We start from the raw sequence: 57,671 nt of genomic DNA on the forward strand, positions 1-57,671 counted from the left end.
GTGCGGAACTTAAACCGCCACCAAGTGGCTATGGACGAAACCCAAACCCAACTGGGGACGGGATTAAAAATCCGCAAACCTTCGGACGATCCAGGGGCTGCCACAAACCAAATGTACTTTCGTTCCCGATTGAACGAACTTTCTCAGTATGAGGAAAACATTGGGGATGGATACCAAAGGTTACAACAAATCGATGGTGTTCTCGACAAAATGGGAGAAATTTTCCAAAGAGCTCGGGTTCTTACGGTGCAAGCCGGAAACGGAATTTACCAAGGGGACAAGGGTTTTGAATTGGAAGTGGCTATCGGTAAAGAGATAGACCAACATTTACGTGCGATTGTAGATCTTGCGAACGCTCGGGATGCTACCGGACAACCTTTGTTTGGTGGTCATGTGATTGAACGTCCTCCTTTTGAACCAATTGAATCTAAAATCAAAGGTTTACAAGGCCTTGAACTCAAAAACCAATACGTGGGAGTTGAGTATCGTGGTGATATCGGCGAACAACTCCGCGAAATTGAAAAGGGCGAATACATCCCGATCACCATTCCTGGTAACAAAGTGTTTTGGGGAACGAACGTAAGCGTCACTTCCAAGGTGGACAACTCTGCTTACCAAGCCACTTCCGACCAAAAGTTCAAAATTGATGGAGTAGAGATCCATGTCTCCGTGGGTGATACCATTGATGATGTGATTGATAAAATTAACAATGCTCCATTGGAAGTGAAAGCAAGTAAACTTGCCCAAGATAACGTTTCTATTTCCTCTACAGCGCCTCACCAAATATGGTTGGAAGATGTGGATGGAGGGACAGTTCTTCGTGACATTGGGCTTGTGGAACCAAGTGCGAGTGAACCACCGAATAACTTCTCTAAGTCGGCGACAGTAACTGGACTTTCAGTCTTTGATGTTCTCATCCAACTCAGAAATGACCTCATCCAAAAAGACCAAGAACGAATTGGTGGAAGGGATTTGGGTGATTTGGACTTAGCGTTGGAAAATATCCTTCGTCATCGGGCAACGATTGGGGCTCGTATGAATCGTTTGGAACAACATGAAGATCGAGTCTCTTACGACAAAATGTATATGACAGAGCTTCTGGCTAAAAATGAAGGGATTGATTTTCCAGAAACGATAATGAATATGAAGTGGTTAGAAACAATTCATAGTTATGCGCTCAATGTCGGTTCTAAAATTATCAAACCAACTTTGATGGATTTCCTTCGGTAAAAGAAACTAAATGACGGAAATATTAGAAAGAATAGAAACTACAGGAACTAGAATGTCGGTAACGATTCACACAAAACCTTTCGGAACCATCCAAGTGGACTCCAAACAAATCTTAAAATTCCCTCAAGGATTGTTAGGGTTTGATGAATTTGATGAATACGCACTCATCGAAGAGAGTGCCGAAAGTCCTTTCAAATGGTTACAATCCACAAAAGAATCGGGACTGGCATTTATTGTCATCCAACCTGAACTATTTATGAACGACTATAAACCGGCAATTTCTGATGAGGAACTCCATGACATTGGACTTGGTTCTTGGAAAGAAGGACTTATTTTCCTCATAGTCACTATTCCTCATGACAATCCTAAAGGAATGACTGCGAACTTACAAGGGCCTATCATTCTCAATGGAAAAGAGGGAAAGGGAAAACAATGTATTTCTCGAGATGAAAATCATCCAATACGAAAAAACATCATTGAGTCTATGGAAGAGATGTCTTCCGAAAAGGTATAATCCGTGTTAGTTCTTGCAAGGAGGAGCAACCAATCCATTATGATCGGTGACGATATCGAAATTGTCATTGTAGATATTAAGGGTGACCAAGTAAAGATTGGTGTAAAGGCTCCAAAAAATGTTTCCGTTCATCGTGCGGAAGTGTATAAAGAAATCCAGGAAGAAAATAAAAAAGCTGCCGGCGCTAACATCAAACCTGAAGATTTGGGCAAACTTGGCGATTTGTTCAAAAAGAAAACTTAACTTGATCTTTCGCTAGATTAGAGTTTCCCTGGAATTTAACTCTGGGGAGTATCTTTAACTTTGAAACGTAAAATTTTAGTTTGGCTGTTACCTTTAATCGTCGTTTGGTTCCAACGTTTGATTGGGCTCACTTCTAGATTTCGTTTTCTCACAAACGAAGCATACGAAGAATTATTTAAAAACAAAAAACCATTTATCTATTCCATCTGGCATACGAACGTTCTGTACTCTCCTTATTTGCATCGAGGAAAAAACGTAGCCGTTTTAATTTCCGAATCCAAAGACGGGGACTACATCAACCAAGTGGTGCACCGGTTTGGAAACACAAGCATTCGTGGCAGTAGTTCCAAAGGTGGATCTAAGGCTTTAAAGGCTGTGATCCAACATTTAAAAAAAGGTCTGCCTGCCGCATTTACACCTGATGGCCCAAGGGGCCCTGCATTCATTGTCCAACCAGGACTGATTGCCGCCGCCCAAGTCACTCAAGTTCCCATCATTCCTTTCCATTATGAATGCAGCAGACAATGGATTTTAGAAAGAGCCTGGGACAAACACAGAGTTCCGAAACCATTCACAACTTTTGTTGTCTCTTATGGAGATCCCATTTTGGTCCCTCGAAACTTAAATGAAGAGGAATTTGAAGCCATGCGTCTAAAAGTAGAAGAGGCTATGTTAAACAACCGCAACCGTGCGATGGCAGAAGCAGAACGAATTTACAAAGGAGATTCCAGATGACAGCAGTATTCGAAGACAAGGTGGTGGTCTCTACAGCCAAAACCAAATACGAAACAAAAATTAGAGCTGGGAAACATAGTTGGGTGGCTGATGAGCCGGCCGATAAAGAAGGAACTGATCTAGGGCCTATGCCCACCGAGTTATTGGCTTCGTCTTTGGGTGCTTGTACGTCCATTACCGTGAGAATGTATGCCGATAAAAAAGGATATCCTTTGGATTCTGTAGAGATTCATGTAACGCTTGATAAACGAGCTGCGGATGATCATAAATTTGTGCGGGACGTAATACTTTCTGGAAATTTAACTCCCGAACAACGAGAAAGATTGCTTTCTGTCGCTAATGCTTGCCCTGTGCATAAAATTCTTTCTGGAAAAATTGAAATCGAAACCAAACTAGGATAGATTCTGGTTACACCCACAAAGGAATTACAGTAGCAGAACCTCCATCCCATTCGATCTTTGTATGGAAGTGTTTTCCCTCACTGATCCTTGGGACTTTGGCACCGTTCACATAGAAAGTTCCACCCTTGTATTCATGGGTTTCACGTTCCCTTTTTTTACTAATAGAATGATGCATATGGCCTGAGAGAACTAAGGGAACTTTTTTCCCAATGGATTTGGCGTAATTAATGGCTTCTGTCAGGTCTATATCTCCCCAATCCCCACCTTCTTTTTTAAATTCCGCCCCATACATAGAGCTTTTGGCTGCACCCAAACCAAAAGGCCCGTTATGCGAAAGAAAGAATAAGTTTTTTTCCTTAGTTCCATCGATCAGACGTTTGTATTTTTCGATCGATGTTTCCATGTTGGATACCATATAGGTTTTTTTCATGTTGGGTGCAAAACTAAGTCCTCCACCTATGGCATGAGGGCGGCCTACGATAAGGCTTAAGTCTAATTCTTGCGATAAAACTAAAGAACTGTAACCTAAAAGGCTGATTGGTTTTACAAGTTGTGAAAGTTTGCGCATCCTTCTGTTTTGCCCAATTTGTCCTGATTGGATGAGAATTTTGGATTGGATCACTTCCCCAATGATGGATGTGAGACTTGTACCATCCCAATTCCCTGGAATCATATATGCTCGTTTGGTGAGGCCTTGGAAGGAAAGTTTGCCGAGTTTTGGGTTACCACGAAGGTCTCCCGTAAAAAACAAACAGTCGTAATCCGATGCATTGAAATACTCGATATCAAGATGGTTCCAATACCCGTGGATGTCTCCAATCAGTGCAAATTTCATAAGAGTTTTGTCCTTAGTCTTTATTTCGAATGTTACTGATAGAAGAACGAATGAGAGCTTCCGATTTTCCACCAATCCGAAGGAAGGCAGGTGGTTTTCCTATGGGTGCTGGAACTTGTATCTTTCTATAACCATCGTAAGTGGTTCCCGTCCAAAGGTGTTGCCATTTCCCGCGAGGGAGATAAACATCCTGAACAATTTCTCCACTTTCTACAACAGGAGCTACAAGAAGGTCGTCCCCTAAAAAAAACTGGTATTTGTATTTTAGTAAATTTAAATCTTCCGGTTCTACGATCGCATTGTGTCGAACGACTGGAATTCCTGTTTGGGATGCTTCTTCCACCAAACTTTGGATATATGGCTTTAGGGCGAAATGAATCCTTGCGATTTTAGCAAAAAGAGTCACTGTATCTTCATCTCCGAGAGATTTAGTTCCATCGGGTTTGGTATAGGTATAAACTTGCCAATTTTTAAGTGGTCTATTCCCTTCGTGAGTACGAAAGACCGGTGTAAAGGCAGAAGCTTCTGCCCAACGTAAGATGAGTTCTTTGGATCTGTGGTAGTTTTTTAGTGGATTGGAAATGGTAGTGTAACCACCAATGTCACTATGATTTAGCGCATAACCACTGATACCCGAAGTAGTTAGGCCAATGATGGAAGAAGGAAGGCCATCATTGGTTCCAAAACTCACCATTTGATCACCTTCCCAAAAGAGTGTGGAGTGGGCATTGGAATAACTATATCCCGCACGAGTAAAGAATACGATTTTTCCTTCCATACCCGCTTCTTTGATGGCCTCTCTATTGATCCTTGCCCAATCGACAGGATAACGATTGTGATAGATCTTCGCATCAACACCTGACGCAAGTTTTGCGTCATAAGGAAGCCATTCTCCAAAATCGGCCATCCAACCAGAAAGACCTGTTCCGATTAAGTTCTTTTTGATTAAGTCCTTGGTCCAACGCACTGCCAAAGGATTGGTAAGGTCAATGAGGTAGGCCGGAAAACCAACGGTTTGGATGAGGTAATCTTCTCCTTTTTGATTTTTCACAAGATACCCTTTTGATTTTGCTTCTGCTAACAGAGGGTTTGTAAAATCATCCCCTTGTTTTTTGGGATCTGTGTCGGCAAGGAAGGAATTGATATAACCTAATACTTGTACATTTTGATCATTCATCGATTTTACAAATTTTTTAAAATCGGGATAAAGAGTTTCATCGGCATACCAGCGCCATTTGAGTTGGTCTCCAAAATTAGTCACACGGCGGCCACACCAGTCTTGGATCCATAGAGCCGTCACTGGGTTTCCCGCATCTTTTGCTTGTTTGACGATAGCCGAAACTTTCTCCGTTCCGCCTTGAACACCAAGCCAAGTTCCATAAGCCCAATCGGGGAGTTTCGGAAACCTGCCAGTTTTTTTGGTATAAGCTTCGATAAGACCTTTGGAAGTAGTTCCGATCCAAATAGTTCCTGTAAGAGATTTTTCCGATTGGAAATCCCAAAATTCTACTCTTGTATTTCTAGAATCACTGAAATCAAAGTTCGCATAACCGCTGTTCTCAAAAAAGACAGAACGATTCTCCGATGTGATGTAGTGGGGGATGGGTGCATAAGTTGTGTATACATTCCCACCAGCACCAGCGAGTAAGTTTGCTCCTGTTGTAATGGGTTGGTCTCCTCGTCCTATTCCTTGTTCTTCGGTGAAGAGGAAGGGTGTTTTTCCTTTGAGTTCATCATGGGTGAACTGTTCTCCGAGTCCATAGATTCGTTCTTCGGGATGGGAACCATATTGGAATTGGATTCTGTTGAGAGTGGGATCTGATAAAGTGATTTTGAATTCGATTTCAGTTTCTGATTTTGCTACAAATATGATTTGGTAGTCACTGGAACAATCACTACCAGATAACTTTCCTTTGATGGTGATTTTGCCTGTCTCTTTTTTGATCTCGTCTATGGACTGTGTTGTGCAAGATTTTTGTAAACTTTCTTTGAATTGAAAGGAAGCCATCCGGTATTTAGCTGTGGTCTCTTTGGTAAAGGATTTGAGAAAGGGTTCCGCAAGAGAAAGTTTGATAAAGTCCTTGCCGAGAGGCTGGTTTCTTAAGGTGAATTCATTTGCCGATTGAATCCATTGAATTTGTTTGCTAACAGGAAATGATTCTTCTGTTGGGGGAAGGTGAGATAGGATGCGCGAAGCACATTCCAAAAAGAAAATGGAGAATGATAAGAGAAATAAACGAGATGCCATCGACCCCTCCAGGAGCAGGAGTAAGTGGATCGATGGTTTAGGGTTTCGTAAATCCTTTTTTAAACTTTCTTGCGATCGACTCCGCCAACTCGAGGAGGAGCTGCTGCTGCCCCTTGTTTGGCACCAAAAACCGCAACGGCTTGTTTCGGTAGGCTCGACTTTCTCCATTCAAACCAAGAACCTTGGTAGGTAGTTACATCAATGTACCCTGCTTCCCTAAGCATAAGCGCTAATAAACAAGACCGAGCACCATTGTAATCATAGATGACAGTGGGTCTTTCCGGCATAAAAGGAAAACCATTGAGACGTTTTTTGAAAATAGAACGTTCGATGAGGTTTGCTTCCCCATCATACAAGTTTCTCCAATCCCAAAGGAAGGCCCCAGGCAAACGTCCACAGAGAGTTCCCTCTTCTGGGGCAGTGAGCCTTGGCAATCGGCCTTCGTATTCGTCCATGGTTCTGGCATCGAAGATCTGGAGTTTGGTAAGATTTCGTTCCATAAAGGCTTTGTCTACGACACCTTCAATGGGTTTTACTTTGTCAGCGATCGGTGGCTCTACTTTTAGCTCACCTTTGGATTTGTTTCCAGTGGCAGGCCATTTTTGACCAAGAACATAGGCATCTTTGATTCCCATACCTCGGAGTAAATACACCATACGAGTGGAAAACATTCCCATTCCTTCGTCGAAAACGATGATCCGAGTTTTTTTTGATTTTTGAAATTCTTGTACGACTGCCAACATAGGTCCGTACAATTTCTTTTGGGATTCTGGATCAGATCCGAATGCTTTTTTGATAAATGGATAGTAGTAAGCACCTTCTAACGTTTCTTCTTCATATGCTGATTGGGAACGACAATCGATGAGGAAGTCACCAGGTTCTATTTCGGTTTTAAGAAAGCTCCAGTTCAAAAAAGTATTCTCCTATTTCTTACATTACTTTTCCCCCCCATGAATTTTTGAAAGTCTGAAAACCAAAAAAAAAGTTCATCCTCGGTTTGAGACATAATGAGAAAAGAAATCAATTGGATGCCAGTTGATTCTTCGGGGTAGATAAGCCGATAATCACCATAATCGGTAATCCATGATTAGGCAGTTATACATATACTTCGCATTGATTTTGTTACTTTTTGTGTCTGGGGTTGCTTTTGCGGACCGCACAAAGGCAAACCTAACGCTACAATCGCTTGCGGATGAAGTGAATATTTGGAAAGAGAGAAATCCGTCGAAAGTGATTCGAAAACAGATCCAATCAAAACAAAGTTTTCCAATGGATGATGGAAATTGCCATTTAGAACCTGCTTCTCGTATATCCTCTGTCACATACTTTCGATTCAGCTGCCAGAAAGACCCAGAGCCGATGTTGATTCAATTCCAATCTCATCAAAAAAGGAAGTTGGATTCGGGAAAGTTTCGATTAAGGGCTGTTCATCGAATTGGAAAAAAACAATACTTAGAAATTGAAACAGGCCTTGTTATGAACGAATCAAAAGTGGTTTCAAAAACGAATACAGATGATACGGATTTAGACTATCCTTCGAAAAAACAAGTCCCAGTGGTTATCGAAGGAAAACAACCATTCAGTTCCTACAAACCTATCCAAAATCCGAACCTATTCTATTTTAAATCCGTTACTGAAAATCCACGTCGAAGAAAAGAAGTCCCAAGTAGCATCGAGGTGTTTTTTGATTCTTCTTGTCCCTTAGAATATATAGAAAAAGATGAAAGTTTTTATTGGGATCAAACAGTATCTTACGTTTTTCGCATAACATGTATTCGTGATTCGGCCTACAGTTTGATTCGAGTACCATCTAATTCTTCGGGTGATTTGGTATCATCAAATACGATATGGAAAGATCCAAAACCTGGGGATCGAGTTTTAGGAAATGCAATCCTAAAAAAAATCACAGAAACTCAAACCTTTTGGGAGAAAATCGTTTTGTATTATGAATAAATTATTTAAAATATGCATTTTATTTTTTGTATTGAGTTGGTCACTCCTCGCTCAAGAAGATTCCGCACCTGTTGTGGATTCAATTTTTCGTTCTGTGGTTCTTATTCGGAACGAAGGTTTTAACACCGAAAATAAAACACAACCATGGATGAAAAAGAATCTATACACTGGATTTGGATCGGGCCTTGTTTTACCCAACCAAACCATTTTAACGAATGCCCATGTGGTGCGTGATGCCAAAAGAATTCTTGTCAAAAGTAGTTTTACAAAAAAGGAATATTTAGCAGATGTTAAGTTTATCGGTTATGACTGTGATTTGGCTTTATTACAAGTTGCGGATCCCGATTTTTCAGAACAAACTACCACTCTTTCCTTTTTGGAAGGAATTCCCAATTTAGGTTCCGATGTATTACTTCTCGGTTTTCCCAATGGAAACGATAGTTTATCCATTGAAAAAGGATCAGTTCTTCGGTTTGAAAAAAATCGATACACCTATTCTGGGTTAGATTATCGGAATGTATTGAAAATTACAGCGAACATCCAACCTGGAAATTCTGGCGGACCCGCTGTACAAAACGGCAAAGTAGTTGGTCTTGTTTTTCAGATTAGTACTTTGGAACAAGGGATTGCCTACTTGATATCGAATGATATTATCCGTCATTTTTTAGAAGATATCGCAGACGGAAAGTATGATGGGTTTCCTAACATCGGATTTACCTTTCAAAATGGTAATCCCAAAAGTTTGAAACAAGCCATGAAGGTTCCATCCGACCAAACAGGGATTTTTGTGAATCGCATTTATCCTTCTTCAACGTTTTCAAAAGTTTTAAAAGAAAAAGATTTTGTAACAGCAGTGGATAGTTTGCCGCTTTCCAATGATGGCGAAATTTCAGAGTCCAACAAAAAGGAATTCATCATCGATTGGATCGAAAACAAACAACTCAATTCCAAAGTAACTGTAAGTTATTACCGAGCCGGGAGAAAATATGATGCAGAAGTAAATTTACAAAAAAATTATGCTTTGGATTTGTATCGAGATTCTACAGAAGATTATTTTTTGCAGGCTGGATTTGTTTTCCAACCCATCACTCGATCTTTTTTTCATTCAGAAGATGGAGATTTGGATAGTTCCTTAAAATACCATTATAGTTATTTTATTCAGGATTTGTTGTACAGGTATACCACTCGCGACATTGTTCTCAGTTATACATTTAACGATCCCGAAACTTCAAAATATAAAAAATATAAATACAAAGTAGTTGAATCGATTAACGGACGAGTGCCAAAAGATCTAAATGAATTTAAAACCATTTGGAAAGATGGAAAAAAAAGTTTTATTGTCCTTAGGTTCCGGGGAATGGATCTACCGATTGTGTTAAGACCTGAGTCAGTATATCAGATGAACCAACGTGTGAAAAAAAGATATGGTGCGAATTATGAAGAATTTTAAATCTATTTTTGTAATTTTTTCGATTTTTGCCACCTTACTTCCCCTTGGTGCAGAAGACTTCGAAGACAAACGTGTGATCGAATCTAGGATTACATTTCAAAAAACAAGCCACCAAAATCCATGGCTTGTAGGGGAACCATTTTCTCGAAAGTTAAATTTGATTTATATAGGGAAGGGTCTTTTTTTTGGAGTCACCCTTCCCAAACAAAATCCAGTGTTTGCTGAATTCGAATCTTTTGATTATTCCGTACCCAAACTAGGAATTAAATCTTATGATGAAGAGACGGGTTTTCTCCTTTTAGAAACAAAAGAAATGCCAAAACTTCCGAAACCAGTGGTTTTGGATTCCAAATCTTCGAACAAACATTGCCCAAGTGGGAAATCACGTTACGTATTCCTTCCGTTTTCTAAAACGCCAATCAAAGTATTGTTACTCGAGAAAAAGGCATCGGAAGAATCGGATTTTTTCTTCAAAAATCAATTGTTATGTGGAGTGACGGTCTCTGATTATTTGATTCCTACCGAATATGTGGAAACCTTCTACAAAACAGGTGGAAAATCCTTTCCCCATCCAGGTTTAGTTTTTGATATCAACCTAACTCCCTCAGAACGCGAGTATTACTCCAAAAGTATATCCAATCCGCTTTTAGTCACAGAAGTGATCCCTGGTGTTGGACCGGCATATAATTTGTTTCCGGGAGACTTGATTACAGAGGTTAATACAATCCCTCTTTCCAAAATTGATGATTGGGATCGTACTGATAAAGTTTATGATTTGATTTTACGGAAACCAAATGGAACTTTACGCGAATTAGGTGAGACCGTGCAATTAAAACTCCACCGTAACTTTCAAAATCAATCGGTGAGTTATGATTTGAGAGCTTATGATTCCAATGATTTTCTAATTCCCGAAGAAGCCAAAAAAAGAAAACCCTTGTATTTGATTGTAGGTGGATTTTTCTTCACGGAACTTACCAATGCGTATTTAAAAGAATTTGGTTCGGAATACCGAGTCAAATCAGAGAAAAAGCTGGTTTATCTTTCTGACTACTATCAGAAGAAAGTGCACCCTGTTCGAGAAAAAATAGTAATTCTTTCGCGTGTTTTTCCCCTAGAAGGGAACCTAGGGTATCAGGATTTCCAGGATTTAGTATTAGAGAAGGTAAACGGAACACGAATCACCTCACTCAGCCAATTGAAAACCCTACTCCAGTCGGAGGACACCACCTACTATGCGTTTGAGCTATCGGGCGGAAAGATTGCATTTTTTACGCGACGGGAGATTTTGGACCTCCAACAAGAGTTACAATTAACTTATAAATTGGGCCGATCCTACAACTTAGAAGACTAAATTCTAAAAATAGATTTACAATTGTTATAGATTGGAGTTCCCTTTACTCTAAGACTCCACTCTATGAAAATCCTTTTTGTTGATGACGAAGATACAATCCGTGAATTGTTCTGGGAATACTTCAAAGATGAATTTAATGTCACTCTAGCTTCTGATGGACTAGAAGCTCTCACGATCTCCAACCAAAAAACATTTGATCTTATTATTTCTGATATTAGCTTACCAAAATTAAATGGAATTCAATTCATACAAAAACTAAGAGCCGATGGAAACCAAACTCCGTTTTTGGTAATTACCGGTGATAGCGACATTCAAATTGCCATCGATGTTTTTCGAATGGGTGCCGTTGATTTTTTTCTGAAGCCATTCCGAATGGAGGCCCTTCGTTCTCGGATCAAAAAATTTGAAAATGCTGATGTTGATTTAACTCTCCTTTTTAATAGCGGGGAGATCATCCAGTTTAGCGCTGATTGCAGAATGAAACTTCGGCCACAAATTAAAAAATTAAATTCATATATTGCTTTTATCGTGAAACAAATTTTGAACTCTCCTTTGGCAACTCAAGAAGATTTAATTTCAATTAAGATTGTGTTGTATGAACTATTGGCGAATGCAATTGAACATGGTGTTGCCGGTGTGAGTTATGAAGAAAAACAAGATTGTTTGGAATCAAATGAAGACTATTTTAAGTTAGTAGATTCGCGTTGTGCTGAAAATAATACATCCGTATTTGTAGAAATTTCCATGGATGATGTAGGGATTACCATTGTGATTCGAGACGAAGGAAACGGATTCGCTGTCAGTCAAATTCCAAACCCAGTGATCAACCCTGCTGCCAACTTAGTAAGTGGACGGGGCATCTTTCTTGCTAAGATGAATATTGATTCCATAGTTTATAACGAAAAAGGCAACGAAGTTCGATTTTTCAAAACTTGGTATAAACTAATGCAATCTTAAAACTGGGTTCCTAAAGAAACATAAAATCGAATGTATTCTTTTTTTGGTTCCTCTTCTGTAAATGGTTCTGTAATCCAAACTCGTGTTCTACGAGGATCCATTACCGTATAGGAAACACTCATTTGTGCAAATAACTTACCGTAATCATTAGATAAAAAACTTAGTTTCCCTATGACTTCCGATCCTTTACCCATAACAGAATCCGAACGATTGAAAAAGAGATCAGTGCGAAAAAAGGAATACCAATCCAGGCCCATTTGGACTCCATAAATACGGTTCCCCTTGTTTTCAAAATTGGGATTCTCTTTTGTGGGAACATCACGGAATTGAGGTGGATGGATCAAATCTAAAGATTGGTATAAAAGAAAAGAAGAATATCCGCCTAAAACTCTTGGCTCGGCAAAATTAGACGCATAACCGTTGCTATTTGAATCTAGTCGATCCTTTGAATCTTTTTTAGTGACAAGTCCTGCTAAGGCAAAACTAAATTTTTCACCTTGAGAATGTAGGGATATATAACCCAAATAGGAATTGGTAGCCGTTTGGGATTCGGACCATGGATTGGAAGAGGATTTCGATTCTCCTAAAAGTCGAATACCGACTAGATCGATTGCCCAAGTGTCCCAAAATTTCCTTGATTGGAATTCCATTCCGCTATAGGAATAACGCCCAGAAACCCGTTGGCCCGATAGGATTTGTCCATTCGTATTGTGATTGGGATCAGAATATACATAATGGAAAAGACGAAACTCTTCCCAAAATAAAGTTTTTTCGGAACTGATGAGGCCTCCGTAAATTTCTCTGCGGTATCCCGCCCAAGGAGGTCCAAACCAGTTTTCTAATTCTGGTTTCGCATTTAAGTGAATCCCTGTTATGCGAAAACCAGAAGAATGGGAAATGGATACAGATCCATAATTGGCCATTCCGACAAAGAAAAACCCATACCGATCCAACCGATTGAATCCTCTGCCGGCTTCGAATGCCACTTGGATTCCAGAAATTTCTTTGGAAAGGAGGGCTGTGGCTTCGGAATCGTAAATGGTACGGACTTCCTTTTCTACCACCCTTCCTTCAGAGAGGGCGACTCGCGGTGCGAGAAGAATTCCTAAATTCCAACCTTGGCCCGCATAGTAAAACAAACTAGGCGTTGTAAAACTTCCTTGTGTGTAGTAACGATTGGCCTTTTCGGAATCAACGCCACCTTTTTGGGACTGGAACCTACCTCCGGTGATAAGCTCTGTTTGGAAACCAAAACCTGCTTTTTCAGAAGCAGTCGGTATCTTCTGATACCGTTCTCTCACGACCACTCGACCAAAATTTCGATTCGCGCGGTCGTCATCCATCACAGAGTCGGAATAAGACTCAGCAGAAAGTCTGGAAAAAAAAGAAAGAAAGAGTAGGGAAACTATCCCGATACTTGTAGGGATGAAGAAAATACTTTTGAAATACAGACATGGATTTCTTCTCATTTTCCCTCTTCTGTTGGTTATTTTTTCTTATAGGGAAGCTGACACTCGTTTTTCTCAAGATTTGAGTCGGTTTTTTGAAAAGGCTGACCATAGTAAAGAGGAAGCAGTGTTATTTGCCTATCTCACGGAAGCAGAAAAAACTAATTTTTCTGTTCGTCGAAGGAAAGAACTTTCGAGAGCAATTGTAAGATTTTCGCAAAAATTACAATTCCCCGATGGAACTTTGTTAGGCGGATATCCACCAAATCCTTCTTTATTTTTACTCGCTTGGGCAAAAACTAGATCGGAGTTTAGAACGAATCAGACAGAGGGTTATGGAATTTTAAGATTGCCGGAAATCTTTGTTCGGGAATTTGAAATGTCTTCTGGAACCAAAATCAATCGTGACTACGATATCCAGAACGATTCCATCCAATTGAAAATGGTAATTCTGAAATTAAAGGAATTCCTTGCCGAAGGAAAATCGGTTAAAGACGCCTATCTGAAGTTATATGGAACAAATGTTTCTCCCAAAGAATGGGAAACCTTAGAAACAAATTATAAAAAAGTATATGAGTTTGTTACTTCCGAAAGTAAGCCATAAAGTATCCAGTTAATAACAACCAAGAAACAATCTGACCGAGAAACAAAGATATGGCGGCTCCATTGGCGCCCCAATCGGGAATGATCCAATAGTCGAAAATAGCCCCAAACAATAATCGGAGAAGTGCAAGTCCTGCCAGAAGTCTTGGCAATCCCAAAGCAAACAGGGCTGTTCCCAAGGGAGCAAATACCAATTGTAATAGAAAGTTTGGGTATAAGATTTTGAAAACAGAAATGGAATTGGTGTACTTGGTTCCGAATAACAATGTTAAGATGGGTTCGGCGAGTAAAATTCCAGGAGATAAGGCAATAGCAATTATCCCCCCTAAAAAAACAGATTTTTTGAGGACATTCGGAAATTCTTCTGTTTCCGCAAGTCGTGCTAATTTTGGATAAATAATTGAATTAAAAGTAGCAAGGATGATGACAAAGCCACTAAACAACTGCAAGGCGGTACCGTAATCGGCAACAATTTCTGGTGGATGGAATTGATTTAAAAAGAAAATTTCCAATCGATCGGAAAGAATGGCACAAATAGAAGCGGCAAAGGCCCAAAGATTAAAGAGTAAAAGTTTTTTTTCATTTGTTCGAACATCCGAAGCCTCGGCGGTAAAAGAAATTTCTTCTTTTCCGAAAAAGAAAAAGAACAAAAACAAAACAAAAATTGGGGCAATACAAAAAATAGCAAGTATGTCCATGTAAGTCAATGGATGAACACTAGACTCAGACAAATAAATTAACAACAAAAGTCGAACTATGTTGGGAAGTGGATTCCAAAGAGATAAAGATTTATACTTACGGTAAGAAACAAAAAGACTTTCGAAGTAGGAGATAAACGAAATGATGATCCCACCGAATAACAAGAGTAATAACACAAAATAGTTTTCATCACCTGTAATGTAGGCGACTAAACATACTAGAGACAAAAACAAAAAAGAATAAAACTTAATCCGAAGAGATGCATTTAGAATGGCACCTGGATTTTCTTTTCTATCCGCCATAGGAGAGATATATTTGATAAGGGCGTTGGGAAGCCCAAATTCAGCAACAGCCAAAACTACAGGTAAAAAGCCTAAAAAGTATTGGAGTTTTCCGTTTTCTGCTTTGCTTAGCAAATTCACGGAATAAATCATAAACACCAAATTGGTGATTGCGGATATGGCTTTGGAACTGCTAACGAAGAAAGAGTTTTTGAGGACTCCTTCTTTCATAAGTTCCGTTTTTAAAATCTGAAATATTTTTTTTATTTTTTGCATGTATTAGTTTTGCAAAAACTTTCCTTTTTGGATTTTTTGCAGAACCAAAGGAACGATGACCACGAGTGCAAATCCGACGACTAAGTAACGGATGTATCTCAAAAACAAATCATCTTTCCAAATAGATTTTTTGATAAGAATCCCTGGCAGCACATAGAGTAACGAGATCACTATGACTAATACTAACAAGCGAATAAGAACCGTATTCCAAAAAATGCGGAATTCTTGGGTTCCGAATGAGAAACTAAATTTAGGAAGAGTCCAATCTAGAAATTGTGGTTTACTAAATCTCGGATAAAATAGAACTCCTAACCAAAAACCAGCAAGGGCACCACTGGCCATAAGCACTCCAGACAAACTATGGTGGTGTTCTACCGAAAGAAAAGGAGAATCCAGAGAAATAGGGGAGAGTGTAACAACAATTCCAAGTAAACCTATGGTTCGGTATTTGTCTGTTTGAAGGAATGCTTGAATGGAATCCTTATGATAGAATTTGTTTAGTAAAAATAAAAGAAAGATTAAGTGAACAACTCCCAATCCAAATCCGAAACTAACATCTCCTAAATAATGAACTTTAAGATACATTCTGGAAAGTGGCATACATATTATAATTAGGATGGACAAAATCCGAAACCAAAGTTTGGGAATCCTATATGCTAACAATCCCCAGACGACTACCGCTGAATAAACATGTCCAGATGGCAAACCGAATGCCTTTTCATCAAAAGCTTCTGGGTAGGGAAAAGGCCTTGGACTTTCAAAATAAAACTTTAAGAGAGAAACCATCACGGCCGAAGTGAGGAGTCCTAGAGATAATTCGAAGGCGAGTTTGGGTCGAAAGTAAATATAAACAAACGAAATCAGACCCAGGAAAAAACTACTTCCCCCCAAGTAATGGCAGATTGTCGAAATCGTAAGGAAGATTCCACCGAATGTTGGATCCCAATTGTGTAGGGAATCCAGAGGTAGGGGGGAGAACCAAAGGGAGTTCTGTGCTAGGAGGAGTTCTTTCATAGGAATTTCCATCTAAGATGAAAATCCAACTTGATTTCATAAAGTTTTATTTTGAAATATGTGATGTTTCTATGGATTCAAACCAAAACGCCTCTGATATACTAGAAAGTCTCTTTGTGATCCCCCGGGAAGTTCCCAAAACCATCCTCCGTAACCTCCTTGAGCTCATTTATGATGTCAGAGTCGTTGGATCCGAAAATATTCCCGAATCTGGTGGGGCCCTCATTATCTCCAATCATACAGATTATTTGGACATTGCTGTTCAGGGGGCCTTTGCCGATCGTAAAATCGTCTATTTAGGCAAATATGAACTCTTCCATCCGCAAGAGGAGATCATGGCCATCATCAATCACAAAAACTCCCCCTTCCAATACCCGCCACTCAGTCTGACAAAACCGGTCATTGAAGTTTTGTTAAATTCTCTCGGGGGAGTGGTGAAAAAGAACCTAATCAATTGGGGGAGTATGCCCATCATCCGCAATGCTGCCAAAGAGTCTGAAATGGACAAACGGGCGGTTATGGACTATTACGAAAAATTAGAAACCTATATGGTCGACCTAATGAAAGAAGGGGAACTCCTTTCCATCTATCCCGAAGGTTCACGTTCGGAGACGGGGGAAATTCAATCCTTTCGGGCGATGGCGGCAAAACTTGCCATTCGGGCCGGGGTTCCCATCATTCCATCCGGAATTGTGGGGGCGACCAATATGTCCAAACCCAAGGCCTTCTTGACAGGGGATGCGTTCAAAACAAAAATTCGTTATCTGATTGGAAAACCCATCCTCCCTTCTGAGTTTCCGACAGGCCCCGAGAAAAAAGCGGCCAAAGAGCTGACAGAAATTCTGGAAAATCGTGTGCGGGAACTGATGAAAAAGGCGGAATCAATACTTTAGTCTCGACCTTTGGGAAAAATATGGCATAGTTTTAAAAGCTATGTCATTCCCGTCACATTTTACAATTGAACCCGTAACAATCATTCTAGAACGTTGTTCTCTATGACGACCGAAATCCTTACATATACCCCCCAAAACAAAATTCGCTTTGTGACGGCGGCCTCTCTCTTTGATGGCCACGATGCCTCGATCAATATCATGAGGAGGATTTTGCAACAAAGTGGGGTGGAAGTAATCCACTTGGGACACAATCGCAGTGTCCAAGAGATCGTCCAATGTGCCATCCAGGAAGATGTCCAAGGAATAGCGATCACGAGTTACCAAGGTGGGCATGTGGAATACTTCCAATATATGATTGACCTTTTACAAAAGGAAGGGGCAGGTCATATACGCGTGTTTGGTGGTGGTGGTGGAACCATCCTTCCTTCGGAAATTGAAGTCCTTCATAAATACGGTGTGGCTCATATCTATTCTCCTGATGAGGGAAGAACTCTCGGTCTGCAAGGTATGATCAACGATGTGGTCAAAAAATCAGATTTCCCTACTCCATTGTCATTTAACGGTGATTTGGCGTCACAAATCCAAAAGAAAAATTATTTAGCACTGGGACAAGCCATCACACAGATGGAATTTTCTCTTTTACAAGAAAAAACCAATTACTCCATCAATTTAGAATTTCCTCCTCCTAAAAAAAACATTCCGGTTCTTGGAATCACGGGAACTGGTGGTGCTGGTAAGTCTTCTCTTACAGATGAACTTGTTCGTCGCTACTTACATGATTTTCCAAACCAAACTATTGCCATTCTATCGGTAGATCCATCCAAAAGAAAAACAGGTGGGGCATTACTTGGTGACCGGATTCGAATGAATTCGATTTTTAATGAAAAAGTTTATATGAGATCCTTTGCGACTAGAGAAGCAAACATTGCCCTCAATCGGAGTGTCAAAGGTGCCATTCAAATTTTAAAATCGGCAGGATATGACCTCATCATTGTAGAAACTGCCGGCATTGGACAAAGTGATTCGGAAATTACCGAAGTCGCCGATGTTTCGTTATACGTCATGACACCAGAATATGGTGCGGCCACGCAGTTAGAAAAAATTGATATGATCGATTATGCGGATGTAATATCCATCAACAAATTTGATAAACGGGGAGCCCTCGATGCTCTCCGCGATGTGAAAAAACAATACCAACGTTCCAGGAATTTATTTAACGATCCGATTGATGTGATGCCTGTATTTGGAACCATTGCCTCACAGTTCCAGGACGCAGGAACCGATGAACTCTACGCTCATTTGATTGGGGTTGTGATTGAAAAATGCCAATTGAATTGGAAATCAAAGTACTTAAAAAACCAAATGGGAAGAGAGGCATCCGTTGTCCTTCCTCCCGATCGCGTTCGGTATTTGACCGAAATCAAAGAAGAAATTGATCGAAACGCAGAATGGATTCAGAAAGAAGCTGAGACCGCAAGATCCGCCTATCAACTGAAAGGTGCCATTGCGGTTCTTTCTAAAAAAGGAAAATCAACAACGGACTTGGAATCCGAATACCAGTTGTTATGGGACGCTTTATCCCCCGATTCGCGAAACATTCTCGATACATGGTTAGAAAAATTAGAATCCTTCCGTAAGGAGCAGTATTCCTACTTTGTTCGTGGCAAAGAAATCAAAGTAGATAATTATACTGTATCTCTCAGCCATTTGAAAATTCCCAAAATTGCCACTCCTCGTTTTGTGGATTGGGGTGATATTTTGCATTGGTCCTACCAAGAAAACTTTCCCGGATTTTTTCCATATACAGCGGGAGTGTATCCTTACAAACGAAGTGGAGAAGATCCCACTCGTATGTTTGCCGGGGAAGGTGGTCCGGAAAGAACGAACCTTCGTTTTCATTATTTGAGTTCGGGAATGCCTGCCAAACGTTTGTCTACAGCCTTCGACTCAGTCACGTTATACGGGGAAGATCCGGATGTTCGTCCCGATATTTATGGAAAGATTGGAAACTCTGGTGTGAACGTTGCCACACTCGATGATGCTAAAAAACTTTATTCCGGGTTTGATTTGTGTGATCCTTCCACTTCTGTATCGATGACAATCAATGGACCAGCCCCCATGGTTCTTGCTTTCTTTTTGAATTCGGCCATTGATCAAGCTTGTGAAAAATACATTCGTGCAGAAGGCAAAACAGAAGAGATTCAATCCAAAATCAAAAAGATTTATGAATCCAAAGGACAACCGGTTCCGAATTTCGGAGGAACTTTACCAGAGACTAACGATGGTTTGGGGCTGATGCTTCTCGGAGTCACTGGAGACGAAGTTTTGCCAGTGGATGTGTATGCGAAACTAAAAAAAGATGCGCTTTCGCAAGTTCGAGGAACGGTGCAAGCAGACATACTCAAAGAAGACCAAGCCCAAAATACTTGTATTTTCTCCACAGAATTTGCCTTAAAGATGATGGGGGACATCCAACAACACTTCATACAAAATGCAGTTCGAAATTTTTATTCGGTTTCGATTAGTGGTTACCATATTGCCGAAGCGGGCGCCAATCCCATTTCCCAAGTGGCTTTTACTTTGGCCAATGGATTTACTTATGTGGAGTACTACTTAAGTCGAGGAATGGATATCAATGAGTTTGCTCCGAATCTTTCCTTCTTTTTTTCCAATGGAATTGATCCAGAGTATTCTGTGATTGGTCGAGTGGCACGTAGGATTTGGGCCAAAGCTATGAAGTTCAAATACCGTGCCAATGAACGTTCCCAAATGTTAAAATACCATATCCAAACATCAGGTCGTTCTCTTCACTCTCAAGAAATTGATTTTAATGATATTAGAACCACATTACAAGCGTTATATGCAATTTATGACAATTGTAATTCCCTTCACACCAATGCCTATGATGAAGCCATTACGACTCCTACAGAAGAATCGGTTCGTCGGGCTGTGGCAATCCAGCTTATCATCAATCGGGAGTTAGGTCTTGCTAAAAATGAAAATCCATTGCAAGGTGCTTTTATCATCGAAGAACTTACAAACCTTGTAGAAGAGGCCATCTTAACAGAGTTCAATCGATTGACCGAACGGGGTGGAGTGCTCGGTGCGATGGAACGAATGTACCAAAGAAATAAAATTCAAGAAGAATCCCTTCATTATGAAACTTTAAAACATACCGGTGAATATCCTATCATCGGTGTGAATACTTTTCTCAACAGCAATGGATCTCCGACTGTTATCCCAGGTGAGGTCATTCGTTCAACAGATGAGGAAAAACAACAACAAATTGGAAATTTAAAGGCGTTTCAAAAACGAAATGGAGCCAAAACCACTGAGGCCATTACAAAATTAAAACAAGTAGCTCGTGCGAAAGAAAATATCTTTCACGAGTTACTGGAAACAGTGAAAGTGGCGTCCTTAGGGCAAATCTCTCATGCTTTGTATGAAGTAGGGGGTCAGTACCGCCGTAACATGTAAACAAAGGAAAGGGTAGTGTTTCTACCCTTGGTGAATCTATGATTTCTTGGGATTTGATCAAAAAACACAAACTGGGAATACCATTACTTTGGGACATAACCATGGTCTTTGTTGTCCTCGGCAACTTAGCCCTGATTGTTTTTGATTTGAGTTATTTGAGCCTACGTCCGTTTTACTTTCATAAGTTCCCTGAAATTTTAGAATTATATGACAAACCAATTCTTGGAATTGAAAACCATAGAACGACAACGAATTACACAGATTTGGTGGATGATTTAAAATACCTCACACAACTCAGAGATGATGGTTTTAGAGAAAACCAACGAAAAATCACAAGAGAAGAGATTTATAGAGTTCTCACTTCTTTAAAATCCCAAGTATCAAATGAAAAATTTGATTCTTTATACGCTAACTTCGAATCGGCGATTCAATTGGAAGATGCCCAACTGCGTAGAAAAAAAGTCGAAGAAACCTTGGTCCAACTGAATGATTTTATTAGTGTTTTGGAAGAGACAGATGAAATCACAAATCTAAGCGAGCTATCTGAAAAATATGCTTTTATCAACCGTTTGAGTGTTGAGACAAACGAATCCAAAGAGATTATCTCTATTGTTCAAAAAATGGACAAACGGATGTTAGAGATTGTGGAAACCAATCCGTTTGCAATGTCGGGACAAACCAAATTTTTATCGGAAATCCAAACCAGTATCAAAAACGAATACCAAACTCATAAAACAAAGGCTCGAGATATAAAACTTAGACAAGAATTGGATCCTGTGCTAAACCGAGACCGAATTCCTTCAACAGTGGTGGCTTTTGCTTGGTTTTGGCGAGACCAGAACCGATCTCTCGAAGAGAAAATTGATTTTTTTAATTCCCACTTTAGAGAGTATTTTGCGCTGAATTATTACCGTGCGATTTCATCGGATGGAAGTCCAGTAAACAACTATTTGTTGTTAGATGCACCGTTCCTCTTTTTCTTTTTAGCGGAATTTATTATTAGTTGGCTCATTGCCATTCGAAATAAAACCTATATAGCTTGGTTTTTATATCCTATTTATCATTGGTATGATGTTTTAGGACTCATTCCACTTGCTCCGTTCCGTTTTTTCCGTTTAGTGCGTGTTTATAAAATTTATCTGATGTTACAAACAAATCAATTCACTCGAATTTTAGGAAATGATTTGATTAGCAGAACTTTACGGTATTATTCCAATATCATCAAAGAAGAAATCTCCGATATTGTTACGATTCAGATCCTTACGGAAACACAAAATGAAGTGAAGTCAGGAAACTCTCTTGATCAATTGGTGAATGCGATTGATCAAAACAGAGATGAATTAAAAAAAGTAGCGATCAAAAATATTGCCAAGTCGGCCCAGAATCCCAACTTACAGGCATTAATTCAGAATTTAGTGACAGAAGTATCGGAACGTGTTTCTGCGAATATGAAACCAATTTCTCTTCTCCCTAAAGAGATGCAGGCTAATTTAACTAAACAAATTAGCCTTACCATTTATTCGGCGATCTCACAAGCAACTGTGGCAATGGCGACCGACCCCTCGGGAAGAAAGTCCATTGAGAATTTGATTGATTACCTCATCGATGAAATGATTGTTTTTGCGCAAGATCCCGATATGGTGAAACTCAATACGAATATCACTGTGGCTCTCATTGAAAATATGAAGAAGTCAATTGGTGAGAAAAAATGGCTAAAAGCTGAAATTGGAAGTAGTTAGTATTTCGAGCAATAAGTTTCAGTTAATCCTTCGAACACTGTTTTTCCAGAAAAAAAGTCTTGTTTTCGTAAGAAAACGAGGTGAGATCGATCCACTTTGATTTCGTTTTCAAAATTTTTTGCCTTCGTTTGTTTGGTTTTGTTTCCAGGCTTGATGGCTGTGGCAAACCCTAAAATAAAAAATGTCCAAACGCAAGGATGGAATCTAAAAAATCAAAAAGGGAATTGGAAACCAATGGATCTTGTTTGGGAAGAAAGTTCTGGAGCAGTGGCTCCTGAGTTTCGGTATGGAAAACAATACCGACTCGTTGCAGGACAAAAAAAGATTTTACTCACACGCAAAGTATCTCGTGCGAACAAACAAATCCTCAATGAAACTAAGGAAATCTCATCCAAGGTTTACGAGTCTTGGATGTTAAATTTATCCAAGACGGGACTTGCATCCTTATCTTTTGAATCTCCACCAACAGAAACAATCACTGGTGTGAGTTATAACTTTGTTTCTTTTCAGTTAGGTTCCACCAAATCGAGGTTTTACTATCGTTTGGAAGAACGTAAAGAACCAAGTTGGGAACAAAAAAATAATATCATACAAATCATAGAGAGGATGAAACCATGAATTTAAAACTAATCAGACTGAGCGTTGGAATGTCACTTTTGTTTGCGAGTGCAATTTTCGCAGAAGAATTTGACCCGAGTAGTGTACGTTCTCCTGGATGTAAACCCGGAACTTTTTCTTGTGGATACATTCCTAGTTCCAAAGAAATTCAGGATAGCATTCCTCTCAAAAGAGATTTTAACTCACTTGAGGAATTACCAAAGTCCATTGATTTATCATCACAGATGCCACCAGTGGGGAACCAAGGTCGACAAAATAGTTGTGTGGCATGGGCTACAGGTTATGCAATCAAATCGTATTTATTAAAAAATAAAGGACAGGTTTCAGAATACGATCCTCCTTTTGCTGGCGGAAAGGGAAATAATGTATTTTCTCCCGCTTTCATCTACAACCAACAAAATGGGGGTGAAGATAAAGGTTTGTATTATTACAAAACGATGGAGTTTTTAAAGTCTAGTGGTGTCGCTCCTTGGAGTAGTATGCCATACACGGATAAAGATTATCTTTCTCAACCGTCGCAGATTTCTAAAAAAGAAGCTCTTAAATACAAAATTAAATCCTTTTCTAGATTAAACTATAAAAACCCGGATGAAATTAAGCGGGTGTTAGCTAGTAATAATGTGGTAATGGTCGGAATGATCATTGACGATGCCTTTTATAAAGTAAAAGGTTCTGCCATTTATGATGAGAATGGTGGTCAAAGTTATGGTGGTCATGCCATGACGATCGTTGGTTATGATGATAATAAAAAATCCAAATCCGGAAAAAAAGGTGCCTTTAAGCTACAAAACTCCTGGGGAACGAATTGGGGTGATAAAGGATTTGGTTGGGTGTCTTATTCTATGCTTGCCAAGGTTGGGCAAGAAACCTATGCCATTGTTGATGAACCGGCCCCGCAAAACACACCAACGGTGGTGGCACCAGTAAAAAAACAGATTGTTCCACCAACGGAAATCAAGGTATCCAAAGGAGAATTTGATACAAAAATTGTATTAACATGGAATCATCAAGATTTGGCAGTTGCTTATTTGGTCCAAAGAAAAGAAGAATCTGAATTTTATGATCTAGGGTATTCGGATAAACCAAGTTTTACCGATTTGTATGTATCACCTAACTCTACATATATGTATAGAATCATATCTGTGGGCGCGGAAGAAGTTTCTGTTGCTTCTTTAGAGGTAGAGGGTTTTACTGCTACCGAACCTCAGTCAGATGGAAACATTGGGCAAGTGGCTGGCCTTATGGGAACAGTTTACGTGAATGGAAATACACCCAATGTAGAACTGAGTTGGTCTGAGTTAGATGGGGCTACAAGTTACACTATTGCACGTTCTGATTCTTCTTTGAGATGGAAAAATATCGGAACAAGCAAAACTCCGAATTTTATTGATCCATCTCCCAAACTAGGAGAATCCAATTTTTATCGAGTCAATGCACTTGTGCAATCAAAACCAACAGGGGATTGGAGTGAAGCAGTGGCTATTGATGTTGCCGACCAAACCTTATTACCCAATCAAGTGAGTCATTTAGCTGCGACTAGTGGTGATTATGCGAATAAGATTATTTTAAATTGGGATGCAGCTCCTGGGGCAAAAACCTATTATTTATACAGATTTGATGAAAGGGCGGAACCGTCTGGACAGTTTGAAACTACTGGAACTAGTTATACGGATTCAGATCCAGTCATTCAAAATGGAAACCAATATTTATATACAATCATTGCTGCAAATGATCTTGGTTATGCGGAACCTAGTGAAGTAGTATTTGGAAAAACAGATCCTGGTCTTACCAAAAGAGCAGGTGGGATTACTTTATTACCACCGAAACAGGTGAAATCAAATCCGATTGGTAAAGACAAAATCATTAACCTAAGATGGGATTCTGTCAAAGATAGTTTTGAATACTATATTTATCGTAAACAGGTGAAGGCAGGAAAATCGGGAAAACTGGAATTTGTTTCCAACGTTGACGCAAAAAAAACTGCATTCAGTGAAACCTTCCCTGGGAACTCGGGAGATTTGTTTTTATACACTGTTCGCTCCAAATCAGAATTTGGCTCAGAGTCGAAAGACTCTAATTTTGTATCAGTATTTTGGAATGAACCCAAAGCCCAGGTGAAAAAGAGAGCCATGTCTTTAGAAGAGTTGCCGACTTCTTTCGTGGGAAGGTGGACATCTATGTATTGGAATCCGAAATCGGGACCCCAAGCGGTTGGGATTGAAATTCAAGGCAACGGACAAGACTTTGTCGCCAAATTAAAGTTAAATGAAAAAGAGATTCGAGAATTTAAAGGTACTTGGTCACCTGGCAGTCATACTTTGAAGGCAAAGGGTTTTTTATTTGAATTATCTAAATCGATGGAAGGAAATTCTCTGGCTCAGTTCCAAACCATCAAAGACTTTAGTGATGGTACGGAGCTGAGTTTTATTAAAGAGTAGGAAGTGGGAACTTATCTCTAAAACTTAAAAGATTATATTGTTTGTAGATACAACCAAAGAGCCTTCAGTTCGGTATCGGTCAATTGGCCCAAACTTTTCCAAGGCATAGGAAATTTCATTTCTGAACCATCGGGACGTTTTCCAGATCTGACAGTTTGAATGAAACTTGATTCGGTGTAATGTGTTAAACCATTTTTACTGATGTCTTGAGCTGGTGGCCATTCGGGAGGAGCTCCTTGGATCGGACCACCTTTCAAACTAAAACCATGGCATCCCGTACAAGTCGATGCTACATACTTTCCATAATCTAAAGAAACTGAAGGTGTAATGTTCGCCAAATGAGTGGCTTCGTGATTGATGATCTCTGCTGAAATAAAAACCGGTATTTCTCCAATTAAAAAAAGAAACCTGCCTAGTGGTCCAGCTTTGAGTTCTCCTTGTGGTTTGTCGATAGCAGGTGAAGAACGAAGGAAGGCGATTAATTTTCCAACATCCGTATTGGTGATTCCTTGGAAGTCGGTAGAAGGCATAAACAGCAATGCCCTTCCATTTTTTCCAACACCGTGACGAATAGCAATAGCAAGTTCTTCATCAGTTCTATCAGCTAGGATTCCTCCTTTACCCGATGTTAGATTAGAACCGGAAAACGTCCCAAGGGCCGGATCCTCTATAAAAGTCCTTCCACTTCCGTCAACGTCGTGGCAATCTCCGCAACCTCTGGATTGGTAAAGACGTTTCCCTTCGGCGATATCAATCGGTTTGGAAAATTTCGGAATGGAAACAGAGTTTACTGTGTACGTTTTGTTCATACGAGCTGAACTTAACGCATAAATAGTCGTGACTAACACTACAAGGATGCCCACTAAAGAAAGAAAGGTGATCGTAAGGATACGAGAAATTTTTTTCATACGTGGGCAAAGGGATCGGAAGAGTTGATTTTGGTCAAGGGGGAATTGGTAGCGATTTGGTAAGGGTGAGTACAGGATTGGATATTAGTATCCCCGCCCGATCAGAGGGTGGGGAACTAGACCCGCCTCCCAATGGTTTCCTTCTATCACAGTTTGCGTATTCTCGCGAGCCAATCTCTCTTTTGATAAAAATTTCTCTGGAAAAGTTCATAGTCTCGCAAAGGAATGAAGCTTAAACATCTAGTAAGTTCTGGATAATTTGTATCAGTTTCTAAATAAACATACATTAAAAATGCTTAGAAACAAACTCATTAAATTTGTATAAATAGCTGTTAGATTACAAGGCTGTTTAATCTTCAAGTTGGAGATATTTATGGTAGGCTAAAATCTTTAATCGTTGTTATCATCGAGTTACAAAATTCCTACAATACCAAATGATTAATACATTTCGGTAATACTACCTCGTTGGGTTACGATTTTTGAAAAAGAGGATGATTGCGGTATCTGAAATAATTAAATTAATTGATGTGAAACTTGTTTTATGATGAGCATCAAAAAATTATCAAAAAAAAAGTTTAATTACCTAATAAAAAGAAAATAGAAAAGGCAATATGAGAAAAATTATATTAGATCTAGCTGTAACATTAGATGGGTTTATTGTAGGTTCTAATGGGGAAATTGATTGGTGTATCATGGATGGTGATATGAGCTTTGATGGGTTCTTATCTACAGTTGATACAATTTTTTATGGACGGATTAGTTATGACAACTGGGGGAACTACCAACCAACAAACGATGCTAATGAAGTTGAAATTAAACTTTGGGAAGGAGTTCATTCCAAGAAAAAATATGTATTTTCAACTCAGCCAAAAATAGATAATAACGCTGAATATATTAATGTAAATATTATAAAAAAGTGGAAGAGATAAAAAACCAGAATGGAAAAGACATCTGGCTTTACTGAGGTGCTAGTCTGATTAAAACATTTATAAATCATAACCTAATCGACATTTATCGAAATTCGATTCATCCGATTGCATTAGGAAGTGGGAAGCCATTGTTTGAAGGTTTAAAGGAAAGACTCAATTTTACCCTAATCGAAACAAATAAATTTAAATCAGGAGTTGTTCAGGTTATTTATCATAAGAGTTAACGGGTAAGATTTTCTTTATCAGAATTATCGATAAACTAGCAACTCGAAATAGAGTTTCTAAAATATTATTATACAAATAATAGATATAATCTCAATAGTAAATCCATTCCAAATCAAATCTAAATTTGTTAGTTAGATTCTGCTACTGCATCGTCTGCGACGATTAGGTGCTTGTATTTTTCTGGTTGGTTTGTTTTGAGATAAAATTCTAAAATAGTTTCCACATCGGCTTCTGTTTTCATCGCAAACCATTTCCCTTCGGGGTAAGACACTTGGATGGGCCCAAGTTCACACCGGTCAAGGCAACCAGACTTTTGAACTCGAAATTTATATTCGATTCCGGCCTTCGCCGCTTTTAGTTTTAGGAGTTTTAATAATTCGATAGAACCTTGGTTTCCGCAAGACACCCGTTCGCCGGGTGCCCTTTGGTTTTCACAGACAAAAATATGTTTTTCGTAAAACATATACTTTGGTTTTTCCTAAACGGCGTAGTCTTCCATGGGAATACAAGAACAAACAAGGTTCCTGTCCCCATATACGTTGTCTACTCGGCCAACACTTGGCCAGAACTTACGATTACGCAACCAAGGAAGTGGATAGGCTGCTCGTTCTCTCGGATAAGCATGTTTCCAAGAATCACTGATGACCATATCTGCTGTGTGCGGAGAATTCTTTAGGGGATTGTCTTCTTTTGAAAGGATACCTGATTCGATGTCTTTGATTTCTCCTGCAATGGCTAACATAGAATCAATGAATCTATCGAGTTCTTCTTTGGATTCTGATTCTGTTGGTTCTACCATTAAAGTTCCAGGAACAGGGAATGACATTGTAGGTGAGTGGAATCCGTAGTCAATCAAACGTTTGGCGATGTCTTCCACTTCCACACCGCTACCTTTTTTGAAACCACGCATATCTAAAATACATTCATGGGCCACAAGTCCCTTATTTCCACGATACAGTACGGGAAAAGAAGACTCTAATTTTTTTGCGATATAGTTGGCATTGAGAATTGCAACCTTTGTTGCAAATTGTAATCCTTCAAATCCAAGCATCGCAATATAGGCCCAAGAGATCACGATGATCGAAGCAGATCCCCAAGGGGCAGCAGAGACCGCCCATTGGCTGTTATTCGATCCATTCTCCACAAGGCTATGCCCAGGAAGAAATGGTGCTAGGTGTTCTGCCACCCCAATCGGACCAACTCCTGGCCCACCACCACCGTGAGGGATACAAAATGTTTTATGAAGGTTTAAATGGCAAACATCGGCACCAATATCAGCGGGCCTTGTGAGTCCCACTTGGGCATTCATATTGGCTCCATCCATATACACCTGACCACCATTATCGTGAATGGTTTGGCAAATTTCTTTGATGGAAGCTTCGAACACACCATGAGTGGAAGGATAGGTAACCATAAGAGCACCTAAACTATCTTTGTATTCGGTTGCTTTTTTCTTTAGATCGGCTACGTCAATATTTCCGTTGGTATCACAGTTCACTGGAACCACTTTGAATCCTGCCATCACTGCGGATGCGGGATTTGTTCCATGTGCCGAGATTGGAATGAGACAAATGTCTCTATGCATATCGTTACGGCTTTGGTGAAAGTTACGAATCGCAAGTAAACCTGCATACTCGCCCTGCGAACCAGCATTAGGTTGTAAAGATACTTCTGCAAAACCAGTGATTTCACAAAGCCATTTTTCTAATTGGCTAAAGAGAGTTCGGTATCCTTCGGTTTGATTTTCTGGAACAAAAGGATGGATATTTGCAAGTTCTGGCCAAGTAATAGGATACATTTCTGTTGACGCATTGAGTTTCATGGTGCAAGACCCAAGGGCAATCATAGAAGTGGTGAGTGACAAATCTTTAGATTCCAGTCTACGAATGTAACGTAACATCTCTGTTTCTGTATGGAAACTATTGAAGACAGGATGGGTTAGATACTGTGACTTTCTCTCTAACAATTCAGGAATTTTCCATTCTTCTTTTTTAGTGAGGTCTTCTAATGGGAAATGAAGGGCTTTGTTTTCATTGAAAATTTCCAGAAGGTCTTTGATATCTTTTAGATTGGTTGTTTCATCTAAAGAGATACTGATTACGTGGCCAGAAACTTGTCTGATATTGATTTCTCTTTCTTCTGCATAATGAATGATCTCTGCCGAGGAAATTTTAGACAATTCTACACGAATGGTATCGAAGTAGGGATTGGAAATGATTTTGTATCCGAGTTTTTCTAGTCCAGTCGCAAGGATGGTTGTCATTCGGTGGACACGGGAAGCAATTTGTTTTAAGCCTTTGGGTCCGTGATACACAGCATACATAGAAGATAAAACCGCAAGCAAAACTTGCGCCGTACAAATGTTAGATGTAGCTTTGTCGCGACGAATGTGTTGTTCTCGTGTTTGTAGACTTAGGCGGTAACCGGGTTTTCCTTGTGAATCTTTGGAAACTCCAATGAGACGACCCGGCATGTTTCTTTTGTATTCTTCTTTGGTTGCGAAGTATCCGGCATGAGGTCCACCAAATCCAAGTGGCAATCCAAACCGTTGTGTACTCCCCACAACCACATCTGCATTCATTTCACCTGGTGCTTTTAAAATGGTAAGTGCTAAAAGATCAGCTGCTACTACAGTTTTGGCACCTACTTTGTGCAAACTTTCAATGAATTCACTGAAATCATAAATGGTTCCATCAGTAGATGGATATTGTACAATCGCTCCAAAAAAATCATTGGAAGGAACCATCTTTTTAAAAGATCCCACAACGATATTGATTCCAAGTGGAATGGCTCGAGTGCGGATGACATCTAATGTTTGAGGATGAACCGATTGAGAGACAAAGAATGATTTTCCTTGAGTATCCTCTTTTAATGTGAAGAGCATATTCATCGCTTCCGCAGCAGCAGTTCCTTCATCGAGTAAGGAAGCGTTGGCAATTTCCATTCCAGTCATGTCAGTGATCATGGTTTGGAAGTTGATGAGGGCTTCCATACGGCCTTGTGCAATCTCTGCTTGGTAAGGAGTGTAAGCAGTATACCAACCTGGGTTTTCTAAAATATTTCTTTGGATCACGGCAGGTGTGATACAAGAGTAATATCCAAGTCCTAAGTAGGATCTGTAGATTTTATTTTTAGATACAATTTTCTTCAGTTCTCTTTGTAAAGCATACTCACCAACCGGTTTGGGAAGACTCAGTTCCTTTCGCAAACGAATGTTTTCGGGAACTGCGTCATTGATGAGGTCGTCCAATTCCTTATAACCAATGGTGGAAAGCATTGCACTGACAGTTTCCTCCGTCACACCAACGTGACGACGTAAGAAAGTATCGCTTGGTTCCAATGATTCTTCGTAAGGGGAATGGATAGGTGATGTAGGTTTTACAGAACTCACTTTAGAAAAACTCCTATTAATCCAGTTTGGATACGTATTCTTTATATTGCGCGCTTGAGAGAAGGCTTCCTAGTTCGGAAGTTTGGATATTTTTTAATTTTACCATCCAGGTATCAAAAGGTTCTGCGTTCACAGCTGCGGGATTGGAAACAAGGGTCGCATTTGTCTCTACTACTTCGCCGGAAATAGGAGAGTATAAATCCTCTGCCGCTTTTACTGATTCGATTGTTCCCAAGCTGTCTTTGGCTTTGATTTGTTTTCCTGGTTTTGGTAGGTCGATAAAAACAATGTCACCCAGAGCATTTTGTGCAAAGTCAGTGATTCCTACAAGAGCCACATCGCCCTCTACTTTTACCCACTCATGTTTTTCAGTAAAATAATAACCGTCTCTTGCTTGTGTATCTGCCATGATTTTTCCTCTTCTACTTTGCTCTCGGATTAGCGATTGTTTCGGACACTGCCTTGGATAAAGGCCCCAGTCTCTACTTTTGCCAATTTCTTTTGTCCACGAATCTCCACAAATACTTCCGTTTGGTTTTTAGCGAATTCGGTTTCGAGAATGGCAAGGCCTAGGGATTCTTTACGGCTGGGGGAGTGAGTTCCGGAGGTGGATTTCCCAATTTCTTTCCCATCTGCAGAAAAAATGGGGAAATTTTCTCTTAGAACACCAGGTTCCATGAGGCGGATTCCCACAATTTTCCGTTTTGGCCCATTCTTTTTGTCGGCAATGATGCGTTCGTATCCCAAGTATGGGGACGGTTTTTCTTTGACGATAAAGTTGATTCCCGATTCTACCGGTGTCCATTCCGCATTCAATTCATGTCCATAGAGGGGATATTTTGCTTCGAGCCTAAGTGTGTCGCGAGCACCAAGACCAACAGGAACAAGACCGAAGTCTTTTCCGATTTCCAATAAATCTTTCCAAAGAATCACACCAAGAGCATTGGATGTATAGATTTCAAATCCATCTTCTCCCGTATAACCAGTGCGAGATACGATGATGGTTTCCCCTTTCCAATTCATCTCTTCGAAATGATAGTAAAGGATCGAACTTAAATCCTTCCCCATATATTTAGAAAAAATTTGGTCAGCTTTTGGACCTTGTAATGCAATTTGATGCCAGTTTTTGCTATCATCAACGACAGTTACCTTCCCTTTGTTGTATTTTTCTAAATGTTTTGCTACAGCAGGATAGTTAGAAGCATTGGAACAAATCATATATTTGGTATCGCTAAATTTATAGACTGTAATGTCGTCTACAAGGCCACCATCTTCATTGACGACAGCATTGTACTGCACTTGTCCTGGTTTTATACTAGAGATGGTATTGCAAGTGACTGATTCTAAGAAAGAAAGAACCTCATCTTCTTTTCCCGTCACAAAAATTTCGCCCATATGCGAAACATCAAAGAGTCCCGCAGCCGATCTTGTGGCTAAATGTTCTTGGATGATACCAGTATATTGAACAGGCATGTCCCATCCGCCAAAAGGAACCATCTTGGCTCCCATTTCTTTATGAATTGTGTGTAAAGGGGTTTGTTTTAGTTCCACGGCTTTCTCTCGATCAGACTCTGGAACCATTGAAAAATGGTTTCATCGTTATGGAATTGAATTTTTTTTAAGATATTATGTTAAGAGAAGTCTATCGCATCGAAAAAACCGGATCTATCGCTCACCTCCATCGGAAAAAAGAACTCTTAAGACCACCCGAAGGAGATGAAGTTACCATTGAAGTGAAAGCCATTGGTCTTAACTTTGCCGATGTTTTTTCGATTTATGGTTTGTACTCAGCAACTCCTAAAGGAAGTTTCATTCCTGGATTAGAATTTGCGGGAAAAATCGTAAAAATAGGCCCAAATGTTAAGGATTTTGAGGTCGGAGATTCAGTGTTTGGTGCAACCAGGTTTGGAGCATATACAACTCATCTTAACATTTCAGAAAAAACAGTATTCCCACTTCCTAAGGGTTGGTCGATGCAAGATGGTGCTGCATTTGTTGTACAAGCACTCACTGCATACTATGCTCTTGTTCCACTCGGACAAGTGAAAGAAGGAGATCATGTTCTGATTCATAGTGCTGCCGGTGGTGTTGGCATCATGGCAGGACATATCGCAAAGAAAAAAAAAGCAATCCCAATCGGTCTTGTAGGTGATTCTCGTAAGTTTTCGATCTTAGAAGAGGTTGGTTATGATTATTTTCTCATTAGATCTCCTCATTTTAAACAAGAGATGCAGAAAATTTTATCAGGACATCCATTAAAAATAGTTTTAGAATGTTTAGGTGGTCGTTATTTTCACGACAGTTATGATCTCATGGCACCAATGGGTAGGCTTGTTACTTATGGCAGTGCGAACTTCACACCATCACATTCATTCCGAAATTGGCTATCGATTGCTTATTCTTACCTCTCACGACCAAAAATTGATCCATTATCGATGATTTCAGACAATAAATCGGTGATGGGATTCAATTTAATATGGTTGTGGAATGAAATTGATGAACTTAGAAAACATTTTTCCGATTTAATGATGTTATCATTACCAAAACAAACCATCGGACATGAGTTTGCGTTCGAAAAGATACACGATGCACTCCATACATTTCAATCGGGACAAACAATTGGTAAGATCGTTATCAATGTTCCGTAGAATGAGTATTAGTCTGTTTTTTTATTTTGAATAAAAATTCATGCAAAAAATAAAATTTCTTTACATTAAAATTGATCTGATTTAATTATGTCGTATCAATTCACTCTCTGTTTGCCAAGGACAGCCGTGTTTTGAAATCAAAAGATAAGGACGATCACAATGGTTGCTAAAAAGAAAGCCGCAAAAAAGAAAGCCGCTAAGAAAAAAGCTGCAAAGAAAAAAGCTAAGAAATAAGCTTAGCCTTAATTCTTCCTTCGATTTATCGAAGTAAGATTTGTGTGAACCCGCAAGACCTGCGGGTTTTTTCATTTATAGGCACAAGTTCTGAGAAAAATTAGGCAATTGCCCTTGTAAAACCCCTTCGACTCATAGAAAATCCCGATTTTTTATCAGAATTGACTCTTTCCATACCAATAAACTGGAAATGATCCTTCTTATTGATTGAATCAAAGAGTGATTTCATCAGCGATTCAATGTTAGGATGGATCACATTTTTATAACTCTTACGTGAATGGTCCTTACTCCAGATTTCTAAATGGTCTGATTCAGGCATTTTTAGGATGAGTGAGGGGAGATCGTATCGTTTCATCAGAACATTGCATACATCTTCGAAACCATACTCAGTGATGGAGTTAAAATCAAAAAAAACAAGTAAGTAGAGAATATTAGTAGGTTCCAACCTTCCGTTTTCATCGGAAATTTTCTGAATCCCATCCAAAACAACGTAACGGAGATTTTTAGTTTGGATCCAAAGTTTTTGGTCCTCGTGGCGTTTGAGGTTCACTTCTTCCGAAAACCGTTTTTGAAATACGGTAGAGAGGAAAAATCCGGAAGAATCTTGTCTTTCTTCGAGAATTCGTTCTAAGGAAAAGGGTTCAAACTCTAAATTGAAGTACTTTGTATACGTCTCTGCCATATCATATAGAGTAACGGTCAGATTTTAGAGTTTGAATCAGATTTTTTTGAAATTAAAATCTAGAATTCTAACATTCTTCGTTCGCTGTCATGAAAGAAACTATATCCTTCCTTCTTCCAGGTCTCCCAAAACTTAAATGATCCTTCGCGCATAAAACAAATTCGTTCCTCCGTTGCGATAGGAGTTAAGAAAAGAAAATTAGCACGTTTCCCGTTCTCTGTGACGAGCCCATGAAGATTTGGTAGAGTTTCGGTTGAACCCTGCTCTATTTCCTCTGTGACGTTGCGTAGAACGAACCAATTGAAGTCTAGATAGAGTTGGTCGGGATCTTTTCTCGGATTTTGAATGGTATGCGAATGTCCAAACCAAATTCCTGTGTTCCAAGGGAACTTCACCATCTCACCGAGTACATGTTGGATCCATGATTCTGATTTATCTTCTGTATCTTTCAAAAGTTGGATGGCAAAGACCAGTTCGATACGAGAAAAGTTTTCATAATCTTTGTGATAGAGTTCAATGGATGGTTGGTTTTGTACACTCATCCCAATGGTAGAAAAAATTTTGATTCCAGGATATTCTTTCGGTAAAAAGGATGCGATCCCAAGGGAAGGATACTTTCCTCCATCTGCTGACCAATAGGTTTGGTGTTTGCCGAGTTTGGATTCTAAAAAATCCAATCTAAGTTTTTGTGCCTTCTTCCAATGGTCTTTTTCTGCAGTGGACTCCCAAAACTTACGATTCAATCGCACGCGTTCGGCAATCACACCATTCTCTGAATCTCCAAGAGGTGATGCCGTGGGTGCTTCTTCTTTTGCAAATTTAGCATACCCATGGATTCCTTTGATCCCTGACCAAGAAGGGAGATAAGCTTGTAGTTCTTCGTCTACAAATAATGCGACAGCATCTCCTTCTTCTGACCAAATGAAATGGATTTGGTCTTCGGTGAGGGAGCTCTGTGCTTTTGGATCTGTAAGTTCAGATTTGGTAAGTACTGGGGCAAGGCCAACATCAAAATCTTCTTCCACTCGTGCATCGGGTGCATCAATTAAGTTACGTACCCAAAGTGTTTTCATAGGCCACTCTGGGTTGTTATGTGATTGTAAGTAAAGGTAAATGGTTCTTCCATCATCTTCTAAAAATGCAGTAAAAGAACCGTAAGGATTTGCTTCTTGGTATAAAACTTTAGGGGTACTGGGATTCATTAAAATTTATGGGGGACCACTCTCTCTTGAAATTTTGCAAGTAGTTTGGATATGGTTTCATCCATTCCTGATTCAAAATAAATATCAGGATAATAACCAGATGCATTCCTTAGACCGATTAGTTCCGGCTCATTCCATTTCCGGTATCCTTTCAAAGAGTTCCAAACTTCTTCCGAAGGGGTAAGGTTTTCTTTTTTTGCGTCGATGAAAGATTGAATCGTGCGAGTTGGGGTCATACTATCGTATAGATTCTTTGGTCTGGAAGGGAATCCAACTAAAATTTTAGACGGTCGACTCAAAACCAGTACAGAATTTCATTGGATTTCTTTGTCCAGGTGGTCAAATTTGAGAGTGATTTAGTTTTTTTCGGGAATCCATCCAAACGTTCCAAAATCTATGCACCTATTCCCAAGATCCGAATCTGAAAATTTATTACCTTACGATGGAGTATTGTTGTACATCCCTCATTTTCTTCCTATAGATGAATCTCATCGAATTTTTGGTCCCTTAATGGAAGAGATCGAATGGAAACCAGATGAAGCCATCCTCTATGGAAAACACATTACCACCAAACGAAGTGTAGCTTGGTATGCGGAAAAAGGTTTTTCCTATCGATATTCGGGAACTACGAAAACTGCCCTTCCTTGGTCACCCCTCCTTTTAGAATTAAAAACAAAAGTGGAAATTGCCTCCCAAGAAATTTTCAATTCCTGTTTGTTGAATTTATACCATGATGGTAGTGAAGGGATGGCTTGGCATAGTGATGATGAAACTTCCTTACGTCCCAATTCAACCATTGCTTCTGTGAGTTTTGGTGCAGAACGAACTTTTCGTTATAAACATAAAAAAACGGGAGAACAGGTGGAGTTACAGTTAGAACATGGGAGTTTACTTTTGATGAAAGATGTCATCCAAAGACATTGGTTACATTCCCTCCCCAAAGCCATGAAAGTCAAACGACCGAGGATCAATTTAACTTTTCGTCAATTTGGATTGATTTGAAATCCTTTTTGGAGGAGTAATTCCCGAAACTGATCCTCCGTTTTTTGATTCCATTGGATGAGTGTTTTGTAAGGATCTCCTTTCAGATCCAATAGTTTGCAAAAAGCAGGTTCAGTTTTCATCCCTTGTCGTTTGAGATTTCGGATCTCTTCACGAAAAGAGGAATCCGCCAAGGTTAAAAACCGATTTTCAACCATCAGATGAATCCAAGCATACTGTTCTGTAGGTTCTACCGATTGCCCAAAGATTTCATATTGAAACTTTTTTGTTTGAAATCGACAAACGAGAGTTACACGAAGGGCAATTGTTTTCTCTGAAAAACTATAGTTTGGTAAATTACGAAACTTAGCATAACAAATCTTTTGTAAATGTGCCGGGATGTTGAATTTCACAAGGATATCTACATCGCTTGTGTCTGTATCAATATCTAAAGGGATGGTGCCCGCCAGTGTGGGTTTGAAACCATGTAAGCATTTTAGAATTTTCCATTCTTCTAAATCATGAAACAATTCCTGTTGTTTGGCTGTTCCAAATTGTAAATATTCTGTTTGGAGGAACGGATTGGCTTGAAGGGAATGCATATTATGTCTCGTTCGCTCGGTCTCGGCCCCCACCCTGAATGGGTGGTGGAGGAGGGCTTGTGGGAGTTCATTCCCAGCCCAACTCCTACCATAAAACATAACACTTGTCTCTTGGGAATCGAATCTCTTGAAAAATTCTAAAGAAAACTTCGCAGTTTCAACAAAATCCGCAAATAATTCTCACAAGAAAATTATAACAATCCCGAACTTTCCATTTGATTCACATGATCCACAAAAGTTTCAGTCAGTGGACGATAGGTTAAACCTAAATCAGTTTTACTATACTCATGGTTTAAGTTCATCGGTTGGCCAATATTATTTTTCGTATAACCCCAAGACAATCCAAAGAAAGGTCCAATCACATACACAAGCGCCTTCGGTAGATTGTTAGTAGGAACCGAATATCGTTTACCAAATTTTTCTTTAATGATCTTTGCAACACCTAACATTGGCATGACTTCGGCTGAAGTAATATGTCTTCCTTTGGCACTCGGAGTAAATCCAGCTAAGATATGCGCCTTTGCAACATCTCTAACATCCACAAATCCCATCTTCGTATCCGGAACTCCTGTGCGAAATACTCCCTTCAACATATTTTTCATAAACTCAACACTAGTTCCATCGAGTCGTTTGGAAAGAGAAGGCCCCATCACAAAAGAAGGATTGATCACAACTAAATCCCAACGTGTTTGCCTTTTTTGAATCTCCCAGGCTTCTTTTTCAGCTAAAGTTTTTGAATAAGCATAAGGTTGGTGATTTAGATTGCTGGTTGTGTTCCAATGTTCCTCAGTAAAGGTATTGTTTGGAACTTTTAAGGAATCGATATTATCACTATGAATCGCCGCAACACTTGATGTTAATACAACTCGTTTAACGGAAGAAATACGATTGCATGCGTTCAAAACATTTCTTGTACCTTGTAATGCTGGTTCGACCAGTTGTTTTTTTGCATCCTTAATTCCAGCAACAAAAAAGGGAGAGGCTGTATGAATCACAAGCTCAACACCTTCAATCGCTTTATCAAAACTTCCATCCGTTAATAAATCAGCTTCGAATAATGTAAGTTTGTCTTTAAACTTATTTTGTAGTTCTAGTAGATGTTCAATTTTTTTCGTATCTTTTAAACTACGAACAGTGGTACGCACCGACTTTCCATCTTCCAACAGATACTTAACGATCCAAGAGGCAATGTATCCGGATCCTCCCGTTACAACAACGGGCAACGCTGAATTGATTGTTTTCATATTATTTTTTAGACGATTCCCTGTTTAAAGAAAGTCACAAGCCAATCCAAAACAATAAGTCTATTTGTGTTCTTTTGTTTGGCGAGACCCTTTGGGTCCGGGCTTTTCCGGAGTCCGCGTTCGCTCCCGTCTCCGGCCGAATTTCGTCCGGCGACCAAGTCCTACAAATCCCTCTCGCTTGAGAGGATCCAAACTTTTATAGGAATAGAAATGGTTTGCCATGAATATTTCTTTCGAATATTTTTGATCGTAATGTTAGTTAAAACAAGGTTCCTCAAGAAAATAAATCCTTCTCTACTCATCCCATTTCTTCTGCTTCTTCTCTTTTTTAGTCATTGTGCTTTTCGCCCTTCTGGAACCTTAAGTCAATACGATTCTTATTTCCCACATGAGAGTCCTTCGAACCTCATCCCAAAAGGAAAAGTGCGAGTTACCTTTCTCGGAACCACATCCATCCTGTTAGATGATGGGGAAACACAAATTTTAACAGATGGATTCTTTTCTAGACCATCTCTTTGGAAAACGGCATTTTCCAAAATAGAATCAGATCCATCTACAGTTCAATCTGTAATCGATAAAGCTAAAATCGAGAGACTGAGAGCCATTTTTGTCTGTCATTCTCACTATGATCACGTCATGGATGCACCACTTGTCGCCAAACAAACAAAGGCGAAGTTATTCGGTTCTTTCTCGACACTCAATGTGGGACTTGGGTCCGGGCTTAGCTTAGAACAAATGGAAAAGTTTCAACCAGGTAAACCCATCGCCATCGGAAAGTTTACCATCACTGTTTTGGAATCTAAACACACACCTCCCTTTCGAATTTTTGGAAAAACAAATGCCACAGATCCTAATCATCCAAATATCGATTCTCCACTCATTACACCAGTTAAAGCAACAGACTATATTGAAGGTGGGACCTTTGATTTTTTCATTCAACATGGAAAAAATAAAATTTTAATCAAAAGTAGTACAAACTTTGTAGAAGGTGCTTTTGATAAAATAAAAGCGGATGTTTTGTTTTTGGGGATTGCTCAACTTTCTTTACAACCCATTCCTTTTCAGGAACAATTTTATCAGCAAACTGTAAAAACTTTAAAACCCAAACTGCTAATCCCCATCCATTGGGATAATTTTTTCAAACCACTTTCAGAACCTTTGGAACCAAATCTCCAACTAGGCGATGATTTTGAATCGAGTATGAAATACATTTTGAAACGAACCCAAGAGGAAAAATTAGAAGTCCAGTTATTACAAGGATTTGAAACTATCGATTTGTTTTAGAAAATAAAAGCTAAAACAAAACCAAAGGAAATCCTTACTTCGGAAAAAAAATAGGAACAAGAATAGAAAATAGAGGTTTTTCTATATACCCCGCAGGGTATAGACGTCTAACGGATAGGAGTTGTTTATGTCCGAAAATTTACCAAAAAGTTTCGAGGAATTAGTCCAAACACATGACAAACCGATCCTAGTGGATTTTTGGGCCCCTTGGTGTGGCCCTTGTCAAGTGGTGGCACCAGAACTAGAAAAACTAGCAAAGGACTGGAAGGGAAAGGTTTCCATTATCAAAATCAATACGGATGAAAAGCAAGAAATTGCCGGTAAATACGGTATCACGGGAATCCCTACAATGATTCTTTTTAAAAATGGAAAGGAGGTCCATCGTATATCTGGTGCTATGCGAAGCGAGGAGATGAAAAGAGTATTCGGTGGCCTAATCTAATCGTAATCAATTTTTTACTTGTCTAAGTCGAAAGAGTTTTGGATTCTTTGTTTCTGCCGAGGTGCAACCTTTGAAAAAAATAATCCTGTCTCTTTCCCTTCTATTTTTCCTTTTTTGTAAGGGTAGTTCAATTGAAAAATCCGTTGTCATTGAAAGGATCCAAGCCGCATCCTCAGCAGACGGAACCAGTCCTATAAACGTCTTTAAATCGGGTAAGTACTGGAAACCAGAAACTAGTTTGGATGGAATCACCATCTTTTTTTCGAATGGTGCACAATGGAACCAGCCGGGCAAAACCGATGGCCGCGCTTTTTTTAGTGAACTCTCTATCGAATGTAAGGACAAAAAAGGATATGTTGCTTTATACAAGGACGGAAGTTATGCGACAAATTTCGACTGTTCCAAAACAGAAATTCAAAAAATTCGTTCCAACGGTGTTCACGTAATTTATCTCCTCCCTGATTCTGGAAATGGAATTGAATCAGTCTCTTTTTTCCAAGATGGAAAAAAATTAGAAGTAACTTATCCTGAACCAATCCAAGGCGAAGTAAAAGCTAGTAGTACACTTCCAAACTACCCCGCCTATAGTTTGTTCGATGGGAGTATCGACTTTGCTTGGGTAGAAGGAGCCAAAACAGACGGAGTGGGTGAAACCTTCCAAATTAATTTAGAAGATGAAATCGATTTATCTGGTATTGAAATTTTTAACGGATACCAACGATTGGATTCACTTTTCCATAAAAATGGATCAGTAACAGAATTACAAGTATCCAATGGTTCTGATTCCTTTACTCTCAAAGTGGAAGACAAACAAGGTGGACAAAGAATTTTCTTTCCTAAAACAATTTCAGGAAAGAATTTTACGTTTAAAATTCAAAAAGTCCGTCCAGGAAATACTTGGAGTGATACCGTCATTGCGGAAATCATTTTACTGGGAGAAAAGGGAAAACGATTCACAGTCATTGATCAGAATGCTGAGAAATTCAAAGAGTCCATCCTTTCTAAAACAGATGGCACTATTCTTTCTAGTTTAGTCAACAAAGCTGTCTTTGGAGATATGCCAGAAGGTCGTTTGGATTATGTATTTCGCTCCAATGGATCTTTTGTCATTTGGAAAGATGATACAGTCGAAAAACGCGTTTTAGATGGAAATTGGGTGCTGCTTGATGCAAATTCAAGTGAAGCAAAAATCAAAATCTTTGGAAGAGATCATAAAGTAGTCACTACGAGTTTAGATGCAGACAGTCCTTACTCGCAAACTACCGAAGAAGAGTCCACGTTGATTTTCAGTGATACATTGACTATAACTCCTGCAACTATTGGTGGCTTGCAATTGGTCGGAAACAAAGTCCAGATTTCTAACTAATCTCCTTTGTTCGGAAAGGATATTTATTGGTATGGCGTTCAAGCAATTTCCCTTTTAGAAACGGGGAAATTGCATTCGCCAGATTCTTCTCCTGTTTTTCATATTGTTGCTCTATTTCTAAAGATTTTTGGCATTCAAGACAATTCCTTACTTCTATTTCAAATTCTAACTTGCGTTTGGTTACTTTTTTCTGTTTTCCTATCTCGTTGGGTTCTTTTGCGAAAAGAGTTGAATTTTCGTTTTCTTTTCCCCGGTTTTGTTATTTTGTTACTTAGTTTTTTGTATCCAAAACAAAGTTGGGCTTTGGGATTCTTAGTTCTAAGCATTGGCTTTTATAACTCTTCCTTTTCTCGAATTCGGTGGGTAGTCGCTGGACTTTTGTTTGTATTGGCACTTTGGTTTCACCCCATGGTGGGAGTTTTGGGATTGGGGATTTGGGTTCTTTACCAGATCCCCGCAAAGTTTTATCCTTTTATTTTTCTCCTCTCCCTTGTTTCTCCCTTTCTAATCCCCCATGATCCTAATGGAAGGTTTTACAGTGATAAAGAAATATTCCCCCTAACGGCCGCTTATGGAATTGCTGGTTTAGGGATTCTTTGGGATTGGGGTTTTTTACTATTTGGGAAGAGCGAAAAGAGGTTCCTACCAATTCGTAAGACAATTGCATTCTTTGGGTTGATACTACTCTTGCCGATCTTTCATTTTGTAGACATCCAGTTTCGTATCCTTTTGAGTTTGATCCTTGTGGTGCAGATTTTTATCCCTTGGGACAGAATACAAATTTTAGTTTGGAGTATTGGCAGTGTTCTTTGGATTTTTACTGTTTATACAGAACCTCATCTCTTTCGGTATTCTTATGAATTGATGTGGAATCCCGGCGAAAAAATGGCTTCTATCCCTAATAATGGTTTGCTTGTGGCTCACCATGGATTTTGCGAATACTATCATTTTCAATTTCGCAAAGATTGCCTCTCTTGGGAACCGGATGCCAAAGCCATTGCCGAACTACCCCAGGGAACTCAAATTTATCGTGCTGTCTATGGAATTCGTTATGAGAATCTGTTAGCAAGTAAGGATGAAAAAAACAATCCTATATTTTCTTACCTCCAACCGCTGGGAGATTACCAAATGGTATTAGAAGAGGATTGGAAACGTTACCGTTTGTGGTTAGAAAAACGAAATTCAAAACTCCTATCAGTGGCCAAGTCATGGAAAAATCCTTATCGAGAACGCCCCAATTTTATTAAGAGAAAACAAACCTATGGGATTTAGTTTCAAAAAAAAATCTATCCCTGGTATGAATCGAAGAATCCAACGAGGGAACCTTCGGTTGTTTCTCGGTAAGATCTATTTTCAATGGAAACGTTACTTGGTTTGGTTTCTCGAAAGAAAGACCTTTGCTGTAACCAAAGTTCCGCTGCAGGAGGTAACTCTTACCTTTCCCATTTCTATTTTTAAACATTCGTCGCCCATCTATCGCAAACTAAAAGATGTACCTATGTATCTCCAAGAGAACAAAAAGATAAACTTGGAAATCGCCATTTCTAAGTTAGATGGAATTGTTTTGTATCCAAACCAAGTTTTTTCGTTTTGGTATCTTGTGGGCAAACCCACGAAACGAAAAGGGTATTTGCCTGGAATGCAACTGCGCAATGGCGGGTTTGTGGAACGCACTGGCGGTGGGCTTTGCCAAATGGCAAACCTCATTTATTGGATGACCCTACACTCTCCCTTAGAAGTGAAGGAAAGATGGCGGCATAGTTTTGATATCTTTCCTGATTCCGAAAGAACCCTGCCCTTTGGATCAGGTGCCACTTTGTCCTACAACTACATTGATTTACAAATTAAAAATACAACCAAACAACCATTTGTTTTGCATCTTTGGATTGAAGATGGATATCTAAAAGGGGAATGGCGTTCCGATGTAGAAATTCCTTTTCTCTATCAGGTCTATGAATCCTACCACGGGTTTCATGCAGAACCTTGGGGGGGGTATACAAGACGGAATACAATTCGTAGAAAAAAGATTTCGAAATCTACGCGTGAGATTTTGGAAGATCAGTTGGTAACAGAAAATGTAGCTTGGATGATGTACGAACCTCTTCTGGAATCGAAGGTACAAAATTCCGATTCTACCAATATGTAATGGAATCTGGGGTTACCTATGAATTGTTATGTGAATCTTAAAAACAGGAAAATGGAAAAAAATTTGAAACTATTTATATTCACTTTTTTTTTCGCAATTCCCTTTATCTCTTTGGTTTCTCAAAACAAGGAAAACAAACTCATTGTTTTCGATCGTCCGGCTTATGAAGAATCCTTAAAAAAGATGCCCAGTAAAGAACTGATTAATTTAGGAAAGAAAATACCGGATATTTCTTTAGATATCAAATATGCCACTCCAAACAACTTTACCAAACAAGTAATCTACAAAGAAGCCAAAGCATTTGCAAGAAAACCGGTGGCGGAAGCTTTAGGTGAGGCACAAAAAGAGTTTTTGAAACTTGGATACTCAATCAAAATCTTTGATGCCTACAGACCTTATAGAGCGACTATAAAATTTTTTGAAATCATTGGAGATACAAGATATGTAGCCTCACCAAAAACGGGATCTAGGCATAACAAAGGTTGTGCAATTGACTTAACTTTGGTGGATTTAAATACAAATAAAGAGCTAACAATGCCAACGGAATATGATTCCTTTCGAAAAGAGGCTTGGGCCGAGGCACCGGTTAGTGACTCGGAAATTCTAAAAAACCGAACGATTTTGATCCAAGTGCTGACGAACCATGGATTTCGGGTGAACAAAACCGAGTGGTGGCATTTTGATTTTGTGGGTTGTGCCGGCTTTGAAGTATTGGACATTCCCTTTGAGGACTTGGAGTGAGGTTATTTGTTATGTATTAAATTAAGAATTTTCTCTTTGATTACAGGAATATTGATAGTAATTGTTTTTTTGATTATTTCTAATTTTATGCCTAAGTAATCATGGACTATATAGTTTCGCATAAGACTGGCTTCTTTGGATTCTAATTCAATTTTCCAGCTTTCGTTTTTTAGTTTTCCCAGTGCTTCCCCAATTTGTTGTAAACACATAAGTAACGCATGATTCCCTTCAAAATCATCTAAGGCCTTATCAAGACTTTCGTGTCTTTCAATGATCCTTTCGATATCTAAAATCATTTGTAAAATAAATTCTAACTTAGCTATGTCTGAATTTTTAGACATAGACGACTGATGGTATAATGTATTTTTTCCCGATTTCAGTTAATGCATCGATATCAGCTAAATCGACTTTTAGTTTGAACTCTTCTTCTAGTTCTTTTCGAACTTCTTCATAAAGATTAAATATTTTCCAACCAGGGTATTTATCTGCTGCAATCTTCGTTGTGCGAAACAAAACATCCAAATCACTTTTATTATTTTCGCTATTTGTTGCAAAAGATCCAAAGTAACCAATGATCTCTAAGCCATCTTTTTCGTGGGATTTAGCAATTTGTCTTAGTTTTTCTTTGATTTCATTTTGTATCATTTTAAGAACATCCCTATTCTGAAAAAAGAAAAGACCTGCCAATTTGGGCTTTCGTTTCGAAGCCTAGCAAGTATGCTTTTTAAATTGTTGTAAAAAATTGAAAAATGGCAAGTGAAAAAAATTTCTATATGTTTAAGACTTTCTTCTCAACCAATTCATTCCCCGCGCCAGCGATAGAAGCGGAAATCCGAAGGATTGCAGCGGATAGCGCGGTCGTTATTGTAAATTTTGTTCGTCGAAGACGAGATTCGAGGCGCCCCACTTAAATAGAGACAACTAATTAATTGTTTTGGAAAGCGGATAGATTAGATATCGAGTTAAATTTGTTATATTCGTTATCTTCGTATAAAATTCGTTATGCGATAAGAACTTTTGATATCAAAGGAAATGTTTCAAACTAGGAAGGAAAAAACTGTAATCTTTTTTTCCTATTTGAATCATTCTTATTGTGTTGCTTTCTTGTTCCCATTGGATTTGGCCAAAAAACCAACCCAACTTGGTGGTAAGTTTTTTAATATTTGTAAATTCTATTATATTGTGTTGGAAACTTGATCCCATCATAGGGTTTCGAACCAAGTGAAATCGTTTATTGGTTAAAACCACAATCCATTTGCCGGCGCTGTATTTTTCATTGGACCCTTCGAGGAGTCCCATACAATAACCTTGGATGATTTCGTCATCTTGGATTAGTTCGTGAAGGATTTTGAATTCGGGAACATAAAGGAATAAAATATCTAGGTTTATGTTCGGATGATTGGAAAGTAAGCTTTTGATTTGCGAAACGATAGTTTCTTGGGATAACATGTTTTGTTCCTTGTTTGGTGGATTTCTCCCTTCAAATGATGGAACGATCTCATTTAAAGGGAGATGGTTTAAATTTTATACTGCGTTGACGACTAAGTCTCCACCGGCTTTGACTTCACCAGCTTCGTTTTTAGCTTCTACAAGAACAGTTACCGTTTTTTTACCATCTTTTTCAAATTTCTTTTTGATGGTTCCAACGATGGTAAGTTTTTCGCCAAGTTTTGTCATGGCTTTGAAAGTCACTCCAAAGTATGCGATGTCTTTTTGTTCTGCCCAAGAAGTACATAGTCTTCCTACTTGCGCCATAACATACATACCGTGAGAGATGGTTCCGTCAAGGCCTGCTTTTCTTGCGAAATCAGGATCGTTGTGGATGGGGTTAAAATCTCCGGATGCTCCCGCATAACGAACTAAATTTGCATGTTCGATGACGGGGATATCTAGTGGAGGAAGAGTCTGACCAACTTCTACTTTATCAAATTCGATTTTTGCCATTGTTAGCCTCCTGTATTAATCCTTACGAATGAAAATCGCCATTTCTGCAGAAAGGATGGGATCATTTTTTTCATCATAGATGGTTGTTTTGAAAGTTACGATTTCTGCTCTTCCTGATTTTACATCAGAAATTTCGGACTGTGCGTACACTTTGCCCGGATACAGAATTTTGTGATACGTATACTCTTCTTTTAAGTGAAGGATTTTGGAAAGGTCGATACCGAGTTCTGCCATATCGTTCCAAATCTTTGGGTATCCCCAGAACATAATGACTGTAGGGAAAGTGGGAGGAGCGGGAACATCAGAGTATCCTGCTTTCTTTGCTTCTTCTACATCAAAATAGATTGGGTTTTTTTCGTTGATGGCGAGGCAGAATTCTTTGATCTTTCCTCGTTCCACTGTGAAATCAAAACGATCTAGTTTTTTTCCAACTATATCTTTGGTTATTGCCATTGGCATTTATCTCCTTAGTGTTTATCGATCCAAGAAACTAACTCTTTAAAGACGACAGCTCTGTCTTTGGGAAGTTCGTTCATGGTTTCGTGGTACAATCCGTCAAAAATTTTCATTGTTTTGTCTTTGGAATTTACCTTCTCGAAGGCATCCAAAGTTCCTTGGACCAGGGCGATTTGGTCTTCCTTTCCATGGAACATATAAATTGGTACATTGATTTTTGTAGCCGATTCTAATGCGAGAGCATAACAATTCAGTAGATAATCTCCCAAGTAAGCTCCAACATTCCCATGCACTAACGGATCTTTTACGTAGGCTTCCACTACAGATTTGTCATGGGAAATCATATTGACATCGAGACCTGTGGGAACCGTGAGAGTGGGAACAAATTTTGCTAACAAACCACCAGCACCTTTTTTGATATCCATCACAAGGTCGGTTTTGACTTTGATGGGAAGGGCACTACAGATGTAAGCATCCAAATCGTTTTGGTAATTGTCTGTCGCTGTATAAAGAAAGGTAACAGCAGCACCCATAGAATGACCAAGTAAGGTAACTTTACTGACACCTTCGTTCCGTTTGGCGATGTCGATGAGTTCTTTCAGGTCAGCAAAAAAATCGGAGAAGTGGGTGATGACACCACGACGTCCATCGGATTTACCGTGACCTCTGGCATCAATGAGGTAAATGGCGTAATTGCGTTCTGCCAGTGCTTCCAACAAAAAGTTGTAACGACCACCGTGTTCCCCAATTCCGTGGTGCACAACGAGCACACGTTTTACACCAGACTTGGGTCGGTAGATTTGATAATAAATCTTTCCGCCGTCTTTATTTTGAAAGGTAGACTCCTCACGGGAGTAGGCTTGTTCCCAATTACTCATAGATGTCAAACATGGACGATGGAAACCTAAAAAGAAAGAACTTTTCCTGTTCGTCGGATACCTGTTTTCCAAACTGGTTCCAAATGCGAGCGACTGTTCTCTTCGCCCTATCGATCTGTTTTTGTCTCCTAAGCTGTTTGAACAAATCGGAAAGACGTTTCCCCGTCGACTTGGTTTTGGAGTTACGAAATGCCAAATCCAAAATTTCGATTTCCAAAGATTTACTCCCCTATCACTGGAAAAAAAATCCCGGTCGTCAAAGTGGACTTCCCCATTCACGCAAATGGGAGAACACCCAGATTACTTTTAATTCTGATAAAAAAATCTTTTTAAATCATTCTTTGGATTCTCTTTTTTTCCCACCGGGACAAGAATATGAATTCAAAATTCCACCGGGACAGTATGAATTTTCTACGCTTGTGGGATTGTTAGGTGGAACGGAATTTCAATCCCAAGTTTCAGGAATTTTAAAATTGAATTCAGGTGGAAAAGTTCTTAAGGAATGGAACCTTGTCGGAACTATGAAGGAAAGTTGGATTTCGAAACAAGAAGTTTTGGAAATCGGAGAATCGGGATCTCTTCAGTTGGTATGGGAAAGTAAAGATAGTTATCTTTTTGTCGGTGAACCTTTGTTATATTCCAAGGATACTTTGGAATCGTTTTCCAGTTCCGGGAAACCAAAGTCTGTGATTCTCATAGTCATAGATTCGGCAAGGAAAGATTTTTTTGGTTCTTACGGGTATCCATATTCTGTCACACCTGTGATGGACCAAATGGCAAAAGAATCTGTGTTCTTTGAAAATCCCTTTGCCAATGGGAATTGGACCAAACCATCCATGATGTCTTTTTTTCATTCGGAATATTCATCTAACCTCGGTTTGGGGAATTCGTGGTTTTCAACAAAGCCTTATCAAAGAAAAGTATATTATGGAAAAAATAGAGACAACTTAGCTAAAACATTTCGGGAAGCAGGTTATTTTTCCAAAACGATCATGAATAATGTTTTCTTTTTGGATTATACAACTGTGGGTTTGGATTTAGGTTTTCATAATTCTTTCCAAGTGGGAATGGACATTGTGGATACAGAAGTTCTCACAAACCACGCAATCCAATTTGTAAACGAATCCAAAGACAAACCTTATTTTTTACATTTTAATTTGAATACACCGCATGCATCCTACTCACCACCACCAGAAGATATGGCCGCTGTTCGTTCCGTGGTTCCAACTGAAGTTTTTTACCGGTATGAATCTCCCGTGCAGCGTTACTTAGGTGAGATGCATTATACAGACCGGGAGATTGGGCGACTCGTGGAGGCTCTCAAAAAACAAGGAACTTATGACGAAACGATGATCATTGTGACCGGTGACCATGGTGAACTTTTTAGTGCCCATCATGATTACAGTTATCATTTCATTATGCAAACTCGGTTTGGCCATGGGGAAACCCATTATGATGAGGAAATTAATGTTCCGTACTTTATTAAACTTCCTAAGTCTATCCAAGAAAGTTTAGGATCTGATTTGGCTAAAAAAGCAGATGGTGGACAGATTCGAATTCCTGGCCAGTCCTCTTTGCTTTCACTTGCGCCAACCATTCTCGGATTTTTAAATTTATTGCCCAAAGAATCCAGCTACCGAGGAGCTGACTATTCTACCTGCATTCGCAAGGCAGATGTTTGTCCCAAAGAAAGTTTTATTTATACCGAAGGAAGGATGTCGGAATCGGTTCGGACAGAAAATTACAAATACATTCGTAGGTATCCTGGCTTTACTACAGTTAGGCGAACGGCGGCGGGAGAACCCCACACCATGGCGGAAGAATTGTATGACTTAAAAAAAGACCCAGAAGAAAAAAACAATTTAAGTCCTTTGCCAGAAGGAGAAAGGCTTTTACAAATCGCAAGGGCCGACTTCCGACGGGAAAATTTTTTAAGACGAAACCATTTACGAATTTTGATTCCGCCTTGTTCGGAAGCCGTTTGCCGAGACTTCCTTTCTTTAAATGTACAAGGCTCCATTTATGATTGGGAGGTTTCTGACTCCATCCAATTGAGTTCCGGTTCTGCAAAAACAATCTCCTTACAAAAGGAATCTAAAGCTGCACGATCTCCAAATTTAGGTGAGGAAGTTGTATTTAAAACAGTCAATCCAGAGCTTGGAGCCTTCTTTAGTTTTTCACGGAATGGAAAAACGATTCCTGTTCGTTTTGGTAGGTATGGATTGGAATACCAAAGATCTATCACCAACTTAGAAGACTTAATTGTGTCGGAAAGAGAGCCCGAAGGATTTCCTTCCTCTGCTCTTCCTTGGGTGTATAACGACGGTGCCTTCAGTGGAACCAGGGAATCGGAAGTACAACGTGAGATGGGCAAAGAAGTGAAAAAAATATTAGAAACCTGGGGTTACATCCACGAATAATTGCTCGTATTGGCAATAGGGTTCGTCTTATTCTAACTAGACAATTGTATGAAAGACTCTTTTATTCCGCCACGTTTTGAATTTCCCATTGCCTTGGGATTGGATTTAGGTTTTCCCATTCTTTCCAAACTCCTTTTCAATATTGATGGAGTTGTGATATCGAAAGAAGATGAACTTCGGTTAAAAGAAATCAAAAACAAAAGAGTTTTGTATTTATCCAACCAACCGAGTGATTTGGAACCCATCATTGCTTATTATGTAGCGACTAAAATTGGAGCAAGGTTCCATTTTATGGCCTCTCGAAGTATTTTTAATTGGGGATTTGGTTTGGTAGGAGAAGTGATCAAAAGAGTTGGCGCTTTTTCAGTAATCACAGGAAGGTTGAATCGAAATGCAATTAAAACCGCAAAACAAATATTAGCTGAAAAAGATGGAAAACTTGTTATGTATCCAGAAGGAATGGTGTCTGGGGAAAATGATAATTTAGTATCGTTTATGCCTGGAGTGGCGCAGGTGTCTTTTTGGGGATTGGAAGCTGCTTTAGAAAAGGATCCAAATGCGGAATTATGGATCCAACCAAGTTTTGTGAAATATAAAATTTCGGGGTCTCGTGATTCGATCCTCGCCGACATTGAAACTTCTTTATCTAGGATTGAACGAAAGTTGAAACTCTATCCTGGTGGACGAACACTGTTACGAAGGTTTTTAACTGTAGGTCGTGTGATGTTGGAAGAAACGGAATTTGAATTAGGAATACCCAGGTCGGAAATCAATGGGAAAGATTTTGATTACCGTTTGGGGAGGGCAAGGCACACGGCTCTTAATTTGGCCGCTTCCATTCTTAATGTGAAGTTTCACGAATCCGACAATGCCATCCAGAAACTAAGGCTTCTTTTTATGGCCATTGACAGCTTGGAAGCAGGTTCCCCCCTTTCTTCTACACCAAAAAACTTAACCGATCAAAACATACGCAGAGCCAAACAGTTAGTGGATACTGCTTATGCTTTTATCATTACCAAACCAAAAAACTTAATCCAATGGCCATCTGCGGAGCGTCTGATGGAATGTATTTGCAGTTTTGAAAAACATATATTTGGAAAAACAGAAGCAAGAGCAAGGAAAGCCCATGTGGTTTTAGGACCGGCATTTTCTGTGGCACCCTATTATAAACTCTATAAGTCGAACAAAAAAGAAGCCATCCAAAGTTTACTCGTAGAGATGAGAAAAGAAATGGAACTTCTATTGGAACGTGGGAAAAAGGAAAGTGAACCAATCGTTCCTCCCTATTCGGTAGGATTGGATTTACAGATAGGTTAGTTAGTCCAAAACCAATGTAATTTCCACTCGACGGTTTTTATGCCGGTTCTCTTCCGTATCATTTGGTACGATTGGGACTTCGTCGGCATAACCTCTAAAGGAAATATGTTTTTCATCCATTTTGTAATTATCAACTAATGAATGTAATACGGCCTTTGCCCGATCTTCTGATAGTTTTTTATTGTATTCTTTTTTCCCGATATTGTCTGTATGTCCAGAAACTCGAATTTCTCTGTCGGGATACTTTTTTAAGATCTCTGCAATCTTCGCCACTGCGGTTTCGGCATCGGTTTTGAGTTTGCTATCATTAAAATCAAAAAGGATAGAATCCAAAGAGAATACAATTCCATCCTCAGAAGTGCGAACGGAGATGGGAAGTTTTTCAGGAACAGAATTTTTTTCCGGAATAGGAACCTCTCCTGTATCTGTAATACGTCCTAAATTATCGCCGTTCGGTTCTTTTCCATGGATTGGATCTTTCCTTGGCTCTCCTAACTTAGTTCGATTTGAATCTCCAGTATAACCCACGATCAAATCACCAAGGATATCTTCACGAATGGATTCTTTGTCTTTGGCATTGACTTGGTTACGAAGAAAGTAGATTCCTTTGATGTGAAAATTTGCTTCTTGGACGGTTCCGTTCGGATAGATAAAGGTATAAGATAGTTTTACTTCTTTGAACTCGGGAACACCTCTTGTCGCATTAAAGTAAACAGTTCCCGATGCAAACCCAAAAATTTTATACGGTACGTTCGGCACCATCTTTTCACCTTCTGGTTTTGCATAAAAAATGGGGTAGGTATAAGTGATCTTCTCACAATTTCCTTTATAGTTTCCTTCCGACCAAGAGGCAGTGCCTTGGAATGTATATTCGGGAACTACTTTCACACGAATGCGTTCTGCATTAAAATCAAAAGATTCTTCTGCAGGTAGTTTCCACACATCGGAAACAGAAACTGGTTCTTCGGGGAAACTTGGAAAACTGCGAAGGTTTGGCATTATGAATTCGTTTGGAACTTCATACCTTCCATTGCGAAAGATTGTAAAATCAGAAACAAATTCTTTGTCCTTCCAGAATGGGCCAGATGTTTTCCCATACCGAATGTACGTATCAAAAAAAGCATTCACCAAACAAGAATCAGATGAACATTTTTTTGGTTTCATCACGACTCGGTTTTTGTCTTCTCTTTCGACCGTTTTAGCGCCGACTCGGAAGTAAACATCATGGTATTCATTTAATTCCAATACTTGGTTTTCTTTCCATTTCCACTGGAAAGTGGTTTTTCCCGAGGAAACGGGGCTAGATCCAATCAGGGGAAGAATTATGACAAAACAAAGTAATAGGAATCGGTAGCGAGTCTTCACATTGCAAAGATCGGGGATTTTTTTGAAAAACTGATAGGGGAAATGGAAAAAACTAGCGGTTTTTGCGATTGACGAAGGATGGATTTTGGGCTTTACCTGAAATACCATGAAAAACCTTTCTCTGCTTTTTTACATTTTGATTACAATCAACTTTGTCGCTTGTAAGGACAAACAAACCCTGAAAGTGGCAGGTTCTGAAACCATGAACAGTATGATGCGGTATTTAGGAGCCGAATACGAAAAGGTTAATTCCAATGTTCGTGTAACAGTCGAAGGTGGTGGATCTGAATCAGGGATTGACAGGTTACGAAAAGGTGAAATTGATATGGCAGTTTCTTCTCGCGACCTAAACCAGGCAGAATTTGATGACCTTCGCAAAACGGGAAATTTAGAAAAAGTAAGATTGGCTTACGATGGTGTGGCTCTTGTTGTCAATACCAAGAACACAGTATCCAAACTGAACTTAAGCCAAACTTCAGATATCTTTTCTGGAAAAATTAAAAACTGGAAGGAAGTAGGTGGAACCGATGCCCCTATCTCGATCGTCATTCGAAATGATAAATCGGGAACCCAAGACTATTTTCAAAATCACATCCTCAAACGAAAGGATTTGGGTTTGAATGAATTTAATCAATATAAGGCTAATGTATTTTCTCCAGATGCCAAAATTGTAAAAGACAATGCGGAGATGTCAAAATTCATCCAAGGAAATCCAAATAGCATCGGTTATATGGGGATGGGTTCTGCACTTGTCGAAAACAAAGACAAACTAAAAGCCCTCGACTACGCCAGAACCAATAAAGATCCCTATGTATCACCTTCCGTCAGAAATGTTTATGATAGAAAATACAGACTGGCTCGGGAACTTTTTATGGTTTATAAAACTGACCAAGGCGATAAAATTGATGCTTTTGTTACTTTCCTAACCAGCGAACAAGGACAGGTGGCAGTGTTACAGTCGGGATATTTAAGAGCTTCTCTTCCCGAAGTAGAAGTTTCTGCAGAACCGGTGAAATAATAACTTTTGGTAGAATAGTATCGCGACTAATAAACCAATACTCGATTATTCCCATAATCCGCTATGTACAACCGACCCTGTTTATCAAAATGGATGGCAGTAGGTCGGTATAAATTTTGGGCTGTGGGTGAGCCGGGGGAGCAGGAACCTGAATTGTTATCAGCCCCACAGCTTAGGTTTCCAAATTGTCCAACGACTCCAGTTGCCGTCATTCCAGAGGTAAGGTTAGTTCTGGGGTAGATAAGTACGCGGTGTCCATTGAGATCTGCTACAAATAAATTCTCACTTTGATCTAAAGCAACTGCTACGGGGTTGTTTAGACCGTTACTGGATGTAGAGCTTGTGTTTGTCGTGAAGTTAATTTGGCCATAGACTCTGGTTGCAGTATTGGATCCCCTCGGAAAATACACCACTCGGTGATTTAAAGTATCTGCAACGTAAATACCCCCTTCGGAATCAGCTACGACTCCTTGGTTTGCATTGAGACCATTAGCAGATTGTGTCGACCCATTACTTACAAAATCGGGTTGGCCATAAACTGCGGAGGGAAGGTTTGCATCTTTGGGGAAATAAATTACACGGCTATCACCGGAGTCAGAGACGTAGAACCCACCGGAGCTTTCTAAACTCAAACCGATTGGCGTATAAAAACTGGATTGAGAAGTGGCGCCTCCTCCCGGTGTGACAAAGTTTGGAACGCCAATCGCTCGGAAGGGAACTGTACTTTGGTCTGCATAAACTAACAATCTGCGGTTAGCACCTGTATCAGCCACAAAAAGGTTATTTGATGCATCTAGAAAGATCCCTCGAGGATTATTCAAAGTAGTTGCGGCGATAGAACCCAATGGGGTACAACTCTGATTCGTATGGGCATTGGAAATGTCACACGTAAACGAACCATGTTGGCCATATACTCGCATAGCTGCTGTTTGGCCTTGTGGGTAATATAAAACACGATTGCCACTGGAAATGTATACCCCACCTGCATTATCAGCGATTACAGCATTGGGTCCTGATAAATTTTCAGCGGTGGCTGGCCCTCCAGCAGAACAATCACTGGCAGTTAAGTAAGGAAGACCACAGTTCAGATTTCCTAACTGTCCATAAACTTTAGTTGCTACCAAATCTCTAACTTGAATTGTGATTTGTCCAAGAGCCACACCCTTTCGTAAAACAGTATAACTCTGCCTATCAATTGGAGATGTAGGCGTTCCCGAAAGGGCTCCCGTATTTGGATCTATATACAATCCTTCTGGAAGATTGGGGCGTATACTGACTTCGGTTTTTGAACCTAACCTAGATAATACGGAGATGGGAATAGATTTATAAAATGTAAAATCTGTGAATCGGTACAAATCACCAGTATTGACAACTTGAAATTGGCAAAAACCACCTTCAATGTTTGCTGAAACAATTAGTTGAGGAAAGAAGTCCTTCGAATCAGCATCACAAGGATTGGATAAGGATGCCATTTGGCAGTTTCCAGAAAAACAGAATACCAAAGAAAAGAAAATTAGTCGGACATTCATCTATACAATAAATAGATTCAGGAAGAGGGATTTTGGCAATATGTTTTTTAATGCATTGCCTTGGGAAATAAATTTCTTCCGATTAACGATTGGAGACCATTCGTTTTGTAGTAAATTTCATCTAATTCACATTAGTTGAATCTTTTAGAGTTTATAACTCAAATAATTTCGTTAAAAACCTCACTCCGTTCCTTCTAGTTTTGCCACATAAGGCAGGTTACGATACTGACCTTTGTAATCTAAACCATAACCTACTAAAAATTCATCTTCGATAATGAAACCTGGATAATGAACGGGAATATGAGGATTTGCTTTGTTTTGTTTCCAAAATAATGCAGCCACTCTTAAGTCTTTGGGATTTTGTTTTCCCACTTCTTCCAAAAGATATTCTAATGTTTTTCCTGTATCCACAATGTCTTCCACAAGGAGGACCGATTTATTTTTCACAGATTTTTTAAGTTCTTTGGTGATTTTTAGATTTCCGGAAGTGGTTCCGTCTTCATAAGAAGAGGCAGCCATAAAGTCTACCTCATGGGGGATGGCAATGCTACGGCAAAGATCTGCCGTGAAGATAAATCCACCATTTAAGATGCCAATGACAACTAGGTCTTTGCTTAGGAAATCGCGCGAGATCTCCCTTGCCAGTTCTTCTACACGGTGATGGATTCGTTCTTCTGAATATAAAGGTTTCATTCTTTGCCTATTTGCCCAGGGATCCAGAATACTGCCAGTTGGCAACTTCCCCAACTAAGATTTTTCCATGATTCTTCGGAAAAACTCAAGCCGAGAAATGAGGCTGTGGGAAATTTCTGAAATTTTGTGGGACTAGTTTCCCCAAAGAGAAGGGCACTTCCCAATTCCTCTAACCCAGGATTGTGGCCGACCAAGCAGACAGAACGAACGCTTGGCGAAAGTCCCTGTAATAAAAAAAGTAGGTCTTCCTTATCCGAGTCGTAAATGGACTCTCGTAGTTCCGGTTTTGGGAACCGTAAGATTTCTTTACGAAGATTTGCGTATGTTTTTTGCGTCCTGTCTGCTGGCGAAACCAAACATTGGTCAAATTCAAAACGACTTTCTTTTAAATAATCTCGCAGGGCTTTGGATTGTTCTTTCCCTCGGCGAGAGAGTGACCGTTCCAAATCAGAATCATAAGGTTCATCCCATTCTGATTTGGCATGGCGCAGTAAATAAATTTGTTTCATACTAATAGATTAGTCGAAACAAACGAATCGGAAATCACGAAACTGCTATTTTTGTATTTCTTTTTCGTACTTGGAAATGAGTTCGTTGTTGTTTTTACAAGAGAATTTGGTACGCATTTGGTTGAGATGGTATTCCACGGTTTTTCTCGACTTTTGGATCCTGTCCGCCACTTCGTTTTGAGAAAGTCCTTGCACGAGTAAATTCAGAATCTCCATTTGAAACGCAGAGAAAGGAAGTTGCACTTTACTCACTCCTTCCGAAACAAAGGATCCACCCTTCATCACAAGTTCAATGACTTCGGGAAGTTTGGAAATGGGATCTGACTTTAGCATGTACCCATCGGCCTTTGCTTTGAGAGCATCTTCTACATACACCCGACTTCCATGCAAAGAAAAGATAATGACTTTTGTAGGTTGGTGTTTTTCTTTAATCTCACGCAAAACATCGATACCGTTACGATCTGGTAGGTCGATGTCTAAAACCAAAAGATCAATGGGACTAGATTCTAAAAAATGAAACAAATCGGCAGCCGTTCGAAATTCTCCGGCAAGAGAAAAGAAAGGATTGGATTTCAGGATAGATATGATTCCTTCAGTGACAACGGAATGATCTTCTAAGATGGCAATTTTAACGGATTCCACAGCCTTATGATTCTCAGAGTATTCTTCACATCCATCCAAAAATATTTTTCAGACTTACTTATTTTTTGTAGTTATCCCTTAATTTTGATCTTAATCCTTCTCGGCACCACCTCCTGCCGGTTTGACGCCTACCCAACCTTACTGGCAAAAGATGGTGTTCTGGACGTCCAGTCTGTGAACTTTTCAGGGGAAACCATAAACCTCACTGGGAAATGGGAATTCTATTGGAATGAGTTTTTAGACCCAAAAGCAGATTCTCCTGAACACAAATCTTACCTAAAAGTGGGTGTTCCTTGGTTTTCTCAGGAAAATGAAGATGGAGAAGGTTATCCAAGTTTTGGATTTGCTACATACCGCCTAACAGTTATTTTGCCTGAGCCACCTTATGGAAATGAACCTTTTACTCTTTTAGTTCCTGCATTGCATAGCGCTTATAAAATTTATGCAAATGGTGAGTTGGTTGCCGAAAATG

56 protein-coding genes (2 of these 56 only partly in view) are annotated in these 57,671 nt (G+C 39.4%); 29 read left to right on the forward strand and 27 right to left on the reverse strand.

The features are described 5' to 3' along the window. The 5 genes in view from LEP1GSC195_RS15575 to LEP1GSC195_RS15595 are tightly spaced (at most 60 nt apart) and all read left to right on the forward strand, a layout consistent with a single transcriptional unit that may run on beyond the window. Positions 1-1,230, forward strand: partial view of a flagellar hook-associated protein 3 gene (locus LEP1GSC195_RS15575; RefSeq protein ID WP_232227844.1) — the 3' portion only. It extends 36 nt beyond the left edge of the window; 1,230 of the gene's 1,266 nt are visible here — the last part of the coding sequence; the start codon falls outside the window, past its left edge; it ends in the stop codon at positions 1,228-1,230. A gap of 52 nt (positions 1,231-1,282) precedes the next feature. After that, on the forward strand, positions 1,283-1,744 hold the full coding sequence (fliW, locus tag LEP1GSC195_RS15580; RefSeq protein WP_040507191.1) for a flagellar assembly protein FliW: 462 nt from the start codon (positions 1,283-1,285) through the stop codon (positions 1,742-1,744). Between the two features lie 3 nt (positions 1,745-1,747). Further along, positions 1,748-1,987, forward strand: a complete 240-nt coding sequence (csrA, locus tag LEP1GSC195_RS15585; protein WP_083901971.1) for a carbon storage regulator CsrA — start codon at positions 1,748-1,750, stop codon at positions 1,985-1,987. A gap of 60 nt (positions 1,988-2,047) precedes the next feature. Continuing rightward, on the forward strand, positions 2,048-2,722 hold the full coding sequence (locus LEP1GSC195_RS15590; protein WP_015680872.1) for a lysophospholipid acyltransferase family protein: 675 nt from the start codon (positions 2,048-2,050) through the stop codon (positions 2,720-2,722). Next, on the forward strand, positions 2,719-3,123 hold the full coding sequence (locus tag LEP1GSC195_RS15595; protein WP_015682419.1) for an OsmC family protein: 405 nt from the start codon (positions 2,719-2,721) through the stop codon (positions 3,121-3,123). Before LEP1GSC195_RS15590 ends, LEP1GSC195_RS15595 begins: the two co-directional genes overlap by 4 nt. A gap of 7 nt (positions 3,124-3,130) precedes the next feature. On the opposite strand, the gene LEP1GSC195_RS15600 is transcribed toward LEP1GSC195_RS15595, so the two are convergent. From LEP1GSC195_RS15600 to LEP1GSC195_RS15610, 3 genes are read right to left on the reverse strand one after another with little or no spacing between them, the layout of a single operon-like run. Further along, positions 3,131-3,958: a metallophosphoesterase gene (locus LEP1GSC195_RS15600; RefSeq protein ID WP_015681883.1), complete on the reverse strand. Its 828-nt coding sequence runs from the start codon at positions 3,956-3,958 to the stop codon at positions 3,131-3,133. Between the two features lie 13 nt (positions 3,959-3,971). Then, complete coding sequence (locus LEP1GSC195_RS15605; protein WP_015681116.1) at positions 3,972-6,206, reverse strand: alpha-glucosidase; 2,235 nt, start codon at positions 6,204-6,206, stop codon at positions 3,972-3,974. A gap of 59 nt (positions 6,207-6,265) precedes the next feature. Continuing rightward, positions 6,266-7,117: a sulfurtransferase gene (locus LEP1GSC195_RS15610; RefSeq protein ID WP_015682719.1), complete on the reverse strand. Its 852-nt coding sequence runs from the start codon at positions 7,115-7,117 to the stop codon at positions 6,266-6,268. Positions 7,118-7,289: 172 nt separating this feature from the next. On the opposite strand from LEP1GSC195_RS15610, the gene LEP1GSC195_RS15615 reads away from it, so the two are divergent. From LEP1GSC195_RS15615 to LEP1GSC195_RS15630, 4 genes are all read left to right on the forward strand, one after another. Then, positions 7,290-8,159: an LIC11113 family protein gene (locus LEP1GSC195_RS15615; protein WP_051122367.1), complete on the forward strand. Its 870-nt coding sequence runs from the start codon at positions 7,290-7,292 to the stop codon at positions 8,157-8,159. Then, positions 8,152-9,609: a S1C family serine protease gene (locus LEP1GSC195_RS15620; RefSeq protein WP_015680886.1), complete on the forward strand. Its 1,458-nt coding sequence runs from the start codon at positions 8,152-8,154 to the stop codon at positions 9,607-9,609. The genes LEP1GSC195_RS15615 and LEP1GSC195_RS15620 overlap by 8 nt, the downstream gene beginning before the upstream one ends. Further along, positions 9,596-10,960, forward strand: coding sequence for a PDZ domain-containing protein (locus LEP1GSC195_RS15625; RefSeq protein WP_015681858.1), 1,365 nt, complete (start codon positions 9,596-9,598; stop codon positions 10,958-10,960). The genes LEP1GSC195_RS15620 and LEP1GSC195_RS15625 overlap by 14 nt, the downstream gene beginning before the upstream one ends. Positions 10,961-11,023: 63 nt before the next feature. Further along, positions 11,024-11,917 (forward strand): ATP-binding response regulator, encoded by an 894-nt coding sequence (locus LEP1GSC195_RS15630; RefSeq protein ID WP_015682590.1) that lies wholly within the window; start codon positions 11,024-11,026, stop codon positions 11,915-11,917. On the opposite strand, the gene LEP1GSC195_RS15635 is transcribed toward LEP1GSC195_RS15630, so the two are convergent. Continuing rightward, complete coding sequence (locus LEP1GSC195_RS15635) at positions 11,914-13,260, reverse strand: hypothetical protein (RefSeq protein ID WP_015682211.1); 1,347 nt, start codon at positions 13,258-13,260, stop codon at positions 11,914-11,916. The genes LEP1GSC195_RS15630 and LEP1GSC195_RS15635 overlap by 4 nt on opposite strands. 82 nt (positions 13,261-13,342) lie before the next feature. Between LEP1GSC195_RS15635 and LEP1GSC195_RS15640 the strand changes: the two genes are divergently transcribed. Continuing rightward, on the forward strand, positions 13,343-13,969 hold the full coding sequence (locus LEP1GSC195_RS15640) for a hypothetical protein (protein WP_015681140.1): 627 nt from the start codon (positions 13,343-13,345) through the stop codon (positions 13,967-13,969). On the opposite strand, the gene LEP1GSC195_RS15645 is transcribed toward LEP1GSC195_RS15640, so the two are convergent. Together LEP1GSC195_RS15645 and LEP1GSC195_RS15650 are read right to left on the reverse strand one after the other, a co-directional pair. Next, positions 13,947-15,224: an oligosaccharide flippase family protein gene (locus LEP1GSC195_RS15645; RefSeq protein WP_015680498.1), complete on the reverse strand. Its 1,278-nt coding sequence runs from the start codon at positions 15,222-15,224 to the stop codon at positions 13,947-13,949. The genes LEP1GSC195_RS15640 and LEP1GSC195_RS15645 overlap by 23 nt on opposite strands. A 3-nt stretch (positions 15,225-15,227) precedes the next feature. Then, on the reverse strand, positions 15,228-16,238 hold the full coding sequence (locus LEP1GSC195_RS15650) for a phosphatase PAP2 family protein (protein ID WP_198012785.1): 1,011 nt from the start codon (positions 16,236-16,238) through the stop codon (positions 15,228-15,230). A 71-nt stretch (positions 16,239-16,309) separates the two neighbouring features. Here LEP1GSC195_RS15650 and LEP1GSC195_RS15655 point away from each other — a divergent pair, with 71 nt between their 5' ends. The 5 genes from LEP1GSC195_RS15655 (at position 16,310) to LEP1GSC195_RS15675 (ending at position 25,403) form a co-directional block, all read left to right on the forward strand. Then, a complete protein-coding gene (locus tag LEP1GSC195_RS15655; RefSeq protein WP_198012810.1) occupies positions 16,310-17,131 on the forward strand; it encodes a lysophospholipid acyltransferase family protein in 822 nt (273 codons plus the stop codon). A gap of 102 nt (positions 17,132-17,233) precedes the next feature. Beyond that, positions 17,234-20,608 (forward strand): methylmalonyl-CoA mutase family protein, encoded by a 3,375-nt coding sequence (locus tag LEP1GSC195_RS15660; RefSeq protein ID WP_015681474.1) that lies wholly within the window; start codon positions 17,234-17,236, stop codon positions 20,606-20,608. Between the two features lie 38 nt (positions 20,609-20,646). Continuing rightward, entirely contained in the window at positions 20,647-22,347 is a 1,701-nt protein-coding gene (locus LEP1GSC195_RS15665; RefSeq protein WP_015682445.1) for a hypothetical protein, read from the forward strand. Positions 22,348-22,443: 96 nt separating this feature from the next. After that, positions 22,444-22,965: a hypothetical protein gene (locus tag LEP1GSC195_RS15670; RefSeq protein ID WP_015681762.1), complete on the forward strand. Its 522-nt coding sequence runs from the start codon at positions 22,444-22,446 to the stop codon at positions 22,963-22,965. Further along, a complete protein-coding gene (locus LEP1GSC195_RS15675; RefSeq protein ID WP_015682739.1) occupies positions 22,962-25,403 on the forward strand; it encodes a C1 family peptidase in 2,442 nt (813 codons plus the stop codon). The genes LEP1GSC195_RS15670 and LEP1GSC195_RS15675 overlap by 4 nt, the downstream gene beginning before the upstream one ends. Before the next feature lie 32 nt (positions 25,404-25,435). Here the strand turns inward: LEP1GSC195_RS15675 and LEP1GSC195_RS15680 are convergent, their stop codons facing one another. Continuing rightward, positions 25,436-26,212: a c-type cytochrome gene (locus LEP1GSC195_RS15680; protein ID WP_040507193.1), complete on the reverse strand. Its 777-nt coding sequence runs from the start codon at positions 26,210-26,212 to the stop codon at positions 25,436-25,438. Between the two features lie 710 nt (positions 26,213-26,922). On the opposite strand from LEP1GSC195_RS15680, the gene LEP1GSC195_RS19875 reads away from it, so the two are divergent. Both LEP1GSC195_RS19875 and LEP1GSC195_RS20310 read left to right on the forward strand, forming a co-directional pair. Further along, the gene (locus tag LEP1GSC195_RS19875) at positions 26,923-27,240 is read left to right on the forward strand and encodes a dihydrofolate reductase family protein (protein WP_198012786.1); all 318 of its coding nucleotides are present in this window, start codon (positions 26,923-26,925) and stop codon (positions 27,238-27,240) included. A 47-nt stretch (positions 27,241-27,287) separates the two neighbouring features. Further along, complete coding sequence (locus LEP1GSC195_RS20310) at positions 27,288-27,464, forward strand: dihydrofolate reductase family protein (RefSeq protein ID WP_408605944.1); 177 nt, start codon at positions 27,288-27,290, stop codon at positions 27,462-27,464. Positions 27,465-27,592: 128 nt separating this feature from the next. Here LEP1GSC195_RS20310 and LEP1GSC195_RS15695 read toward each other — a convergent pair whose 3' ends face one another. Genes LEP1GSC195_RS15695 through gcvT form a run of 4 tightly spaced genes read right to left on the reverse strand, consistent with a single transcriptional unit; the run spans position 27,593 to position 32,437 of the window. After that, the gene (locus LEP1GSC195_RS15695) at positions 27,593-27,928 is read right to left on the reverse strand and encodes a (2Fe-2S) ferredoxin domain-containing protein (protein WP_015680680.1); all 336 of its coding nucleotides are present in this window, start codon (positions 27,926-27,928) and stop codon (positions 27,593-27,595) included. Positions 27,929-27,943: 15 nt separating this feature from the next. Next, on the reverse strand, positions 27,944-30,856 hold the full coding sequence (gene gcvP, locus LEP1GSC195_RS15700) for an aminomethyl-transferring glycine dehydrogenase (RefSeq protein WP_015681588.1): 2,913 nt from the start codon (positions 30,854-30,856) through the stop codon (positions 27,944-27,946). Positions 30,857-30,872: 16 nt separating this feature from the next. Further along, positions 30,873-31,265 carry a glycine cleavage system protein GcvH gene (gene gcvH / locus LEP1GSC195_RS15705; RefSeq protein ID WP_015681963.1) on the reverse strand — a complete coding sequence of 131 codons (393 nt, stop codon included), beginning with the start codon at positions 31,263-31,265 and terminating at the stop codon, positions 30,873-30,875. Between the two features lie 29 nt (positions 31,266-31,294). Continuing rightward, positions 31,295-32,437, reverse strand: coding sequence for a glycine cleavage system aminomethyltransferase GcvT (gene gcvT / locus LEP1GSC195_RS15710; RefSeq protein ID WP_015682365.1), 1,143 nt, complete (start codon positions 32,435-32,437; stop codon positions 31,295-31,297). Positions 32,438-32,484: 47 nt separating this feature from the next. On the opposite strand from gcvT, the gene LEP1GSC195_RS15715 reads away from it, so the two are divergent. After that, entirely contained in the window at positions 32,485-33,504 is a 1,020-nt protein-coding gene (locus LEP1GSC195_RS15715; protein ID WP_015680923.1) for a synaptic vesicle VAT-1 family membrane protein, read from the forward strand. A gap of 334 nt (positions 33,505-33,838) precedes the next feature. On the opposite strand, the gene LEP1GSC195_RS15720 is transcribed toward LEP1GSC195_RS15715, so the two are convergent. From LEP1GSC195_RS15720 to LEP1GSC195_RS15730, 3 genes are read right to left on the reverse strand one after another with little or no spacing between them, the layout of a single operon-like run. Further along, a complete protein-coding gene (locus LEP1GSC195_RS15720) occupies positions 33,839-34,420 on the reverse strand; it encodes a hypothetical protein (RefSeq protein WP_015682006.1) in 582 nt (193 codons plus the stop codon). Between the two features lie 59 nt (positions 34,421-34,479). Next, positions 34,480-35,622: a suppressor of fused domain protein gene (locus LEP1GSC195_RS15725; RefSeq protein WP_015681497.1), complete on the reverse strand. Its 1,143-nt coding sequence runs from the start codon at positions 35,620-35,622 to the stop codon at positions 34,480-34,482. Continuing rightward, entirely contained in the window at positions 35,622-35,858 is a 237-nt protein-coding gene (locus LEP1GSC195_RS15730; RefSeq protein WP_015681528.1) for a hypothetical protein, read from the reverse strand. Before LEP1GSC195_RS15730 ends, LEP1GSC195_RS15725 begins: the two co-directional genes overlap by 1 nt. A 160-nt stretch (positions 35,859-36,018) precedes the next feature. On the opposite strand from LEP1GSC195_RS15730, the gene LEP1GSC195_RS15735 reads away from it, so the two are divergent. Beyond that, positions 36,019-36,624 carry an alpha-ketoglutarate-dependent dioxygenase AlkB family protein gene (locus tag LEP1GSC195_RS15735; RefSeq protein ID WP_015681775.1) on the forward strand — a complete coding sequence of 202 codons (606 nt, stop codon included), beginning with the start codon at positions 36,019-36,021 and terminating at the stop codon, positions 36,622-36,624. Here LEP1GSC195_RS15735 and LEP1GSC195_RS15740 read toward each other — a convergent pair. Continuing rightward, a complete protein-coding gene (locus LEP1GSC195_RS15740; protein ID WP_015681014.1) occupies positions 36,606-37,205 on the reverse strand; it encodes a DUF4269 domain-containing protein in 600 nt (199 codons plus the stop codon). The genes LEP1GSC195_RS15735 and LEP1GSC195_RS15740 overlap by 19 nt on opposite strands. A gap of 191 nt (positions 37,206-37,396) precedes the next feature. Then, positions 37,397-38,449, reverse strand: coding sequence for an SDR family oxidoreductase (locus LEP1GSC195_RS15745; RefSeq protein ID WP_015682510.1), 1,053 nt, complete (start codon positions 38,447-38,449; stop codon positions 37,397-37,399). Positions 38,450-38,701: 252 nt separating this feature from the next. Between LEP1GSC195_RS15745 and LEP1GSC195_RS15750 the strand changes: the two genes are divergently transcribed. The 6 genes from LEP1GSC195_RS15750 to LEP1GSC195_RS15775 all read left to right on the forward strand — a co-directional run bounded on the left by LEP1GSC195_RS15750 (position 38,702) and on the right by LEP1GSC195_RS15775 (position 44,428). Continuing rightward, positions 38,702-39,733: an MBL fold metallo-hydrolase gene (locus tag LEP1GSC195_RS15750; RefSeq protein WP_051122393.1), complete on the forward strand. Its 1,032-nt coding sequence runs from the start codon at positions 38,702-38,704 to the stop codon at positions 39,731-39,733. Positions 39,734-39,860: 127 nt separating this feature from the next. Further along, complete coding sequence (trxA, locus tag LEP1GSC195_RS15755) at positions 39,861-40,175, forward strand: thioredoxin (RefSeq protein WP_015681003.1); 315 nt, start codon at positions 39,861-39,863, stop codon at positions 40,173-40,175. A 70-nt stretch (positions 40,176-40,245) separates the two neighbouring features. Next, a complete protein-coding gene (locus tag LEP1GSC195_RS15760) occupies positions 40,246-41,541 on the forward strand; it encodes a discoidin domain-containing protein (RefSeq protein WP_015681004.1) in 1,296 nt (431 codons plus the stop codon). A 6-nt stretch (positions 41,542-41,547) separates the two neighbouring features. Beyond that, positions 41,548-42,813 (forward strand): hypothetical protein, encoded by a 1,266-nt coding sequence (locus LEP1GSC195_RS15765; protein WP_015682585.1) that lies wholly within the window; start codon positions 41,548-41,550, stop codon positions 42,811-42,813. Continuing rightward, positions 42,803-43,687: a VanW family protein gene (locus tag LEP1GSC195_RS15770; protein WP_015681363.1), complete on the forward strand. Its 885-nt coding sequence runs from the start codon at positions 42,803-42,805 to the stop codon at positions 43,685-43,687. The genes LEP1GSC195_RS15765 and LEP1GSC195_RS15770 overlap by 11 nt, the downstream gene beginning before the upstream one ends. 51 nt (positions 43,688-43,738) lie before the next feature. Continuing rightward, positions 43,739-44,428: a M15 family metallopeptidase gene (locus LEP1GSC195_RS15775; RefSeq protein WP_156827660.1), complete on the forward strand. Its 690-nt coding sequence runs from the start codon at positions 43,739-43,741 to the stop codon at positions 44,426-44,428. A 2-nt stretch (positions 44,429-44,430) separates the two neighbouring features. Here the strand turns inward: LEP1GSC195_RS15775 and LEP1GSC195_RS15780 are convergent, their stop codons facing one another. From LEP1GSC195_RS15780 to LEP1GSC195_RS15805, 6 genes are all read right to left on the reverse strand, one after another. Continuing rightward, entirely contained in the window at positions 44,431-44,769 is a 339-nt protein-coding gene (locus LEP1GSC195_RS15780; RefSeq protein WP_040506840.1) for a HepT-like ribonuclease domain-containing protein, read from the reverse strand. Continuing rightward, positions 44,762-45,073 carry a nucleotidyltransferase family protein gene (locus tag LEP1GSC195_RS15785; protein ID WP_040506842.1) on the reverse strand — a complete coding sequence of 104 codons (312 nt, stop codon included), beginning with the start codon at positions 45,071-45,073 and terminating at the stop codon, positions 44,762-44,764. Before LEP1GSC195_RS15785 ends, LEP1GSC195_RS15780 begins: the two co-directional genes overlap by 8 nt. 378 nt (positions 45,074-45,451) lie before the next feature. Next, the gene (locus LEP1GSC195_RS15790; protein WP_015681097.1) at positions 45,452-45,877 is read right to left on the reverse strand and encodes a PH domain-containing protein; all 426 of its coding nucleotides are present in this window, start codon (positions 45,875-45,877) and stop codon (positions 45,452-45,454) included. Positions 45,878-45,952: 75 nt separating this feature from the next. Beyond that, a complete protein-coding gene (locus tag LEP1GSC195_RS15795) occupies positions 45,953-46,372 on the reverse strand; it encodes a MaoC/PaaZ C-terminal domain-containing protein (protein WP_004786111.1) in 420 nt (139 codons plus the stop codon). A 15-nt stretch (positions 46,373-46,387) separates the two neighbouring features. Then, positions 46,388-46,825 carry an FAS1-like dehydratase domain-containing protein gene (locus LEP1GSC195_RS15800; RefSeq protein ID WP_015681966.1) on the reverse strand — a complete coding sequence of 146 codons (438 nt, stop codon included), beginning with the start codon at positions 46,823-46,825 and terminating at the stop codon, positions 46,388-46,390. Between the two features lie 14 nt (positions 46,826-46,839). Further along, the gene (locus LEP1GSC195_RS15805) at positions 46,840-47,706 is read right to left on the reverse strand and encodes an alpha/beta hydrolase (protein ID WP_015681757.1); all 867 of its coding nucleotides are present in this window, start codon (positions 47,704-47,706) and stop codon (positions 46,840-46,842) included. 11 nt (positions 47,707-47,717) lie between these two features. Here LEP1GSC195_RS15805 and LEP1GSC195_RS15810 point away from each other — a divergent pair, with 11 nt between their 5' ends. Next, complete coding sequence (locus tag LEP1GSC195_RS15810; protein WP_040507196.1) at positions 47,718-50,126, forward strand: sulfatase; 2,409 nt, start codon at positions 47,718-47,720, stop codon at positions 50,124-50,126. A 48-nt stretch (positions 50,127-50,174) separates the two neighbouring features. Then, complete coding sequence (locus LEP1GSC195_RS15815; protein ID WP_015680754.1) at positions 50,175-51,443, forward strand: lysophospholipid acyltransferase family protein; 1,269 nt, start codon at positions 50,175-50,177, stop codon at positions 51,441-51,443. On the opposite strand, the gene LEP1GSC195_RS15820 is transcribed toward LEP1GSC195_RS15815, so the two are convergent. Beyond that, a complete protein-coding gene (locus LEP1GSC195_RS15820) occupies positions 51,444-52,916 on the reverse strand; it encodes an OmpA family protein (protein WP_015681227.1) in 1,473 nt (490 codons plus the stop codon). Here LEP1GSC195_RS15820 and LEP1GSC195_RS15825 point away from each other — a divergent pair. Next, positions 52,915-53,826, forward strand: coding sequence for a phosphate ABC transporter substrate-binding protein (locus LEP1GSC195_RS15825; RefSeq protein WP_015680717.1), 912 nt, complete (start codon positions 52,915-52,917; stop codon positions 53,824-53,826). The two genes, LEP1GSC195_RS15820 and LEP1GSC195_RS15825, sit on opposite strands and share 2 nt — an antisense overlap. 26 nt (positions 53,827-53,852) lie before the next feature. Here the strand turns inward: LEP1GSC195_RS15825 and LEP1GSC195_RS15830 are convergent, their stop codons facing one another. The 4 genes from LEP1GSC195_RS15830 to LEP1GSC195_RS15845 form a co-directional block, all read right to left on the reverse strand. Beyond that, positions 53,853-55,298 (reverse strand): NHL repeat-containing protein, encoded by a 1,446-nt coding sequence (locus tag LEP1GSC195_RS15830; protein ID WP_015681944.1) that lies wholly within the window; start codon positions 55,296-55,298, stop codon positions 53,853-53,855. Positions 55,299-55,535: 237 nt separating this feature from the next. Further along, positions 55,536-56,048: a hypoxanthine phosphoribosyltransferase gene (gene hpt, locus LEP1GSC195_RS15835; protein ID WP_015681406.1), complete on the reverse strand. Its 513-nt coding sequence runs from the start codon at positions 56,046-56,048 to the stop codon at positions 55,536-55,538. Beyond that, complete coding sequence (locus tag LEP1GSC195_RS15840; RefSeq protein ID WP_015680944.1) at positions 56,045-56,557, reverse strand: SixA phosphatase family protein; 513 nt, start codon at positions 56,555-56,557, stop codon at positions 56,045-56,047. The genes hpt and LEP1GSC195_RS15840 overlap by 4 nt, the downstream gene beginning before the upstream one ends. A gap of 45 nt (positions 56,558-56,602) precedes the next feature. Beyond that, positions 56,603-57,199, reverse strand: a complete 597-nt coding sequence (locus LEP1GSC195_RS15845; protein ID WP_039927304.1) for a response regulator transcription factor — start codon at positions 57,197-57,199, stop codon at positions 56,603-56,605. A gap of 6 nt (positions 57,200-57,205) precedes the next feature. Here LEP1GSC195_RS15845 and LEP1GSC195_RS15850 point away from each other — a divergent pair, with 6 nt between their 5' ends. Continuing rightward, positions 57,206-57,671, forward strand: partial view of a hybrid sensor histidine kinase/response regulator gene (locus LEP1GSC195_RS15850; protein ID WP_015681044.1) — the start only. Its footprint extends 1,958 nt past the window's final position; the window shows 466 of its 2,424 coding nt (coding positions 1-466); the start codon lies at positions 57,206-57,208; its stop codon lies beyond the right edge, outside the window.

Source organism: Leptospira wolbachii serovar Codice str. CDC (genome assembly GCF_000332515.2).
In the GTDB taxonomy this organism is placed as follows: Bacteria; Spirochaetota; Leptospiria; order Leptospirales; family Leptospiraceae; genus Leptospira_A; species Leptospira_A wolbachii.

Bases quoted from the DNA above. Each gene is read 5' to 3' on its own strand.
- LEP1GSC195_RS15745 (WP_015682510.1), bottom strand. From the start codon at position 38,449: ATGAAAACAATCAATTCAGCGTTGCCCGTTGTTGTAACGGGAGGATCC.
- gcvH (WP_015681963.1), bottom strand. From the start codon at position 31,265: ATGGCAGATACACAAGCAAGAGACGGTTATTATTTTACTGAAAAACAT.
- LEP1GSC195_RS15675 (WP_015682739.1), top strand. From the start codon at position 22,962: ATGAATTTAAAACTAATCAGACTGAGCGTTGGAATGTCACTTTTGTTT.
- LEP1GSC195_RS15715 (WP_015680923.1), top strand. From the start codon at position 32,485: ATGTTAAGAGAAGTCTATCGCATCGAAAAAACCGGATCTATCGCTCAC.
- LEP1GSC195_RS15740 (WP_015681014.1), bottom strand. From the start codon at position 37,205: ATGCATTCCCTTCAAGCCAATCCGTTCCTCCAAACAGAATATTTACAA.
- LEP1GSC195_RS15770 (WP_015681363.1), top strand. From the start codon at position 42,803: ATGGGATTTAGTTTCAAAAAAAAATCTATCCCTGGTATGAATCGAAGA.
- LEP1GSC195_RS19875 (WP_198012786.1), top strand. From the start codon at position 26,923: ATGAGAAAAATTATATTAGATCTAGCTGTAACATTAGATGGGTTTATT.
- LEP1GSC195_RS15815 (WP_015680754.1), top strand. From the start codon at position 50,175: ATGAAAGACTCTTTTATTCCGCCACGTTTTGAATTTCCCATTGCCTTG.
- LEP1GSC195_RS15595 (WP_015682419.1), top strand. From the start codon at position 2,719: ATGACAGCAGTATTCGAAGACAAGGTGGTGGTCTCTACAGCCAAAACC.
- LEP1GSC195_RS15615 (WP_051122367.1), top strand. From the start codon at position 7,290: ATGATTAGGCAGTTATACATATACTTCGCATTGATTTTGTTACTTTTT.
- LEP1GSC195_RS15735 (WP_015681775.1), top strand. From the start codon at position 36,019: ATGCACCTATTCCCAAGATCCGAATCTGAAAATTTATTACCTTACGAT.
- gcvT (WP_015682365.1), bottom strand. From the start codon at position 32,437: ATGGTTCCAGAGTCTGATCGAGAGAAAGCCGTGGAACTAAAACAAACC.
- LEP1GSC195_RS15820 (WP_015681227.1), bottom strand. From the start codon at position 52,916: ATGGTATTTCAGGTAAAGCCCAAAATCCATCCTTCGTCAATCGCAAAA.
- LEP1GSC195_RS15780 (WP_040506840.1), bottom strand. From the start codon at position 44,769: ATGTCTAAAAATTCAGACATAGCTAAGTTAGAATTTATTTTACAAATG.
- fliW (WP_040507191.1), top strand. From the start codon at position 1,283: ATGTCGGTAACGATTCACACAAAACCTTTCGGAACCATCCAAGTGGAC.
- LEP1GSC195_RS15620 (WP_015680886.1), top strand. From the start codon at position 8,152: ATGAATAAATTATTTAAAATATGCATTTTATTTTTTGTATTGAGTTGG.
- LEP1GSC195_RS15810 (WP_040507196.1), top strand. From the start codon at position 47,718: ATGGACGATGGAAACCTAAAAAGAAAGAACTTTTCCTGTTCGTCGGAT.
- LEP1GSC195_RS15805 (WP_015681757.1), bottom strand. From the start codon at position 47,706: ATGAGTAATTGGGAACAAGCCTACTCCCGTGAGGAGTCTACCTTTCAA.
- LEP1GSC195_RS15680 (WP_040507193.1), bottom strand. From the start codon at position 26,212: ATGAACAAAACGTACACAGTAAACTCTGTTTCCATTCCGAAATTTTCC.
- LEP1GSC195_RS15840 (WP_015680944.1), bottom strand. From the start codon at position 56,557: ATGAAACAAATTTATTTACTGCGCCATGCCAAATCAGAATGGGATGAA.
- LEP1GSC195_RS15655 (WP_198012810.1), top strand. From the start codon at position 16,310: ATGGATTCAAACCAAAACGCCTCTGATATACTAGAAAGTCTCTTTGTG.
- LEP1GSC195_RS15650 (WP_198012785.1), bottom strand. From the start codon at position 16,238: ATGAAAGAACTCCTCCTAGCACAGAACTCCCTTTGGTTCTCCCCCCTA.
- LEP1GSC195_RS15640 (WP_015681140.1), top strand. From the start codon at position 13,343: ATGAAGAAAATACTTTTGAAATACAGACATGGATTTCTTCTCATTTTC.
- LEP1GSC195_RS15695 (WP_015680680.1), bottom strand. From the start codon at position 27,928: ATGTTTTACGAAAAACATATTTTTGTCTGTGAAAACCAAAGGGCACCC.
- LEP1GSC195_RS15660 (WP_015681474.1), top strand. From the start codon at position 17,234: ATGACGACCGAAATCCTTACATATACCCCCCAAAACAAAATTCGCTTT.
- LEP1GSC195_RS15605 (WP_015681116.1), bottom strand. From the start codon at position 6,206: ATGGCATCTCGTTTATTTCTCTTATCATTCTCCATTTTCTTTTTGGAA.
- hpt (WP_015681406.1), bottom strand. From the start codon at position 56,048: ATGAAACCTTTATATTCAGAAGAACGAATCCATCACCGTGTAGAAGAA.
- LEP1GSC195_RS15645 (WP_015680498.1), bottom strand. From the start codon at position 15,224: ATGCAAAAAATAAAAAAAATATTTCAGATTTTAAAAACGGAACTTATG.
- LEP1GSC195_RS15665 (WP_015682445.1), top strand. From the start codon at position 20,647: ATGATTTCTTGGGATTTGATCAAAAAACACAAACTGGGAATACCATTA.
- LEP1GSC195_RS15630 (WP_015682590.1), top strand. From the start codon at position 11,024: ATGAAAATCCTTTTTGTTGATGACGAAGATACAATCCGTGAATTGTTC.
- LEP1GSC195_RS15800 (WP_015681966.1), bottom strand. From the start codon at position 46,825: ATGGCAATAACCAAAGATATAGTTGGAAAAAAACTAGATCGTTTTGAT.
- LEP1GSC195_RS15795 (WP_004786111.1), bottom strand. From the start codon at position 46,372: ATGGCAAAAATCGAATTTGATAAAGTAGAAGTTGGTCAGACTCTTCCT.
- LEP1GSC195_RS15720 (WP_015682006.1), bottom strand. From the start codon at position 34,420: ATGGCAGAGACGTATACAAAGTACTTCAATTTAGAGTTTGAACCCTTT.
- LEP1GSC195_RS15775 (WP_156827660.1), top strand. From the start codon at position 43,739: ATGGAAAAAAATTTGAAACTATTTATATTCACTTTTTTTTTCGCAATT.
- LEP1GSC195_RS15785 (WP_040506842.1), bottom strand. From the start codon at position 45,073: ATGATACAAAATGAAATCAAAGAAAAACTAAGACAAATTGCTAAATCC.
- LEP1GSC195_RS15625 (WP_015681858.1), top strand. From the start codon at position 9,596: ATGAAGAATTTTAAATCTATTTTTGTAATTTTTTCGATTTTTGCCACC.
- LEP1GSC195_RS15825 (WP_015680717.1), top strand. From the start codon at position 52,915: ATGAAAAACCTTTCTCTGCTTTTTTACATTTTGATTACAATCAACTTT.
- trxA (WP_015681003.1), top strand. From the start codon at position 39,861: ATGTCCGAAAATTTACCAAAAAGTTTCGAGGAATTAGTCCAAACACAT.
- LEP1GSC195_RS15600 (WP_015681883.1), bottom strand. From the start codon at position 3,958: ATGAAATTTGCACTGATTGGAGACATCCACGGGTATTGGAACCATCTT.
- LEP1GSC195_RS15750 (WP_051122393.1), top strand. From the start codon at position 38,702: ATGTTAGTTAAAACAAGGTTCCTCAAGAAAATAAATCCTTCTCTACTC.
- LEP1GSC195_RS15830 (WP_015681944.1), bottom strand. From the start codon at position 55,298: ATGGCATCCTTATCCAATCCTTGTGATGCTGATTCGAAGGACTTCTTT.
- LEP1GSC195_RS15730 (WP_015681528.1), bottom strand. From the start codon at position 35,858: ATGACCCCAACTCGCACGATTCAATCTTTCATCGACGCAAAAAAAGAA.
- LEP1GSC195_RS15725 (WP_015681497.1), bottom strand. From the start codon at position 35,622: ATGAATCCCAGTACCCCTAAAGTTTTATACCAAGAAGCAAATCCTTAC.
- LEP1GSC195_RS15790 (WP_015681097.1), bottom strand. From the start codon at position 45,877: ATGTTATCCCAAGAAACTATCGTTTCGCAAATCAAAAGCTTACTTTCC.
- LEP1GSC195_RS15635 (WP_015682211.1), bottom strand. From the start codon at position 13,260: ATGGATGACGACCGCGCGAATCGAAATTTTGGTCGAGTGGTCGTGAGA.